The sequence below is a fragment of the Pontibaca salina genome, assembly GCF_016307205.1.
Classification (GTDB): domain Bacteria; phylum Pseudomonadota; class Alphaproteobacteria; order Rhodobacterales; family Rhodobacteraceae; genus Pontibaca; species Pontibaca salina.
In genome coordinates this window covers 56,935-111,817 of record NZ_JAEIJD010000004.1, presented here as the reverse complement: position 1 = coordinate 111,817, position 54,883 = coordinate 56,935, and the positions used below count along the sequence as shown (strand labels likewise).

Genomic DNA, 54,883 nt, shown 5'->3' with positions numbered 1-54,883 from the left:
CGCGCTGCTGTTCGCCCCCCGATAGCGCCGCGGGGCGGTGCATGGCACGCGGTTTGATGCCAACACGGTCCAGCAGGTCTTCGGCGCGCGCGCGGGCCTCATCTGCGCCGGTGCCGTTGGCAAGTTGCGGCAGCACGATGTTCTCGGCGGCGCTGAACTCGGGCAGCAGGTGGTGGAACTGGTAGATGAACCCGATATCGCGCCGCCGCATCGCGGTGCGCGCGCGGTCAGAGGTGCCGGTCATGTCCTGCCCGCCAATCACGACCCGCCCCGCATCGGGCGTATCCAGCAACCCGGCGATATGCAGCAAGGTCGACTTTCCCGCCCCCGAGGGCGCCACCAGCGCCGCAACCTCGCCCGGTGCCAACGCCAAATCGACGTCGCGCAGCACTTGGACCTCGCCGGGTTTGCCACGGTTATAGGTCTTGGTCAGCCCCTCAAGGCGCAGGATCGGATCATTCATAGCGCAACGCCTCAACCGGGTTCATCCGCGCCGCGCGGCGGGCGGGAAAGATCGTCACCAGAAACGACAGCCCCAGCGACAAGGCCACTGCCGAAAGCACATCAGACAGATGCAGTTCCGCCGGCAGGTTGTAGATGCCCCTGATCGACGGATCCCAAACGCCGCCGCCCATCGCATAGTTCACGAAGGAAAAGATCGGGTCGATGTAAATTGCAAAGAGACAGCCCAGCACAACCCCCATCGCGGTGCCGATCAAGCCGGTAAATGCGCCGCAGATGAAAAACACCCGCATGACCGAGCTTTCGGAGAGGCCGATGGTGCGCAATATCCCTATGTCGCGACCTTTGTTCTTAACCAGCATGATCAACCCTGAAACGATGTTCATCGCCGCGATCAGCACCAGAATCGACAGAATCACGAACATCACATTATCTTCGACCTCCAGCGCACGCAGAAAACCACCCGAAGCGTCGCGCCAAGTCCAGACCTGCGCCCCGTCACCCGCTGCCCGAAGAATACTCAGCGCGATGGGCTCAATATGTTCTGGGTCCTGCACCATCACCTCCAGCTCATCCGCCACGCCCTCGCGGTTGAAATATGACTGGGCTTCGGCAAAGGGCAAATAGACGCGGGTGCGGTCGATATCATAGCGCCCGGCAGAAAAGATATAGACCACTTCATAGGCGTTGACGCGCGGGCTGGTGCCAAAGGGCGTCTTGACCCCCTCGGGTGAGATCAGCTTGATCTTGTCACCGATCTGCGCCCCGATCTCGCGCGCCACCCCCGAGCCGATGGCGATACCCTCGTCGAAGCGGCCCAGATCGCCGCGCGCTTGGTCGCTTTCCGCGATCCCCGGCAGGCTTTGCAGATCGCCCTTGGCGATGCCAAACACCTCGACCCCGGCATTGCTGCCACGTTGCGAAACCATCACCTGACCCCGTACCAGCGGCGCGGCGCGGATGACGCCTTGCACCTGCCCGACGCGTTTGGCCCAAGCGTCATAATCGGTAATGGTGCGATCAATCCGCCCGTCCTCGCTGATCTGCCCGGCGCTATATACGGTGACATGGGCATTCGCGCCCAAAATGGTGCTGACGAACTCCGCCCGGAACCCCGAGCGCACGGCCAATGTCGCAATCAGCGCAAACACGGCAAGGGTGATGCCGATCAGGCTGATCCAGGTCATCACGCTGACGCCGCCTTCGGCCCGGCGCGCACGCAGATAGCGCCAGGCAATCATCCACTCGAACGGGGCAAAGGGGGGCGGGGTGCGGGCCATATCAATTCCTGTCGCTCTTCTCGGGCGGTTTCGCCCCGGCGCACGCTGGCAATCACCTCGACCAGATGCCGTGGCGCGCCAGTTGTGCAAGATCAGGGCGGCGGGCCATCGTCCAAGATGCCGCCCTGTCCAGTGAGACCATTATTTATGCCGCGCGGATTGGCGCATAAATCTCGGCGACACGTTTCACCGCCTCTTGGGGGGGCAGTTCTTCGCTTTCGCCGGTGCGGCGGCAGGTCAACTCAACCACGCCGTTTTTCAGCCCGCGCGGCCCGACGGTGATGCGCCACGGCAGACCGATCAGATCCATCGTTGCGAATTTGCCGCCTGCCCGCTCGTTGCGGTCGTCGTAAAGCGGATCAAGCCCCAGCGCGGTCAGCGCCGAGTAAAGCGTCTCGCAAGCCCCATCGGCTTCTTCGTCGCCCTGTTTCAAGTTGACGATGCCACAATGAAACGGGGTCACGCCCTCGGGCCAGATGATACCCTTGTCGTCATGGCTGGCCTCGATGATCGCGCCCAGCAGTCGCGACACGCCGATGCCGTGGCTGCCCATATGCACCGGCACCGCCTGCCCATCCGGCCCCTGAACCGTCGCGCCCATAGCTTCGGAATATTTAGTGCCGAAATAAAAGATCTGTCCGACCTCGATACCGCGGCTGCTGCGACGACGTGCCTCGGGGATTTGGTCGAACAGGGCCGCATCATGGGTTTCGTCGGTGCGGGCATAGGGCGTTGTCCATTCCCGCACGATATCGGCGCACTGTGCGTGATCGTCATAATTCACGGTGCGATTGCCCAGCGTCAGGTTCAAGATATCAGCATCATAGAACACTTCGGATTCGCCGGTTTCCGCCAGCACAAGGAATTCATGCGTGTCGTCACCGCCGATCGGGCCACTGTCGGCACGCATCGGGATCGCCTTAAGCCCCATGCGCTCGTAAGTGCGCAGATAGCTGACCATATGGCGATCATAGGCGTACATCGCGTCCTCTTTGGTGAGGTCGAAATTATAGCCGTCCTTCATTAGGAATTCGCGCCCGCGCATGACGCCGAATCGGGGGCGGATCTCGTCGCGGAATTTCCACTGGATCTGATACAGCGTCAGCGGCAGATCCTTATAGCTGCTGACATTGCTGCGGAAAATATCGGTGATCAGTTCCTCGTTGGTCGGACCATACAACATATCGCGTCCGTGCCGGTCGGTGATCCGCAACATCTCTTGGCCATAATCGTCATAACGCCCGCTTTCGCGCCACAGGTCCGCCGATTGCAGCGTTGGCATCAACATCGGAAGATGCCCGGCACGTGCCTGTTCTTCGTGCACGATATTTTCAATCTTGCGCAGCACACGATAGCCCAGCGGCAGCCAGGAATAGATCCCTGCTGTGGCCTGCTTGATCATACCCGCACGCAGCATCAGGCGGTGACTGACGATCTGCGCTTCGGATGGGGTCTCTTTCAGCACGGGAAGGAAATAGCGGGACAGGCGCATGAAACGGGAACCTTTCGGGGTGTTCTGTGGTTGCCCTGATCTATGCCAAAGGGCGCGGGCAGGCAATCGGGCAATATGCGTCCTCCCCTTGCAACGCCGTGCTGTTTGGGCAATGTGGAGACAAAGCAGCGATTTAGGGACAGCATGTCACTTTCAGCGGGCGATCAGCTAAAGTACTGGGGCATCGCCGCACTGGTGTTCGCCATCGTGCTGTGGTTTTTGGGCCATGTGCTATTGCCCTTCGTGCTCGGCATGGCGATTGCCTATTTCCTTGATCCTTTGGCCGACCGCCTGCAACGATGGGGTCTGTCACGCGGGGCGGCGACAGCAGTGATTACGGCAGGCGCAGTACTGATTTTCATTCTGGCCGCGCTGCTGGTGATCCCGTCACTGGTATCACAGACTGTTGATCTGATCGATCTGGTTCCCGTACTGGTGAACCGCCTTCAGGAATTTCTGGCGCAACATTTCCCAAACGCCTTGGACGAAGGCTCACCCGCTCGCAATGCGTTGGCCTCACTGGGCCAGGCGATCAAGGAGCGCGGGCCAGCACTGTTCGAAAAGCTGCTGGGCTCAGTGGGATCGGTCATCAACGTGATCGTGTTGCTGGTCATTGTTCCCGTGGTCGCGGTCTATATGCTGCTGGACTGGGACCGGATGACCGCGCGCATCGACAAGTTGCTGCCGCGCGATCACGCGCCGGTGGTGCGCCGTCTGGCCCGCGACATCGATTCGTCTCTGGCCGGGTTCATTCGCGGCATGGGCACCGTCTGCCTGATCCTCGGCACCTATTATGCGGTGGCGCTGATGGCGTTGGGGCTGCAATTCGGGCTGGTGGTCGGCTTCGTGGCGGGTATCTTGACTTTCATCCCCTATCTCGGTGCGATGATCGGCGGCGCATTGGCAATCGGTCTGGCATTGTTCCAATTCTGGGGTGACTGGGGCTGGGTCGCTGCGGTCACGGGGGTCTTTCTTTTGGGCCAGTTCGCCGAAGGCAATTTTCTTACACCCAAGCTGGTTGGCAATTCCGTCGGGTTGCATCCGGTATGGCTGATCCTTGCGCTATCGGTGTTTGGGGCCCTGTTCGGCTTTGTCGGAATGCTCGTAGCGGTGCCGCTGATGGCAGCGATTGGCGTGATTGCACGATTTGCAATAGACCAATATCTGAAAAGCAGTCTTTATGGCGGCGTTTCAGGATCAGCAACGAACTTGGTCCACGGAGCACAGGAGCGGGATCAACCCTGAGATGGAAAGCCAATTGCATTTCGACCTGCCCGTAAAGCCGGCGCTGGGGCGTGGTGATTTTTTCGTTTCACCCGCCAACGCTTTGGCGGTTGCCATGATCGACCTGTCGGAAAGCTGGACCGGCGGCAAGCTGGTGCTCAGCGGGCCGGACGGGGCCGGCAAGACCCATTTGGCCCATGTCTGGGCCACCGCCAGCGGCGCGCAGATCATTGCCGCGCGCGATCTGCCAGCAGCGGACATTCCGGCACTGGCCTGCCACCCTGTCGCTGTCGAGGACGTGCCTGAGATCGCCAACGATCCGCAAGCGCAAGAGGCGCTGTTCCACCTGCATAATCTGGTTCTGGCTGAAGGCCATCGCCTGCTGCTGACCGGGCGCGCCGCGCCGCGCCACTGGCACCTGACTCTGCCTGATTTGCAAAGCCGGGTCGAAGGCACCCACCATGTCGCACTGAACCCGCCAGACGATGTGCTTTTGGCGGCGGTTCTGGCAAAGCTGTTCGCCGATCGCCAGATCACGCCGAAACCCGATCTGATCCCCTATCTGGTCACGCGGATTGATCGCTCTTTCGATGCCGCGGCAACCATCGTGACACGTCTGGACCGGGCCGCGCTGGCCGAGGCCCGCCCGTTGACACGCGCCCTTGCGGTGCGAATGCTTGGCGAAGATAGCGCGGATTGCGATACAACTTGAACCAGAAACGCGATAGGCTGCACCAGCTTGCTGTTGAACAGGCCGGAAAAGCATTTGAATGACCCATGCCGATTTCCTGAAATATCCCTTTCCTGACCCTGTTGCCCTGGCTGATCTCGACATCTCAGGGCCGGGACGCTTCTACAATCGCGAACTCAGTTGGCTGGGCTTCAACTGGCGTGTTCTGGAAGAGGCCGAAAACCCCCGCGTGCCTCTGCTGGAACGGCTGCGCTTCCTGTCGATTTCCGCCAACAACCTAGACGAATTCTATACCGTGCGCGTTGCCGGTCTGCGCGAATTGGCGCGGTCGGGCAACGTCACCCCCGCCGCCGACGGATTGACCCCCGCCGAACAACTGGTCCTGATCGACGAAAACGCGCGCCGACTGATGCAATCGCAACAGCGTATCCTGACTCGGCTTGAGGCCGAATTGGCCGATGCCGGAATTTCCCTGCTCGACCATGATGCGGTAAAACCGGCAGATTTGCCCTTTTTGGACGACGTGTTTCTAAACCGGGTCTTTCCCGTCTTGTCACCACTGGCTATCGACCCGGCGCATCCCTTTCCTTTCATCCCGAACTCCGGCTTTTCGCTGGCTCTGCAGCTGGAACGGGTGCGCGATGGCCGCACCTTGCAGGCATTGTTGCCGATTCCCAACCAGATCGACCGCTTCATTGCCTTGCCCGGTCACGGTGCGACGCAGCGGTTTCTGCCACTGGAGCAGTTGCTGCTGCTCAAGATCGAAACCCTGTTTCCCGGCTACAAGCACAAGGCGCATTTCGAATTTCGCGTATTGCGTGACAGCGATCTTGAGGTTGAGGACGAAGCCGAGGATCTGGTCCGCGAGTTCGAAGTCGCTCTGAAACGCCGCCGTCGCGGCGAGGTTGTGCGGATGACTCATTCGGCGGGGGCTCCGGCCCAATTGATGAACATTGTCATGCGGGAACTGGGCGTCAGCCCGGGCGAGGTGGTCGAGGTCGGAGGCATGATCGGTATGGCGGACCTCGGCCAGTTGGTTCGCGACGACCGCCCCGACCTGCTTTGGCCCGTTTTCACCCCGCGCGTTCCCGAACGCGTCACCGATCACAACGGCGACCTGTTCGCAGCGATCCGGCAAAAGGACATGCTGCTGCACCACCCCTATGAGACCTTCGACATGGTGGTGCGCTTCCTGCAACAGGCCGCCCGCGATCCAGACGTGGTGGCGATCAAACAGACGCTTTACCGCACGTCCCGCGAGAGCCCGATCGTCAGTGCCCTGTGCGAGGCCGCCGAAGACGGCAAATCGGTCACCGCGCTGGTCGAATTAAAAGCGCGGTTTGACGAGGCCGCCAATATCCGCCAGTCGCGGCGGTTGGAGCGGGCGGGCGCGCATGTGGTCTATGGCTTCATCGACCTCAAGACCCACGCCAAGATGACCACCGTGGTGCGGCGCGAGGGCGACAAGTTGGTGACCTACACCCATTACGGCACCGGAAATTACCACCCGATCACCGCCCGCATCTATACCGACCTGTCGCTGTTCACCTGCGACCGCGCGCTGGGGCGAGATGCGACCAAAGTGTTCAATTACCTGTCCGGTTATGCGCAGCCCGAAGTGCTGGAAAATCTCGCCATTTCACCGCTGACTTTGAAATCCCGCCTGCTGGAACTGATCGAGGCTGAGATCGCCCATGCCGCAGCCGGACGCCCGGCGGTGATCTGGGCCAAGATGAATGCCCTGATCGACCCCGAGGTAATCGACGCGCTGTACCGTGCCTCGCAAGGGGGGGTAAAGATTTCTCTGATTGTGCGCGGGATCTGTGGATTGCGCCCCGGCATCAAGGGATTGAGCGAGAATATCCGTATCAAATCCATCGTCGGGCGCTTTTTGGAACATTCGCGCATCGTGTGCTTCGGCAATGGTCACGGCCTGCCAGACAAAAGCGCCCGCGTGTTCCTGTCCTCGGCCGACTGGATGGAGCGCAACCTGACGCGACGGGTGGAAACCCTGATCGAGATCAACAACAAAACCGTCAAAGCCCAGATCGTCAGTCAGATCATGGCCGCCAATCTGGCGGATGTGGCGCAAAGCTGGGTGATGGAACCCGACGGCAGCTTTGCCCGACCGGCCCCGGACGAGGGCGCTTTCGCCTTCAATTGCCACAGGTTTTTTATGGAAAACCCGTCGCTTTCCGGGCGCGGATCGGCAGGGGCGTCTGATGTGCCGGTATTGACCCATACCGAAGACTGAGTGCCAAATATGTGTAAGCCTTGCGACCAACGTGCCGATGGCGCATTTTAAGCGCTGGAGATGGGGGAACACATGAACGAAGAAGCGCAGGCCGCGACTCCGGCATGGGGCCCATTTGGCCGCGCGTTGTTTGATTCACCCGGCGCGCGGAAATTGTCACGGGTTGGCGTGGTCGATGTTGGCTCGAACTCGGTCCGGCTGGTGGTTTTCGATGGTGCCGCGCGATCGCCAGCTTATTTCTATAACGAAAAGATCATGTGCGGCCTTGGTGCTGGCATGGCTGAAACCGGCACCTTGAACCCCAAGGGGCGCGAACGCGCATTGGCGGCCCTGCATCGGTTCCAACATCTCGCGCAGGGTATGGGTATGTCTCCGCTGACGGCCGTGGCCACCGCCGCCGTACGCAATGCCAGCGACGGCCCCGATTTCCGGGCAGAGGTGCAGCGCGCAACCGGACTGAAGATCTGGGTGATCGACGGCGACGAAGAAGCCCGCCTATCGGCCCAAGGCGTGCTGCTCGGCTGGCCGGGCGCCTATGGCTTGGTCTGCGATATGGGCGGCTCGTCGATGGAACTTGCAGAAATCAACGAGGGGCGCGTCGGGCGGCGGACTTCGTCTTTGCTTGGGCCGCTGAAACTGAGCACCCTGCCGGGTGGGCGCAAGGGTCGGCAGGCCCATATTAAGCAGGTGGTCGAAGATCTCAGCGCCGAGATGGGGCCCCAGCGTGATCGGTTATTTCTGGTCGGCGGCAGTTGGCGTGCCATTGCCCGGATCGACATGGCGCGACAGGGATATCCGCTGCGGGTCCTGCATGAATATCGTATGACTGCGAAATCGCTGCGTGACACGGTCAGATATATCGAAACCACCGACCCCACCATATTGCGGCGCGCCACCGGCGTCTCATCGGCGCGCATGGCGCTGGTGCCGATCGCCGCCGACGTGCTGACCCGTCTGGTGCGAACCTTTCGGCCCAAGGATATCGCAATTTCCAGCTATGGTATCCGCGAGGGACTGCTTTACGAACAGATGCCGCAGCGTCTGCGCGACCGCGATCCGCTGATCGAATCCTGCCGGTTTTCCGAATCCAAGGACGCGCGCATGCCCGGCTTTGGCAAGACGCTGTTCAATTTTGTGATGCCGCTGTTCAAATCCGCCCCCGAAAGCCGCATCCGGCTGGTCAAAGCCGCCTGCCTTTTGCACGATGTCAGTTGGCGCGCTCATCCCGATTATCGCGCCGAAGTCTGTTTTGACAACGCCACGCGCGCAAATCTGGGCGGGCTGGATCATTCTGAACGGGTGTTTCTGGGCCTTGCGTTGCTGCACCGCTATTCCAACAAGCGCGAAGGCACCCGGTTCGAGCCGCTTTACCGCTTGCTGGACGAGAAACGCCAGAATGAGGCTGAAATTCTGGGCAAGGCCATGCGCTTTGGCGCGATGCTTTGGATGCAAAAAGATGCACAGATGGCGGCGCTGCGTTGGTTTCCGAAGAAAAAGCTGTTGGAATTGCGCCTGTCGCGGGATGCCAGCGCGCTTTATGGTGAGGTGGCCGAGGCCCGTTTCAAATCGCTCGCCAAATCACTGGGCGCAGAAGTTAGCGTGAAACTGCTGAAATAGCCCGGATCAGATCTCGATTTCGTCAGTACCGCGGTCAGGCGTTTCCTCAAGTGGCGGTGCCTCGGGTTTGCGGCGGATGATGATATCGCCATTTGGCAGAACTTCGGGCATTTCGTATACGCTCCAGTCCTTCACCTGCCCCATCAGGTCGGCCAGCGCCGGCCCCATTTCAGCCATGAAACTCTGCATTGCGGGGCCGAATTCTTCGGCCAGCTTGCGCATGTTCTCCATCGCCGGCGACATCTCGTCACTGAACCCTTTGAGGAACAATTCAAGCCCTTGCTGCATCAGTCCACGTCCCTCGGGTTCCGTGGTGTCCTGAGCGATAGCGGGCTGGGCAGCGATGACCAGCGCAAGAATGGTTTTGCGTATCATGTGCCCGAATATAGGGCGCAGCTTGCCCCGTGGAAAGGGTTGGGCGTGATGATTATCCGCCTACGGTCCCGATCAAGTCGCTGTGGCGCTGATATCGTCCCAGGCGCGGTTGATATCGACCAGCCGCTTTTCTGCCATCTTGATCGCCTCGCAGGGCACGCCGCGCGCGATCATGCGGTCGGGGTGGTTCTCGCGCACGAGCCGCTGCCACGCTTTGCGGATCTCTGCACGCGGAGTGCCCGGCGTAACCCCCAGCACCGCATAGGGATCACAGGGAGAATCCGGCACAAATCGCGCCCGCACAGCGCGGAACTGCGCACCGCTCAGACCGAAAATTTCCGCAACATCGGCAAGAAAGCGATCTTCTGCCGGGTGATATTGGCCGTCCGCAAGGGCGATATGGAACAGGCCCTCCATCAGATCGCACAGCATTTGACGGTCATTTGCAAACATCCGCCTGATTCGACGGGCGTATTGGCGATAGCCTGCGACGTCGCTCCGGGCGAGATTGAACACATGCGCCGCACCGGCCTCGTCTTCACGGGCGATTTGAAACACTTCGCGGAAGGCAGCGACCTCATCGCGGGTCACCTTGCCATCGGCCTTGGCCATTTTGGCACCTAAGCCAATCACCGCAATGGCAAAGGCGACACTGCGTTCGGGCCGGCTGCGCAACCGGTCGAAAACGGCGGACAGGCTTTCGCCCTTGCCCAGCGCAGCCAGCGCGTCAGTGATACGGGTCCAGAGTGACATGACGCATACCTAACCTCCTGACGCTGAACTGTCAGGTACAGTTTATCCTTTCGTCTTCAAAAGTTAGTGCAGATAGCGCAGGCCATGCGGTGTATCGATTTCGGCCACCAGCCCCGGCGCGCCGTTTTCAAAGCTCACCCGGGGATCATCGAAGACCGGTGTAAGCATCCGTTGCAAGGCCAAGGCTTCTGGGTGAATCACGATAAGTTGCCGCAACGCACAGCTGCATTGAGTCAAAACCACACTCGGATGGGGGCTTTGCCATTGGATCAGGGCCGGATGCAGATTGTTAAAGGGTAGCCCGCCATCCTGCGGTACTGCCATGGTCCACGCCAAATTGCCGCGCACCAGATTTACCGGATTGCCAGCTTGCGGCAGGTGGGACAGCGCCGCAATCAAATCCTCGGATCGGCAGATCCAGTTGGTCAGGCGCGGGAGGCCGACGAAATGGTCCAGATCGAACCACCGCGCGCGTTTGGGTCGCGGGGCGGACGGATCAATGGCAATCGCTTCGATATAAAGCCCCGCATCCAAACCGAGAAGCCGATTATGGGTTCCAAAAACTTCATGCCGCCCACCGGGTTGCATCGCCACGCCCAGCGCACTTTCGATGGTTTCGGCAGCCTCTTCCAGCGACTCGCCTGATACGGCAATATGATCGAGTTGCATCCTCGTGGTCCCGATTGTTCGCGACATTTTACGCCAGTGACGATCGGAAACAAAACTGTTTCTGCGCGGTCACAGAAACCAAACTAGCCCGGCCCAGAAAACCGCCACCAGCGTCGGATAGAACGTCGCCGCAGCCCCGAAGGCACGCAGCGGCGGCGATAGGTGATAGCCGAGCCAGAAGGCCAGCCGCGCCAGCACAAACCCGCCCCCCAGCGCCAGCACGACAGCGCCGCCCAGAACGAAAGCAACCAGCGGCCACAACAACAGAGCCAGCGCCGCCTGTTCAAGCGTATTCATCAGAACCCGCTGATCTATGTCGGTCGGGCTGCCCGGTGGCGGCGCGTCCCCGTCGATCAGCTGATCGTCAAAGAAACGCCGCTGCGCCAACCGGGCGATCAGCGCTGCGATTACCAGACCCGGCCCCAGAAAGGCGCCGGGCAGAGCGATGGGCGGGGGCAGAAACGGCCAATTCGCCGCCTGCACCAGCCCCACCAGACCCAGCGCCCAAACTGCGCCGACTGCCATACCCAAAGCAATCTGCGCACGTTTTTGCATCAGGCGCGAGCCTCGCGGATTAGGCGCAGAATGTCCTGCGCAGCGGTCGGGATATTGGTGCCGGGGCCGAAAATCGCCTTGACGCCATTATCAAACAGAAACTGGTAATCCTGCTGCGGAATGACGCCGCCGCAGATCACGATGATATCGTCGGCGCCAATCTCGTTCAGTGCCTGTACCAGCTGCGGTGCCAGCGTCTTGTGTCCGGCGACCTGGCTGGAGATGCCGATCACGTGAACATCGTTGTCTACTGCGTCCTGCGCCGCCTCTTGCGGGGTTTGGAACAGCGGGCCGACATCCACGTCGAAACCGATATCGGCGAAGGCGGTAGCGATCACTTTGGCCCCCCGGTCGTGCCCGTCCTGCCCCATTTTCACTACCAACATACGCGGACGGCGGCCTTCGGCCTCGGCAAATTCCTCGACCGCTTTCTGAATCGCCGAAAAGCCCTCGTCCCCTTCATATGCCTTGCCATAGACCCCTGCGAGGGTTTTTACCTCGGCCCGGTGGCGGCCAAATTCCTTTTCCATTGCCATGCTGATCTCTCCAACGGATGCACGGGCGCGGGCGGCTTCGACCGCAGCCTCCAGCAGATTTCCGCCCTCGCGCGCGCGGCGGGTGAGTTCGTCAAGCGCTGCCGTGCAGGCAGCCTCGTCGCGGCTGGCGCGGATCTTTTTTAGCCGTGCGATCTGACTGTCGCGCACCTTGACGTTGTCGATATCCAGAATGTCGATCGGGTCTTCCTTGTCCTTGCGGTATTTGTTGACGCCGACGATCACTTCGTCGCCCCGGTCGATCATCGCCTGCCGTGTGGCAGCGGTCTCTTCGATCCGCAGCTTGGGCATTCCGCTCGCGACCGCCTTGGTCATGCCGCCCATCTCCTCGACCTCTTCGATCAGCTTCCAGGCCTCTTCGGCCAGGTCGTGGGTCAGCTTTTCGACGTAATACGAACCTGCCAGCGGGTCGATCACATTGGTGACACCGGTTTCTTCCTGCAGGATCAACTGCGTGTTGCGCGCAATCCGGGCGCTGAAATCCGTGGGCAGAGCAATCGCCTCGTCCAGCGCGTTGGTGTGCAGCGATTGGGTGCCGCCCAGAACCGCGCTCATCGCCTCATAGGCGGTGCGCACCACGTTGTTGTAAGGATCCTGCTCTTGCAAGCTGACACCGCTGGTCTGGCAATGGGTGCGCAAGGTCAGCGACCTTGGGTTCTTTGCGCCAAATTCGGTCATGATCCGGTGCCAGAGGAACCGCGCCGCGCGTAGTTTGGCGGCTTCCATGAAAAAATTCATGCCGATGGCGAAGAAGAACGACAGCCGTGGCGCGAAGTGGTCCACCTCCAGCCCTGCATCAAGCGCCGCGCGCACATATTCGCGCCCATCCGCCAGCGTATAGGCCAGCTCTTGCACCAGGTTCGCGCCGGCCTCTTGCATGTGATAGCCAGAAATTGAAATTGAGTTAAAACGCGGCATTTCATTCGCGGTGTATTCGATGATGTCGCTGACGATCCGCATGCTGGGTTCGGGTGGATAGATATAGGTGTTGCGGACCATGAACTCTTTCAGGATATCGTTCTGGATGGTGCCGGACAGGACCGATTTGTCGTGGCCCTGCTCTTCGCCCGCAACAATGAAACTGGCCAGAACCGGAATCACCGCGCCATTCATCGTCATGCTGACACTGACCTGATCCAGCGGAATCCCGTCGAACAGGATTTTCATGTCCTCGACGGAGTCGATGGCGACACCCGCCTTGCCGACATCTCCCTGCACGCGGTCGTGGTCGCTGTCGTACCCGCGATGGGTCGCCAGATCGAAGGCGACGCTGACCCCCTGCTGCCCCGCCGCCAGCCCGCGCCGATAGAACGCGTTGGATTCCTCGGCTGTCGAATATCCGGCATATTGCCGGATCGTCCAGGGACGGCCCGCATACATCGTCGCCTTGACCCCGCGGGTATAGGGCGCAAACCCCGGCAAGCTGCCAAGATGATCGACCTCAGCCAGATCCTCTTCGGTATAAAGCGGCTGAACCGGGATACCTTCAAGCGTGTTCCAGGTCAGATCTTCAATCGGTCTGTCACGCAGTTCCTTTTCCGCCAAGGCCTGCCATTCCTTTTTCGTGGTCATGGTCATGTCTTCCTTTTGTCTGGTCGGTCACGGGCAGGTGGCCTCTGCCCCGGTTCATTCAGGATTGTCGAGCAATCGGGCCGTTAAGTGCCGGGCGGGCTTCCCCTAGGTTCAATTCAGCGGTCGCAATCGGGCTGTGCATCGCTATATTCTCAGGTACAGGAGTGCCCATGAAAAAGACCCTAGCCTTTGTTCTGTCGATATTAATCGCGGTTCCAGCTTTCGCCTTGGAAAGCGCAGATGCGCAGGTGAGCGCCATCATCCAGCCCGCCGATGACGCGGACCTGAGCGAGTTTCTGTGGACCAACCGTCCGCTGATCGTATTCGCCGACAGCCCCGCCGATCCGCGGTTCACGCAGCAGATCGCAAACATCAAAGCCGATCCCAACGCTTTACGTGTGCGCGATGTGATTGTCCTGACCGATACTGATCCCGCTGCACGCTCGCCCTTGCGCCAAAAACTGCGTCCGCGTGGGTTTATGCTGGTATTGATCGCCAAGGATGGAAGCGTCACCCAGCGCAAACCGCTGCCGTGGACGGTGCGTGAGATATCACGCGCCATCGACAAGACGCCCGAGCGCAAACGCGAAATCGAGGACCGCCGCGGTGACGGATGAGGGCCACCGCAGACTGCCGCGCTTTGGACCATATTCATGTGGACTGACAGCAACATCTCGCTCTATTCGAACTCCATGATGATCTCATCCACCGCCAGACTGTCGCCCGGAGACGCATTGATGACGCTGACGACACCCTTGCGCTCGGCGCGCAGAATGTTTTCCATCTTCATCGCTTCAATCGTGCACAACGCCTGACCTTCTTCCACTTCATCGCCGGGCTCGACGTCGATTTTGACGATCAGTCCCGGCATCGGGCAGATCAGTTGCTTGGAGGTATCCGCGGCAATCTTTTCCGGCATAAGCGCGGCCAGTTCGGCTTGTCGCGGGGTGCGCACATGCACCTCTAGGTCGGCACCACGGCTGCGCAGGCGAAAGCCGCCGCTGATCTTGCCGACCTTCAGCACCAATTGGCGGCCATCCACATCCAGCACCGCCAGTTTATCACCCGGTGTCCAATCGCTGACCACCCGCTGCACGGCACCATCGGCAAATTTGACGGTCGCGCCGTCATGGTCGGCATTTACTTCCGCCTCAAAGCGTTGGCCCTGCAAGGAAACCACCCAGTCGCGGCCGACCTTGCGTTCGTGGTTGTCCATTCGTCCGGATACCCGCGCGCGCCGGATTTCGGCGACCCGATGCATCGCCGCTGCCGCCGCCGCGATGCGGCGCAGATCCGGCTCAGGCAGATCCACACCTTCGAACCCGTCGGGATATTGTTCTTCGATAAAGGCAGTGGTCATTTCACCGGCGACAAAGACCGGATTATCCATCACCGCTGACAGGAACGGCAGGTTGTGACCGATGCCTTCGACCTCGAAACTGTCCAACGCCACCCGCATCGCCTCGATGGCCTCGGCGCGGGTGGGCGCCCAGGTGCACAGTTTGGCAATCATCGGGTCGTAATACATGCTGATTTCGCCGCCCTCATAGACGCCGGTATCGTTGCGCACAGCCTCGGTCCCCTTGGGCGCATCGCCCTGCCATTTGCCGCTGTCGGCCAGTGGCCCAGCGGCGATCTCTTGCGGCGGCCGGTAACGGGTCAGCCGTCCGATCGAGGGCAGAAAGCTGCGATAGGGGTCTTCGGCATATAACCGGTTTTCGATGGCCCATCCGGTCAGTTTGACGTCGTCCTGAGTCATGCTCAGCTCTTCGCCATTGGCGACGCGGATCATCTGCTCGACCAGATCGATACCAGTGATCAGTTCGGTAATCGGATGCTCGACCTGAAGACGGGTGTTCATTTCCAGAAAATAGAAGTTCTTGTCCCCGTCGACGATGAATTCGACCGTGCCGGCGTTGGTATAGCCCACGGCTTGAGCCAAGGCGACGGCCTGTTCACCCATGGCACGGCGGGTTTCCTCGTCGAGAAACGGGCTGGGGGCCTCTTCGACGACCTTCTGGTTACGGCGCTGGATCGAACATTCGCGCTCACCCAGATAGATCCCGTTGCCGTGCGTGTCGCACAGCACCTGAATCTCGATATGGCGCGGCTGGGTGATGAACTTTTCGACAAAGATGCGATCATCGCCGAAACTGCTCGCCGCTTCGTTTTTCGAGCTTTGGAAGCCCTCACGCGCCTCGGCGTCATTCCATGCGATCCGCATGCCCTTACCGCCGCCGCCGGCGCTGGCCTTGATCATCACCGGATAGCCGATTTCATTGGCGATTTTCACCGCCTCATCGGCATCGGCAATAATTCCCATGTAACCGGGGACCGTCGAGACCCCGGCCTCCTGCGCGATTTTCTTGCTGGTGATCTTGTCGCCCATCGCCTCGATCGCGCCTTTGGGCGGGCCGACAAATGCAACACCTTCGGCGGCCAGCGCCTCGGCAAATTTGGCGTTCTCGGCCAAAAAACCATAGCCGGGATGCACCGCCTGCGCGCCGCTTGCGCGGACGGCCTCCATCACCTTGTCGATCACGATATAGGACTGGCTGGCAGGAGCGGGGCCGATATGCACCGCCTCGTCCGCCATTTCGACATGCAGCGCGTTCCTGTCGGCCTCCGAATAGACGGCAACGGTCGCGATGCCCATCTTGCGAGCTGTCTTGATGACGCGGCAGGCGATTTCGCCCCGGTTCGCGATCAGGATCTTGTTGAACATGGAAAGTCCTTCGGCTGGAGTATGTTGAAATGCAAAAAGCCGCACCCGGACCGTTGTCCGAATGCGGCTTGCGCGATTGAACTTATTCTACGCGGGGCCGTCAGCCCTGCCCTGAATTTATCTGCACTTGCCGGGGTTGTTCTGGCAGTAAAGCGCGTTGCCCGCTGCCCCGACTGCCGCACCGCCAAGGATGTTGCCATCCAGCACCGCAGCCGTGGCTGCGCCAGCCCCTGCCCCGTAAAGCGCCTGTTCACCCAAGGTGTCACCACAAGCCGAGAGCCCGGCCATAACTCCGAAAACAGCAGCGAATTTGAGGAAACGCATGGTGTTGATCCTTTTTCTATACTTTTGCTCGATTGTTTAACCCAAGACCCGCTTCTCAAGTTCCACAAGGTGGCTGTCTGAGTACCAGCGGAATTCCGCCGCTTTGGCCACGAACTGCCGGTATCGCACCGGAAGTCGCGGAGGCTCGAACAGTATACCCAAACCTGTCCGATCCGAGAAGGGATTCGGAACAGGCGGTTTGCATTCGCCGCTCTTTTGGCGACACCATTGACCAAACCAATCCTGAGCGCAACTCTGGGCCAAGTCAGGATGCGGCCTACACAGGCCATCCTTACGACCACTCGCCGCCGATTCCTGCACTCCATTCGCAATTCCGCGCCGGTCATGTTCTGAAAACTTCCGGAAAACTGGCGCTTGCGACAGCGACATCGATCTTCAGCAGCGCATCATAACTGGCGGGGTCGAACGGGTCCTCGGCGGGAACGACCTCGCGGCCGAACAGCCAACTTATCCGGCCAGCGTCAAGATTTCCGCGCTCGAAGGGCTCTTCGCCGAAATGCGCCCAGAGCGCTGCAAGAAACGCCTGATCCGCGCGCCGATCTGCTGGCCGACGGTCGGCAAAGCGTTCACGGCGTATGATCGATGTCGCGCCTTTGGGATTGGCGCGGCGCAAGGCGAACTGGTAATCAGTGCCCGAAAGGCGCCCGGGAAACCCCCGATGTTTCTTCATGACAGCGCCTTTCGGATCGGATGAGGCGCCGGGATTGAGACCGGCCGGCAAGCCGGTCCCGTCAGAAACTTGTCAATACTTGCTGGTGTAAACCGGCTCTGTCGAGACAGGCTCAACCGCAACATATTCTTCCTGCGGCGGCTTGGTACACGCAGCGACTGCGGCGACAAATGCGAATAAGGCGAGGGTTTTGACGGTCTTAGCCATAATGGCCTCCTTACTGTCCGTTCGAGGTTTACAAAGCCATCTGGCCCTGCTCGCCTCATTGAGGAGAAATCGGCTGCACGATCACAACCAACTCCAAGCATACCTGATTTCGCGCCGTGGACATATCCATTTGCGCACCCTTTCACAGCCTTCGCCATGCGACGCGCCAAACCGGACCAACGCCCGACCACCCTGATAACCTGTTCAGTCATCACCCAATTCCCTCCCAAACGCAGCCCTTATTGGTCGCGCGGTAAACTTCAAATAGTTGGATTGCATCACGATCAGACGCGCCAAACTCAACCGCCACATCAGAAAAAGAGATGACGATACGAGCGGGAGTCAGCCCCTGTTCGGTGATATAGGGCAATACGATTGTTTCGCAGAGATGGTCCATATCCACGACAGCGATATCCAAATCGCCGATATGGGCAATCTCTGGCGCTGTAAAACGGAAGCGCAACCACGGCTCGCCCGGATTCTCGTCAATGAGAACCTCGCGCAACTCAAGCGGCTGGCCCGAAGGCACAGTCAGCTTGCCTTGTGCCCAAACCGGGGCAACATACGCCAAAGTGATTACCGCGCCTGCCAAAGTCCGGCGAAGCGTCAGTGGTTGCGCAGCGCCTCGATCAGCTGATCTTTGGACATGTTTGAGCGCCCGTCGATGCCGATTTCTTGCGCGCGGTCGTAAAGCTCGGCTTTGGTCCACTCCTCGTAAGGCGGATTTTTGCCCCCTTTCTGCGACGGATTCATATCCTCGTTCGCCTGCGCATTGGCGATGCGGGCGGACTTTTCCTTGGAATACCCCTTGTCGCGCAGCGCTTCGTAGGTCTCTTCGTCCTTGATGCTGGACATGTCCTTGTCTGGCATGACGCCCTCCTTCTGTCAGAGGAAACGCTTGGGCAGCCATCGCGTTCCCTTTCCTCACAGTGGAATATTGTCGTGCTTCTTCCACGGATTGCTCAGCTTCTTATTGCGCAGCGAGGCGAAGGCACGGCTGACACGGCGGCGGGTCGAGCGGGGCTGGATCACCTCGTCGATAAACCCGCGCTCGGCGGCGACGAAGGGGTTGGCAAAGCGCTTTTCGTAATCCTCTGTGTGCCGGGCGATCTTTTCTGGATCGGCCAGATCGGCACGGTGGATGATCTCGGTCGCGCCCTTGGCGCCCATCACCGCGATTTCGGCAGTCGGCCACGCATAGTTGAAATCGCCGCGCAGGTGCTTGGACGCCATCACGTCATAGGCGCCGCCATAGGCCTTGCGGGTGATCACCGTCACCTTGGGCACCGTCGCTTCACCATAGGCAAACAGCAATTTAGCACCGTGCTTGATGACACCGCCATGCTCCTGCCCGGTGCCGGGCAAGAAGCCGGGCACATCTACGAATGTCAGGATCGGGATCTCAAACGCATCGCAGAACCGCACGAATCGCGCCGCCTTGCGGCTGGAATCGTTGTCCAAACACCCGGCCAGCACCATCGGCTGGTTGGCGACGACGCCGACGGTGCGGCCTTCCAGCCGGATGAACCCCGTAATGATGTTCTTGGCGAAATTCTCCTGAATTTCATAGAAATCGCCCTCGTCCGCGACCTTTTCGATCAGCTCCTTCATATCATAGGGCGTGTTGGCATTTGCAGGGATCAAGGTGTCAAGACTGGGCTCGATACGTCCGGGCTCATCGAAAAATGGCCGGACCGGCGCCTTGTCACGGTTGTTTAAAGGCAGGAAATCAACCAGCCGGCGCACTTCGGCCAGCGCTTCGACGTCGTTTTCAAATGCGCCATCGGCAACGCTGGATTTTTGGGTATGGGTGCTGGCACCACCCAATTCCTCGGCGGTGACGACCTCATTGGTCACGGTCTTGACCACATCGGGGCCGGTCACGAACATATAAGACGTGTCCTTGACCATGAAAATAAAGTCGGTCATTGCCGGAGAATACACTGCCCCGCCCGCGCATGGCCCCATGATCAGGCTGATCTGCGGCACCACGCCGCTGGCCATGATATTGCGCTGGAACACCTCGGCATAACCGGCGAGGCTGGCGACACCTTCCTGAATTCGCGCACCGCCGGAGTCATTTATGCCGATCACCGGTGCGCCGTTCTGCACCGCCATATCCATGATTTTACAAATTTTCTCGGCGTGGGTCTCCGACAAAGATCCCCCGAACACGGTAAAGTCCTGGCTGAACACATAGACCATACGGCCGTTGATCGTGCCCCAACCGGTCACCACACCATCCCCATAGGGGCGCTGCTTTTCCATGCCAAAGTCGGTACAGCGATGGGCGACGAACATATCGAACTCTTCAAAGGAATCCTCGTCCAACAGCAATTCGATCCGCTCGCGCGCCGTCAGCTTGCCGCGCGCATGCTGGGCATCGACGCGGGATTGACCACCGCCAAGACGGGCGTCGGCACGGCGATCTTCGAGCTGGTCAAGAATTTCTTTCATGGCACGTCTTCCCTGTCTGATTTGGACGGACCCTAATCGTTTTCGCGCACTGGCCAAAGGAAATTCGGGCAAATTTGCAAACTACTGCAAAGTGCGCGACAGCAAACTGCAAAAACTGCTAACTCCGGATTGTGGCCATGGACCTTCCCGGCTGCGTGGAGACAATATCATTCATGACAGCCCCACCCAACAGCCAGACGCGGCGCGGTCCGCCGCACATAGCAACACTGATCCTGATGTCGGGACTGGCAGCGCTGGTGATGAACATATTTCTGCCCAGCCTGCCCCGCATGGCCGAATATTATCAAGCGGATTACGCATCGATTCAGCTTTCGGTGGCGCTTTATCTCGGGGCCAGTGGCGTCTTACAGATCTTTATCGGGCCGCTGGCTGACAAGATCGGCCGCCGTCCGGTTGCGCTGGCGGGGGTGGGGCTGTTCATGCTGGCCACGTTGGGCTGCCTGTTCGCGCCCACGGTCGAAATTTTCCTGTTTTTCCGCATCACACAGGCCATTGTCGTGGTCTGTCAGGTGCTGGGCCGCGCCGTAGTCCGCGATATTTACCCCGAGGACAAGGCCGCCAGCATGTTGGGCTATGTCACCATGGGTATTGCGGTGATACCGATGATGGCCCCGGCACTGGGCGGCGCGCTGGACGAAATGTTTGACTGGCAGGCCAGTTTCTGGCTGCAATTCATCCTTGGCGGGCTGACACTCGGGCTGATCTGGTTCGACATGGGCGAGACCGGTCACAAAAGCGGCAAAAGCCTGATGGCGCAATTCGCCGAATACCCTGAACTGCTGTGCAGTCCGCGCTTCTGGGGCTATTCGCTGGCGATCGGGGCCTCGTCAGGGGCATTCTTTTCGTTTCTGGGCGGCGCGCCATTCGTCGGCAGCGTCGTGTTTGCACTGTCGCCAACCGAGCTTGGCTTTTATTTTGGCGCACCCGCGATCGGGTATTTCACCGGAAATTTCCTGACCGGACGCTATGCGGTACGAGTCGGAATCAACCGGATGGTATTAATCGGATCGCTGGTCGTGGCCTTCGGCATGGCGCTGGCGCTCGCCCTGTTCGCGCTGGGGCTTGGCAGTGCGCCGGTGTTTTTCGGCTGCATGATCTTTGTCGGGCTGGGCAACGGCACGGCGATTCCCAATGGGACCGCAGGCATGCTGTCGGTGCGCCCGCATCTGGCGGCAACCGCATCCGGGCTGGGTGGCGCGATCATGCTCGGCGGCGGTGCCGCACTCAGCGCGCTGGCCGGCGCATTGCTGACGCCGGAAACCGGTGCATGGCCGCTGATGTGGCTGATGTTGGCGACCGCCCTGCTGTCGCTGCTGGCCATCGGCATAGTGATCGCGCGCGAAAGGCAGTTACGCCTGTAACGGCGCTTGTATACCCGAGTTTGCAAATATACTTTCGCGCAGGGAAACTTTGCAAAGGTGCCAGATGGCGATTCAGAAACTCTATGCCGGGGCCAAGCTGCGGGAAATCCGCACGCGGCTGGCGCTGACGCAAAAGGATTTTGCCGCCAAGCTGGGCGTGTCCCTGCCCTATCTCAACCAAATGGAAAACAACAACCGCCCGGTCAGCACCACAGTGATTCTGGGACTGGCGCAGGAATTCGGGCTGGACGTGACCGAACTCTCCACCGGCGACAGCGAGCGCATGGTCAGCGATCTGCGCGAGGCGCTGGCCGATCCGGTCTTTGCCGACACGGTGCCGCCGCTGGCCGATCTGCGGCTGGCCGCGTCAAACGCGCCGACGCTGGCACGCGCCTTCATCGAGTTGCACCGCGCCTATCGCCAGACCCATGAGCGTCTTGCCTCGCTGGACGAAGCATTGGGCCGCGAAGACACGCGCCTACAACCCAGCCCTTGGGACGAAGTGCGCGATTTCTTTCACTATTGCGATAATTACATCGACGCGGTCGACCGTGCCGCCGAACACTTTGCCGAACGCGCTGGCCCGGACATCCGCGCCGGCACCTTGCGCCATCTGGCGGCGCGGGGCGTGACGGTCACATTCGCGGTGATGGACCTGTTGCGCAGCTATGATGCCGAAACCCAGACGTTACGCTTGTCGGCACGCGCGGCACCGGCGACGCAATTGTTCCAGATGCTGCTGCAAACCGCGCTTCTGGATCAGGACAAGCTGCTGGAGGCGACGCTGGATTTCGCCCGCTTCCAAAGCGACGCGGCGCGCGCCATCGCCAAGATCGGGCTAGCGAACTATTTTGCCGGGGCCGCGATGATGCCCTATGGCACATTCCTGAACGCAGCGCAGACCTGCCGCCACGATCTCGAGGTTCTGGCCACGACATTTGGCGCGTCCATCGAACAGGTGGCGCATCGCCTGTCCACGATGCAACGTCCCGGCGCCAAGGGTATTCCGTTCTTTTTCGTGCGCGTCGATCAGGCCGGCACCATCACCAAACGCCACAGCGCCACGCGGCTGCAATTTGCCCGCTTTGGCGGCGCCTGCCCATTGTGGAATGTCCACCGCGCCTTCGAAACGCCGGGCCAGTTTCTGCGGCAACTGGCCGAGACCCCGGACGGGGTACGTTATATCAATCTGGCGCGCGACGTGTCGAAACCGGGGGGAGCATGGGGCGCGCCGGTCCGCCGCTATGCGATTTCATTGGGGTGCGAGTTACGCCATGCGGGAGCACTGGTCTATGCTGACGACCTGGACCTGACCACCGCCGCCGCGTTCGAACCGATCGGCATTTCCTGCCGCATCTGCGAGCGCAAGACCTGCCATCAACGCTCGGTCCCGCCGCTCGAACGCCGGCTGTCGATCGACAACGACCAGCGCGACGTGCTGCCCTATCGGGTCGAGTGAGCCGCCTAGCGCTGCGCCACCTGCCATGCCGGATTGACCCACATCTGATCATTGGCGCGGGCCAAGGGTGTGCGTTCCAGCAGATGATCCGACATCTTCTCGCCCACCATGATCGAGGGCGCGTTGATATTGCCATTGGTGATGCGCGGGAAGATCGAACTGTCGGCCACGCGCAGCCCCACGACACCGATTACCCGACCTTGCGGATCAACCACTGCGTCGGGATCGTCCGCGCGCCCCATGCGGCAGGTGCCGCAGGGGTGATAGGCGCTTTCGACATTATCGGCGATAAAGCCGTCCAGCTCCGCATCGGATCGCAGCGCCGCGCCCGGCTGGATCTCGTGCTTGACGAAGGGGGCAAAGGCCGGCTGCGCGAAAATCTCGCGGGTCAGGCGGATACAGGTGCGGAAATCCTCCCAGTCCTGCGGCTGGGACATATAGTTGAAACGGATCACCGGGGCCGCTTCGGGCGCGGCGCTGTGCAGGGTGACGCTGCCCCGGCTGGCCGAACGCATCGGGCCGACATGGGCCTGAAACCCGTGCCCTTCGGCCGCCGCCTGCCCGTCATAGCGCACCGCCATGGGCAGGAAGTGATATTGGATATCGGGGTATTTGACACCGGCACGGCTGCGGATAAAGGCCGCGCTTTCGAACTGGTTGGAGGCGCCCAGCCCGGACTTGCCCAGCATCCATTGTGCCCCGATCCACGCCTTGCCCCAGATATTCCAATGCTTGAACAGGGTGATCGGCTGGCTGGCGGCCATTTGCAGATAGATCTCGAGATGGTCCTGAAGGTTCGCCCCCACGCCGGGGCGGTCGGCCCGCACCTCGATCCCGTGATCCCGCAGATGCGCGGCAGGGCCGATCCCCGACAGCATCAGCAGCTTGGGCGAGTTGATCGACGAGGCCGCCAGCACCACCTCGCGTCTGGCGCGGACAATCTGACGGCTGCCCTTGCGCTCGATCTCGACCCCAACGGCGCGGCCATCTTCGAGCACCACCCGGCAGGCCAGCCCGCGCACAAGACGGCAATTGTCGCGTTTCAGCGCCGGGCGCAGATAGGCATTGGCCGCCGACCAGCGCCGCCCCTGCCAGACGGTCTGCTCCATCGGGCCAAAGCCTTCTTGCTGATGGCCGTTGTAATCGTCGGTCAGTGGATAGCCCGCTTGCTTTCCGGCCTCGACAAAGGCCGCGTAAAGCGGATTCTGGCGCGGCCCGCGGGTCACGTGCAGCGGCCCGCCACTGCCGCGCCATGCGGCATCGCCGCCATGGCCGCCATCTTCCCAGCTTTCCATGCGCTTGAAATAGGGCAGCACATCGGCGAAGCCCCAGCCGGTCGCGCCGACGCTTTCCCAATGGTCGAAATCCAGCGCATGGCCGCGCACATAGACCATCCCGTTGATGCTGGACGAGCCGCCGATCACCTTGCCGCGCGGGCAGGCCAAGCGGCGGCCGTTCAGGTGCGGTTCCGGTTCGGAGTAATAGCCCCAATCATAACGCCCCATGTTCATCGGATAGCTGAGCGCGGCGGGCATCTGGATGAACGGTCCGATGTCGCTACCGCCATGCTCAATGATCAGCACCGACGCCCCGGCCTCGGACAGGCGATAGGCCAATGCGCAGCCGGCACTGCCGGCCCCGACGATGACAAAGTCGGCGATCATGGTGTCTCTGCTCATAGCGTCGCCCCGGATTGGTGAAGGTCCATCAGAATTTTCATGCCTCCGGCGGGGATATTTACAGCAAGAAGAAGCATCTATTCTCCTCTTGGGAAACGTTGTGCGGTTTCAAGAATGTTCAGGTCCATATGGTTGCGCATGTAACGCTCGGACGCCTTTTGCAGGGGCTGGTAATCCCACGGGTAATACCCGCCCTTGCGCAACGAATCGTAGACCACAAGACGCCGCGCCTGACTGGCGCGTATATCGGCATCGAAGCGCGCCAAATCCCAGCGCCGCTCGGCCATGGCACGCAATGTGGCAAGTGTACCGGCATGGGCGGGCTCGCTGGCCAGATTGCTCAATTCATCCGGGTCGGATGCCAGATCAAAAAGCTGGTCGGGGTCCAGCGCGCAGCGGATATATTTCCAGCGCCCGTCGCGCAGGCAGATCAGCGGCGCATCCGAGCCTTCGGCGGCGTATTCCATCGCCACCGGTTCGCTGCGGGAATCGCCATGGGCCAACGGGGTCAGATCCTGCCCATCGGTCCAAAGTGCGATTTCGGTCAGGTCGATACCCGCCAACGCGGCCAATGTCGGCGTGACGTCCAACGTGGATACAGGCCTATCAATACGGCAAGCGGGCAGATCGCGCGCGCTGATCATCAGCGGCACCCGCGCCGAGCCCTCGAAGAAGGACATCTTGAACCACAGCCCGCGCTCGCCCAACATGTCACCGTGATCAGAGAGGAAGACCACGATCGCCTCCTGCCGCGTGTCGTCGAGCACCTGGAGGATTTCACCGACCTTGTCGTCCAGATAGGTGATATTGGCGAAATAGGCTTGGCGCGCGCGGGCGATATCGGTGTCGGTTATATCATAGCTGCGCCAATCATTCGCGTCGAACAGGCGTTTGGAATGGCTGTCCTGATCATCATAGGGGATCGCCGACACCCCCGGCGCGAGATGGGCGCAATCTGCATAGAGATCCCAATATTTGCGCCGTGCCACATAGGGATCATGCGGATGGGTGAAGCTGACCGTCAGGCACCACGGGCGCGGATCGTGGCCACGCGCCAGATCGTAAAGCTTGGCGCGGGCGTGATAAGCGACCTCGTCATCATATTCCATCTGGTTGGTGATCTCGGCGACCCCGGCCCCGGTGACCGAGCCAAGGTTGTGATACCACCAGTCGATACGCTGCCCCGGTTTGCGATAATCCGGGGTCCAGCCGAAATCGGCGGGGTAGATATCGGTGGTCAGCCGGTCCTCGAACCCGTGCAATTGGTCGGGACCGACGAAATGCATTTTGCCGCTGAGACAGGTGTAATAGCCGGCGCGGCGCAGATGGTGGGCATAGGTCGGGATGTCGCTGCGAAACTCGGCCGCGTTGTCATAGACGCCGGTGCGCGAGGGCAGTTGCCCGGACATGAAGCTGGCCCGCCCCGGCGCACAAAGCGGACTGGCGGTATAGGCGTTGGTGAACCGCGTGCTGCGATCCGCCAGAGCGCGCAGGTTCGGCGTATGTAGCCAATCGGCGGGACCGTCGGGAAACAGCGTACCGTTCAACTGGTCCACCATCAGGATCAGGATGTTGGGTGCGGTCATGTTGCCTCCCTCAGCATATCGAGCACGCGCAGCGCGTGATCCACCGCCATTTGCGGCGTGTCTGGGTGGTTCAGCGCGGCGCGGATATAAAGCCCGTCGATCAGCGCGGCGAGGGTTCGGGCCGCGCCCTCAGGGTCGGCGCAGAGCGGGCGCAGCGCATGGGTCAGGTTGCTGCGGATGCGGTGCTGATAGATCCGCCACAAGCGCAGGGCCTGATCGTTCTTCTGCGCCATCACATAAAAGCTCATCCAAGCGCTGATCGTCTCGGGGGTGAAGCAGACCGGCGCGAAAGAGGCCCGGATGATCGCGGAGGCACGGTTCTGCGGGGCGGCGCGGGCCAATTCGGCACGCACTTCGGCACCGAAATCCGACAGGATGCGGCGCATGGCGGCGAGGAAAATCTGATCCTTACCACCAAAATAGTGGTGCGCCAGCGCGCTCGACATGCCGGCACGGCGGGCAATTTGTGAAACGGTCACATCCAACGAGCCGGACTCACCAATCTCGGCGATGGTCGCCTTGACCAGTGCCTCGCGACGCATTGGTTCCGCTCTGACTTTCGCCATTTCAGGCCTCCACGGCAATTGCGGATCACCCTAGAGCGCATTGACTGACCAGTCAATCAACGTTGATTACATGGTCAGCAACCGTGCCGCGATGGGCCACATCACCAATGCGATCAACAAGTCAAGCACCTGCCATGCACGGGGCCGCGCGAACAGCGGGGCCAGCAGCCGCGCGCCATAGCCAAGACTGAAGAAAAACACGAAACTGGCGCAGGTCGCGCCCAATACAAACCCTAGCCGGTCATCATATTGCGCCGAGACCGACCCCAGCAAAACCACCGTGTCGAGATAAACATGCGGGTTCAGCCAGGTCAGCGCCAGAACGACGCCCAAGGTGCGCCACAATCCGCGCCCACGCCCGTCTTCGGCCCGCAAGGCTTCACCGCCGCGCCACGCATTGCGCAGGTTCAACGCGCCATACCAGAGCAGGAACGCGGCACCACCATAGCGCATCACCGGCTCCAGCCAGGGCACCGCCCGCGCCAGCGCCCCAAACCCCGCGACCCCGGCGGCAATCAATAGCGCATCCGACAGCGCGCAGGCCAGACAGACGGCAAAAACATGATCGCGCCGCAAGCCTTGCCGCAACACAAAAGCGTTCTGCGCGCCAATCGCCAGAATCAGACTGAATCCAAGCGCGAAACCGGGCAGGAAAGCCGAACTCATGACGCCTCCGGGCGGAATTGACCAAAAACGGGTGGCATCAATGTCCCCGTCGCCAGCCACGATCGTGCCGCAGGCAGTGATCAGTGACTCAACTGCCGATATTGTGATTTTGCTAAGGGGCTACAGCCCGTTACAGCTGATCCAGAACCTCGTCCGAGGCTTCGAAATTGGTGGTGACGCGCTGCACGTCGTCGTCATCCTCAAGCGCCTCGATCAGCTTCATCAGCTTTTCCATCGCCTCAAGATCCATCTCGGTCGTGGTGGTGGGTTTCCACACCAGACGGGTCGCCTCGCTTTCGCCCAGTTCGGTCTCAAGCGCATTGGAAACATCATTCAGATCGGTGTCGACGCACCAGATCATATGCCCATCCTCGGAGCTTTCGACATCCTCGGCGCCGGCTTCGATTGCCGCCATCAAGACAGTATCGCCATCGCCGACCTCGGCTGGATAGACGATTTCGCCCTTGCGATCGAACATGAAGCCGACGCTGCCGGTCTCGCCCAGATTTCCGCCATATTTGGTGAAGGTAGAGCGCACGTTGCTGGCGGTGCGATTGCGGTTATCGGTCATCGCCTCGACAATGATCGCGACACCATTCGGGCCATATCCCTCATAGCGGATTTCTTCGTAATCATCGCCCTCACCGGCCTGAGACCGTTTGATCGCACGGTCGATGACATCCTTGGGAACCGAATTCGATCTGGCTTCTTTTACCGCCAGACGCAGGCGCGGGTTCTTGTCAGGGTCTGGATCGCCCATTTTGGCCGCAACGGTGATCTCTTTGCCCAGCTTCGCAAAAAGCTTGGAGCGCACAGCATCCTGGCGCCCTTTGCGGTGCTGAATATTTGCCCATTTGGAATGGCCGGCCATTTTGGTTCCTTGTCCTGCTTGTGTGGGTGACGATCATATAACCCCGACCGTCACCCTGGTTCAAGATATCCGCCCCTGCGCAGTGGCTTTCAGCGCTTGCTTCTCGGCAAGTGATCGAGCCCAACGTTAGGGATCGGTTCGGCAATCCCAGGATCACCGAACCGACGGCAAATACTATTCAAGTGCGGCGTCGATTAACGCGGAAAAGTCCGCATAGGTTTGGTTGGACACTTTGCTGCCATTCACGACGAAACTGGGGGTCGATTCGATCTTGTCGGCTTCAGCGTTTTTCTGGAACCACGCCACAAGGGTCTGCGCCTTTTCACCGTCTTGAAGGCAGGCTTCGATCTGGTCGCTTTCCATACCGGCAAGACGGCCGATCTTGCGCAACTCGTCCACAATGGCGTCAGGTTCGCCGGCACGGGTCCAATTTTCCTGGCCCTTGAAGATCAGATCAGAAATGCCAAAGAACCGCTCCTCACCGCCGCAGCGCGCAACCAGCGATGCCCACAGACCGAAGCGGTCGAAATAGACCTCGCGGTAGGTCCATCTGACCTTGCCGGTGTCGATGTAATTCTTCTTGATCTTCTGGAACGTATCTTGATGGAAATTGGCGCAATGCGGACAAGTATACGAGGAATACTCGATGATCTCGACCGGAGCGTCCTCGGCCCCCAAGGTCATTTCCTGAATCGTCGAAATGTCCACCTCGGCGACACCCTGCGCCTGTGCGGCGCTGATCAGGGCGTTCCCTGCTTTTGGCGGGTTTTGCGATGTCATAGTCAGATATGCGCCCAGCGCAAGCGCAGCCACGGCTCCGATCAATACGGTCATTCGGGTCATTTCTGCCCCTTTCTCAAAGTTTGCTTTTGGATAATACGTTGCGCCCCAGACGCTCGAGGGCCGCGCGAAGATCGTCGTTTTGCACCGCATGCGCGCGTTGCTTTGCCTGTTTCAGGATTTCTGGGTCAGGCGGCGGCGTCGGCGCGGGCGGCGCTGGCGCAAATAAGGCTTGCCCTTCGGCAAAACCGGTCGGCGCAGTCTGGGTGATACGCACGCGGCTAATCGCGTTATAGCCATACACTCCGTTGACCTTTTTGCGCAGCTGTTCCTTTTGCATCTCCAGCATGGGTGCATGCGGGCCGGTGGTAAGCACGGTCAGCGTTGCCCCAAAGCCACCCCGTCCATAGGTGATTTTGACTGGTCGCGCGATTTCAGCCATGTTGGCCCCGGCAATTTCGGCCCAGTGAGTTAACAGCCGCGACACTGCGAAACCACGGCTTTCACCCACACGGCGGATCTGCTCGCTTAGCACGCTTGCGGTACGTTTAAACCCGCGGGTGGAAGATTTCCGTCGCGACATCTGGTGATTTCCCCGTTTCGTAAGGCTATTGTAATGACCAAATTGGCAGGTGCCAGTGAAACCCACGGTAAAGGCATAAACAATGCGTGACGGCAAGATTAGCGAGACTTTGCTGGCGTGGTACGATACCCATGCACGCGATCTGCCTTGGCGGGTCAGCCCGGCAAGGCGCTCAGCCGGACAGCACCCCGACCCGTATCGCGTTTGGCTGTCCGAAATCATGCTGCAGCAAACGACCGTGGCCGCGGTGCGCGATTATTTCCATCGTTTCACCGCGCTTTGGCCGGATGTGCAAGCTTTGGCCGCCGCGCCCGATGGTGATGTTATGGGGGAATGGGCCGGGCTTGGATACTACGCACGGGCGCGCAACCTGCTGAAATGCGCGCGGATCATCGCCAGCGAATTTGGCGGGCAATTTCCGACAAATCACGACGCGCTTTTGGCTTTGCCGGGGATCGGCCCCTATACCGCAGCGGCAATTTCCGCGATTGCGTTCGATCTGCCGGAAACCGTGATGGACGGCAATGTCGAACGCGTGATGGCCCGGCTATTCGACGTGCACAGCCCGCTGCCCACCGCCAAGCCCGAATTGAAAGCCCATGCCGCCGCCCTGACCCCGCAAAACCGGCCCGGCGATTATGCCCAGGCGGTGATGGATCTGGGCGCGACCATCTGCACGCCTCGCGCCCCGTCCTGCAACCGCTGCCCCCTGCACAGCCGCTGTAGGGCGCGCCAGACCGGTACGGCTGCTGAATTGCCCAAGAAAACCCCCAAAGCACCCAAACCGACACGGCGCGGCATCGTTTATCTGCTGCAACGCGATGACGGTGCCTGGCTGCTTGAGCGCCGTCCGGACAGCGGCTTGCTGGGGGGCATGCTGGGCTGGCCCGGATCGCAATGGGGCGAGACTGCCCAGAAGGCAGCACCGATCAAAGCGGATTGGCAAGTTCTGCCCGCGGAAGTGCGCCATACCTTCACCCATTTCCACCTGATCCTGACGGTAAAGACCGCAACGGTTTCTGCCGCTCGAAACCCGCAGACCGGGTTTTTTCTGACACGCGAGGAATTTCGCCCCTCAGATCTGCCCACTGTGATGCGTAAGGCCTATGATCTGGCACAGTCGACAATGGCTGCCGGTGTCGAATAAAGATCGCGATGGCCCATAAAACGCTCATCAATTGGCGCAATGCCCTGCCCTTCTGGCTGAGCTTTCTGCTGTTGCCGCTGGTCTGGATCGCCGCCATCCATGGCGGCTGGACCCTGTTGTTGCCGCCACTGGCAGCATGGTATTTATTTGCGGCGCTGGACGGCTTGATTGGGCTGAACCTGAGCAATGCCGACCCCGAAACGCCGGAAGACGACCTGACATGGTATATCGCGCTGACGATGTTCTGGGGCCTCGCGCAATTTCTGACACTGTTCGGGCTGATCTGGTACGTAACCCACACCGGCCACCTGACCAGCTGGGAAAAGATCGCGCTGTTCTTTGGCGTCGGCGTGCTGACCGGCACCATCGGGATCAATTACAGTCACGAATTGATGCATCAGAAAAGCCGGCTTGAGCGTGGTATGGCCGATCTGCTATTGGCAATGGTGCTGTATTCGCATTTCCGTTCGGAACACCTGCTGGTGCATCACCGCCATGTGGGCACGCCGCGCGATGCGGTCACGGCGCGCTATAATGAAGGGTTCCACCGCTTTTATCCGCGCGTACTGCGGCAAGCGCTGATCTCGGCCTTTCGGGCGGAACGTGACATGCTGACCCGCAAAGGGCTGCATTGGACACATCCCCGCAATCCGTTCTGGCGGTATTGGATATTGCAGGGCGTGATGTTGCTGCTTGCCCTTGCGCTCGGCGGCTGGGTTGGTCTGGGCCTGCTTCTGATACAGGCCGGGGTCGCGATCTGGCAGTTGGAACTGGTCAATTACGTCGAACATTACGGCCTCACGCGCAAATATCTGGGCGACGGGCGCTATGAGCATGTCCTGCCCCGCCATTCCTGGAACGCGGCACATAAGGCATCGGGCTGGCTTTTGATCAATCTGCAGCGCCATTCCGACCATCATTATAGACCTAACCGGCGCTTTCCCCTGCTGCAAAACCATGACGAGGCATCTGCACCACAATTGCCCCATGGCTATCCGTTGATGGCAGCAGCAGCAATGGTACCGCCGCTCTGGCGCCGCATGATGAACCCGCGCGTGCGGCACTGGCGAAAGGCGTTTTACCCCGAAATCACCGATTGGAAAGCCTATAACAAGGCAACCAATCCGATGCCGAAGTGACGCTCCAGGGGCCGGAGTTCACATAGGGTTTCGGCACCAGCTTTGCACAGGCGCTGGCGCCCAGCCTATCCGTCAATCTGGGGCCGCTGGCGGTTCAGTTCACCCTGCAATCGGGGGCAGCTCCGGGTATTTCAGGTAGCGCACCGTCGGGCCGCACATCGCCGCCGGTCGGTTACATGCGGCTCCCGGTGCGCCGCAATTTTCATATATGATCCAAGCATTTATCTGCGCTGTTTCGGACCAGACGCTTTTCGCGCCAGTTGTCGACTGCCGATATAGGGCAATCGCCTAACGCGCCTGATCCGATCAGCTTCGCAGAGCCGCGAGCCTCTCCACAACCCGATCCGCCATTCCCGCGCAGCGACGCCCGTCAAACGGAAATATGGCCGAAAACTCCTGCGCGAAACTTTGCTCGAAATGGGCTCGCAACATGTGGCGCGCGCGAAACAGCCGCGTCTTGACGGTAACCCCCTTTACCCCCATCAAATCGGCGACTTCGGCTGTAGTCATCTCCTCGACGTCGCGCAGCATATAAGTCAGGCGAAACGGCTCGGGCAGGGTGTCGATCGCCAGTTCAAGAAATTTGCGCACCTCGGCGCGGTACAATTCGGATTCGGGATTCTCTGGTTGTGACATCGATCCGGGAAAGTCTCCTTGGGGAAGCTGCGGTGCGCCGTCGCGAAAATCGGCAAGCTCGACAACCTTGGCCTGTCGTCGCAAGCGACCAAAAGCCTCGTTCATCACGATCCGGGTAATCCATGTTAAAAACGCAGCCTCGCCCCGGAAGCTATCCAGCTTGGTGAAGCCGGTCACATAGGCGGCCTGCACCGCATCCTCGGCGTCGCCGTCATCGTGCAGGATACCGCGCGCGACCCGAAACAGCCGCTGATTGCAACGCTGGATCAGCGCGCGTACGGCAGCTTCGTCTTCGGCGCGGGCCAGCGCAACCAATTCGGCCTCGTCAAGAGCGTTATAAACCTCGTGCGATTGTGCTGATCCTGCGCGCATGTCATCCACCCATTCGGTAAACGTTTTTCTGTTTCAAAATTTCAGTGATGGACGGAAACCCGTCAAGCACCACCTTGGGCAGATCACCGTCGGGATAGCCGGTTAAATCGCCCGGCTCGGGGGCGGCCACAATGATACGCCCGACCATGCCGGCCATTTCGTGAGGCAGGCAGAGGTAATCATAGACCCCCGGCACAGTGAGAACTGTCTCGAAACTTTCCCCCGGCAGCAAATAATCGCTGTCGAATGGCGTGGCCCCGTCGGGAATGCGGCGCGGATGACCTTGGTTTTCAGGGGCATAGGCTGTGGCAGTGTGCGAATTGCCCTTGTCATGGTTGGTCCAGCGAACCGTCTGGCCGGGCTGAATCAGCACACCGAGCGGATCAAACCAGACTTTCGAACCGTCGGGCCGCCCCGACATACCTATTTCAACGACATCAGCGCCCAGCGCAAAGCCGGGCAAGAGGGAGAGGCCGGCAACCGCGCTGCCGCCCGCCCCCAGAAAGCGCCTGCGCCGCACCTTATTCGGCCACTCTGGCTTCGTCCTCGGGCGAGACAGCCCAAAGCACGATATGGATATGGGGTTCTTCCACGCCCGGATGGCCGGCGTTGTAATAGATATCCGTATGATCGACCAAGACGGTCGGAACCGCGAGATTGTCAAAGCTCATCTCGGGGTTCATGGCCGCAGTCGGGATCATGTAGGTCGAGCTGACCAATTGCCCGTCATGATCATAGGCGACAAACGGCCCCGCCGGCAGGGTCTCGGGATTGACGTAAAGCTCTCCCATACCGGGCAGGAAATCGGGCAGTGCCACCAGATCGCTGACCTTCTGATAGGGCGCTTCCGGCGGATAGGTGGCGACGGCCTCCTCCGGACCATGCGCAAAAGCCGGGGTGATTGCCACCATGGAGAGCGCCGCAACAGTGGCGAAAAATCGGGTCATTTCATGTTCCTTTTTCCACATTCAGCCCAGGCCGTTGCTGGCCTGTCTGAACCATTGGATGCGCCTGGGCGCAAAAGGTTCCCGAAATTTAACGTTTTTCTAGGCGCAGCGCGCCATTTCATGGCGTCGAGGGAGAAAGACGGTCAACAGGCCCAGCAGCGGCAGATACGCGCACACGCGATAGACGAACTCGATCCCGCGACTGTCGGCCAGCACCCCCAGCACCGCCGCCGCGATACCCGCCATGCCGAAGGCAAAGCCAAAGAACATCCCGGCAACCATGCCGACCCGGCCCGGCACCAACTCTTGCGCGAAAACCACGATGGCCGGAAACGCTGCGGCAAGGATCACCCCGATTATCACCGACAGTGCCCCGGTCCAAAACAGCGAGACATAGGGCAGCATCAGCGTAAACGGCAGCACGCCCAGTATCGACACCCAGATCACAGTCAGCGGGCCGACCCGGTCGCCAATCGCGCCGCCCAGCGCCACCCCGACCGGCATCGCACCCAAAAACAGAAACAGCATCACCTGCGCGCTCTGTGTGGACAGGTCGAAGCGGTCAATCAGAAAGAAGATGTAATAGCTGGTCATGCTGGCGGTATAGATGTTCTTGGTAAAGACCAGCAGCGCCAGCACGATCAGCGCGATTTGCACCCGGCGGCGCGGCAGCGGCAATGAGGCCGGTGCCGACCCGCGCGCAGCATTGGTTCTTTGCCAGCGGCCATACCACGCGCTGACCTGCGACAGGATCACGATGCCCAGCAAGGCCGCCAGCGAGAACCACGCAATGCTGGGCCGCCCCAATGGCAGCACGATAAAGGCCGCCAGCAGCGGGCCGATGGCGGTGCCGAAATTCCCGCCGACTTGAAACACAGACTGCGCCGCGCCGAACCGCCCGCCGGAGGCCAAGCGCGCGACCCGAGATGCCTCGGGGTGGAAGATCGCCGAGCCAAGCCCGATCAGCATCGCCCCGACCAGCAGCACCCCATACTCACCCGCAAGTGCCAGCAGGATCAGCCCGATCATCGTCGATCCCATGCCCAGCGGCAGCGCATAGGGGAACGGGCGTCGGTCCGTGACCAGCCCAATCAGCGGTTGCAGCAGCGACGCGGTCACCTGAAACGCAAAAGTCATCAGCCCGATCTGCCAGAAATCCAGCGCAAATTCGGCGCGCAGCAGCGGATAGATCGCCGCCAGCAACGACTGCATCACATCGTTGAGCATGTGACACAGGCTGACGCCGATAATCACCAGCCAAGTGGCGCTGTCGGGCGTTCTGCTATCCGCTGCAGTCATATCGCTTGCCTCTATCACCGTGCGCCCATTCCGGGTCTGCCATCGCGCAGGCGGGACAATGGCGGGTCAGAACGCCTTGAACGTGATCGTGGTGAGCGAGCGCTCGATATCGGGAATGTCGAGCAGATGATCGTTGATGTATTTGCCGACATCTTCCTGCGGTGGAATGTACAGTTTCATCAGCAGGTCATAATTACCGCTGGTGGAATGAAGCTCGGAATGAATTTCGCGCAAGGCAATTTCCTCGGCAACTTTATAGGTAGTGCCGGGCTTGCAGCGAATCTGAATGAAAACACAGGTTGTCATGGGTTCGGCCTCTGGATCAGGTCCACCCCAAGCTGACACGCCCCACTGCCGCGTGCAATCCCCGTCTGCAGCCGTGACAGGGTCAAGCGATCTCGGCATCTTTGAAATGCTGATTGATTGCCGACGTGACCGGCGTTAGCATTTTCGCAGGCATACGCTATGACAAATGACGGCTCTGAAACAATCCGGCAAACAACGCTGACGTGCCCGTCTTGTGGTCACGCAGCCACCGAAACGATGCCCACCGATTCCTGCCAGTGGTTCTATGAGTGCGCCGCTTGCCATACGGTGTTAAGACCGCGCGAAGGCGACTGCTGTGTTTATTGCTCCTATGCGACGGCCCCTTGCCCACCGGTTCAAGAAGGCAAATCCTGTTGCCGATAGAGCATAGCCTGAAAGCTGATTTCGCCTCGTGCCCCTCCGTCGCCGCTCCGGCCGTGACGGCCCGGTTTTCGGTGGCAAAAGCTTTTCAACGGCTTCGGACCGACCCGGCAGCCATAAAAGCATAATAGGAAGTACCAAGGCGCGCCGACGCAAACTGACTAGAAAGCGGCGCGCCGCGCGCCTATAAGCAGCCCGAACAGACAGGAAAGGGCCGCAAATGCGCACCAGCCAGATTGCCCGCAAAACCGCCGAGACCGACATCAATGTCGAAATCAATCTCGACGGCAGCGGCGCTTACGACAATGATACCGGCGTTGGTTTTTTCGATCACATGCTGGACCAGTTGGCGCGTCATTCGCTGATCGACATGAAGGTGCGCACTAAGGGCGATCTGCATATCGATGACCACCACACTGTTGAGGACACCGGCATCGCGCTGGGGCAGGCGCTGGCCAAGGCATTGGGCGACAAGCGCGGCATCAACCGCTATGGCTCGTGCCTGCTGCCGATGGATGACGCGCTGGTGCGTTGTGCGCTGGACCTGTCTGCACGGCCTTTTCTCGCTTGGAACGTGAACCTTCCGACGCAGAAAATCGGCACATTCGACAGCGAACTCGTACGCGAGTTCTTTCAGGCATTTTCGACACATGGCGGGATCACCCTGCATCTGGATGCGCTGCACGGCTTTAACAGCCACCATATCGCCGAGGCGACCTTCAAGGCGGTGGCCCGCGCGCTGCGCATCGCTGTCGAGACCGACCCGCGCAAATCTGACGCGGTGCCCTCGACCAAGGGCGCGTTGTGATCGGATGCTGACCGCGATCATCGATTACGAAAGCGGCAACCTCCATTCGGCGGAAAAGGCGTTCCAGCGGATGGCACGCGAGATAGACGGCGGCACCGTCACCGTCACCTCGGATGCGGATGTGGTGGCACGGGCCGACCGGATCGTGCTGCCGGGCGACGGCGCCTTTCCCGCCTGTGCTGCGGCGCTGCGCGGGCAATCGGGCCTGTACGACGCGCTACGCGAGGCGGTGGAGCAGCATGCCCGCCCATTTCTGGGTATCTGTGTCGGCATGCAATTGATGGCCGAATGGGGCCGTGAATACAGCGACACGTCCGGTCTGGGATGGATCGGTGGCGAGGTCGTAAAAATCACGCCCGATGACCCGGCGCTGAAGGTGCCGCATATGGGCTGGAACGATCTGGTGATCGACGCGCCCCACCCCGTGTTTGACGGGGTCAAAACCGGCGACCATGCCTATTTCGTGCACTCCTATCATTTTCGTGTCACCACCCCGGCGCAGCGTCTGGCGCATGTCAATTACGGTGGCGACGTGACAGCCGTGGTCGGACGCGACACCATGATTGGCATGCAGTTCCACCCCGAGAAAAGCCAGGCAGTGGGTTTGCGCATGATCGCCAACTTCTTGCGCTGGACACCTTAGCGCCGACCCTGCCCGCTCTCGACGCGCGATTGATTCGCATGGCGCGTTGCATATCGCCCGTGCCTTGTGTCATATCGCGGTGAAATCGACATGGAAAAGGCCGCTGACATGATCCTCTATCCCGCAATCGACCTCAAGGATGGGCAGGCCGTGCGCCTTGTACAGGGCGAGATGGAGCGCGTGACCGTATTCAATGACGACCCTGCCGCCCAAGCGCGCGAATTTATCAATTCCGGATGCGAATGGCTGCACTTGGTGGATCTGAACGGCGCTTTTGCGGGCGAACCGGTCAATGCTGCCCCGGTCGAAGCGATTCTTGCGGCCAGCACCGTACCAGCGCAGTTGGGCGGTGGTATCCGCGACATGAAAACCATCGAAACCTGGATCGAAAAGGGCTTGGCGCGCGTCATCCTCGGCACGGTCGCGGTGGAAAATCCCGATCTGGTGCGCGAAGCTGCACGCGCGTTCCCGGGTCAGATCGCGGTTGGTATCGACGCCCGCGGGGGCCGTGTCGCGACCAAGGGCTGGGCCGAGGAAACCGATGTTATGGTGACTGATCTGGCGCGCTCATTCGAGGATGCGGGCGTTGCCGCAATCATTTACACCGACATCCTGCGCGATGGTGCGATGAAGGGGCCGAACGTGCAGGCCACCGCCGATCTGGCGCGGGCGGTGTCGATCCCGGTGATCGCGTCGGGCGGGGTATCTTCGTTGGACGACCTGATCGCGTTACGCGATTGCGGCGTCGCCCTGAATGGTGTGATCTCGGGGCGGGCGCTCTATGATGGCGCTCTGGATCTGGGCGCGGCCCTGGCAACGCTCAAGGCGTAAACGGCTCGGGAGCCGGTGTTGCGCCACGACAATGGCGAAAGCCGGTAAATGCGCTAGACCCGCAGCAGAAGGAAACCGTCATGCTGAAAACCCGTATCATTCCCTGTCTTGACGTGGCCGATGGCCGTGTCGTCAAGGGCGTCAATTTCGTCGATCTGGTCGATGCCGGCGACCCGGTAGAATCTGCACGCGCCTATGATGCCGCGGGCGCGGACGAACTGTGTTTTCTCGACATCCACGCCACCCATGAAAACCGCGGCACCATGCATGACGTGGTCCGACGCACCGCCGAGAACTGCTATATCCCGCTGACCGTGGGCGGCGGTGTGCGCACCCCCGAAGATGTGCGCGACCTGCTGCTGGCCGGAGCCGACAAGGTGTCGTTCAACTCGGCCGCCGTGGCAGACCCCGATGTGGTGGCACGCGCCGCCGACCGCTTTGGCAGCCAGTGCATTGTCGTCGCCATCGACGCCAAGACCGTGAGCCCCGGCAAATGGGAGATATTCACCCATGGCGGACGCAAGGCCACCGGCATCGACGCGGTGGAATTTGCCCGCATGATCACCGACAAGGGCGCGGGCGAGATCCTATTGACCTCGATGGACCGCGACGGCACCCGTGCCGGGTTCAACATCCCCCTGACCCGCGCCATCGCCGATGCGGTGGACGTGCCGGTGATCGCTTCGGGCGGTGTCGGCACCCTGGATCATCTGGTGGAAGGTGTGCGCGACGGCCATGCCAGTGCCGTGCTGGCCGCGTCGATCTTCCACTTCGGCGAGTATACCATTGCGCAGGCCAAGGAACACATGGCCGCTGCCGGCATCGAGGTGCGCCTGACATGAGCGTTCTGGAAGAGCTTTGGCATACCATCGAAAGCCGCAAAGGGTCGGACCCCGACAATAGCTGGACCGCCAAATTGTTGGCAAAAGGTCCCGAGAAATGCGCTGAAAAATTCGGTGAAGAGGCAGTTGAAGCCATTATCGAGGCCATCAAGGGCGACCGCCCGGCCCTGACGCGCGAAGCGGCGGATGTTCTGTATCACCTGCTGGTCATGCTCGCCGCGCAGGATGTGACGCTTGACGATGTTCTGGGTGAACTGGCCCGGCGGCAGGGGCAATCGGGTCTCGACGAGAAGGCAAACCGGAGCGGACATTGATTCGCCACCGGCCATGTCTGATCAAAGAAAGGCGTCCAAGGACAAGCCTTGAACGCCAGTGCGGAACGAGGGACAGTGAAGTACTGCGGGAGGTTCCAGTCCCCGCAGTCACTTATCTATGTAGGCTTTGTATCGCGTAAGGAAAGGCCGCTCTCGCTTACGTGATCACATGAGGCTGTAAAAGCTGGCGCATAGCCGGGTTTCCTGTCAGCGGCGTCGGCTTGCATATAGGGCAATTGCCGCCGCATTCGACACATTGAGCGAACCAAATCCACCCGCCGCGTCAATCCGGACCAGTTGATCGACGGTGTCCCGAGTTCTGGCACGCAGCCCCGGCCCCTCGGCACCCAGCACAAGCGCGACAGCGCGATCACTTTTGCCCTCGATTGCCTGTTCGACGGTGTGTTCCGCTTCGCCATCCAGCCCCAGCACCAGATAACCCATGTTCTGCAACGCGATGATGGTATCAGCCAGATTACGCACACGCAGATAAGGCTGCCGCTCCAGCGCACCACTTGCCGCCTTGGCCAGCGCGCCGGTCTCGGGGGCAGCGTGATGCCGCATACCGATCACAGCGGACGCACCCAGCACTTCGGCGGACCGCAAGATCGCGCCCACATTATGCGGATCACTGACCCGATCCAGCAGAATCACCCGCGGCGCGTCGCGCCCGATACAGACCTCTTCCAGACTGCCCCAATTCAGCGGCTTAACCTCAAGCGCAGCACCCTGATGCACCGATCCGGGATCAAGTGGCGCGGCGAAGCGGCGCGGGTCCGAAATCTCCGGCTCGATCTCCGCCGCAGCGATGGCATCGGCCAATTTGTCTTGCGCATTTTGTGTGACAATCAGGCGCAGCTTTTCCCGCTGCGGGTTCAACAGCGCATCGCGCACCGCGTGCAGGCCGAACAGCCAAACGGTTTCAGCAGCAGCGGCTTTACGGGCCTTTTCCTTGTCCACCACCCATTTTGGTTTTTTCATTTGCTCGCCCTCTGACACGCTGTCTTGCCTCTTGCGCCAAATCCAGCAGCTTTTCCGGTTGACGACCCCAATGCCCGCTTGTAATCACGCCTTTACGTCGGGCGCAACGCGCTTTGACAGTGGGCGACAGGCCGCAAGGTGTGGCAGGGGACTGTAACTCCCTCGCGGAGACGCACGCTAGGTTCGATTCCTAGGTCGCCCACCATTTTCATGGGAACAGAAAATCGTCGGGACGCAGTAGGCAGTCGCCCGCCGACCGGTTACTGATCTGCGCGAAAACTGGTTTCAATCTGGCCGTGGCGGGCCATCATCCGTGCCACAAGCCAAACGCCAAGCGCCCATGCCGCGCCCAGAGTCCACCCGGCCAGTACATCGGTCGGCCAGTGCACACCCAGAAACAAGCGGCTGATGCCCACAAGAAACGACAGTACAACGGCGAGCGAAATGTAAAAGGCGCGCATGCGAAACTTCCGCTCCGTCCGCGCCAACATGACACCCAACGTCAAATAGGTCACCGCCGCCATCATCGAATGGCCCGACGGAAAAGACGCCGACACCGCATCGACAAAATGCGGAACGATGTCGGGACGTGGCCGCGCAAAACTGCTTTTTGCCAAATGCCCGAGCGCCTGCCCGCCCACAATTGCAACCGCAAGAAACAGCGCCGTCGCAGGCTGGCGCCGCAAGATCAGGAAGACCAGCACGGCAAAGGCGATCAGCGTCAGCACAGGGGCGCTGCCAAGCCCGGTGAAATCGCGCATCATCTCAGCAATCTTCGGTCCGCCGATCGAATTGCTCAGATCCTCGGGCTGGCGCAGGGCAAGCAGGATCGCCGTATCAAACGCATATGGATCACCATTTACGACCCGGCCCGCAAGTACGGCGAACGCCCAGATCGCGCCGACGACAAACAGAATGGCGATCAAGGTGAGGGTTTCAACACGGCGGAACATGTCGGTGACGATGGTCGGTAATGGCATGGGCGTCCTGCTGGCTCTGCACGTATTGTTCGGCAAGCAGTCGGCGACGCGCCGACATTTGTCAACGAGCGACGTCACAGCCGCGCGGCCGAGGATGACAAATGAAGCCTACCACCGCTCCGGTTGACATAATGCCGCAGTGGAACTAGGCATTGGCCAACCGTGGGGGTGCCGTTACCGGCTGAGAGGCGCAAGCCAACCCATCGAACCTGATCCGGGTCATGCCGGCGGAGGGAACGGGTTTTTGCAGCCGATGGCTCCACTCCCGCAAACTTACCGCCCACGACCCGACCTGAAAAAACGGGGGGCGTGATGACATTTCTGGCGCTGAGCATTGCCGGCTCGGACAGTGGCGGTGGCGCGGGCATTCAGGCCGATCTCAAGGCATTTTCCGCACTCGGCGTTTACGGCGCGACGGCAATCACCGCAATCACCGCGCAGAACACGCGCGCCGTCACCAAAGTCGATCCGGTCAGCCCGGCGATGATCCGCGCCCAGATTGCAGCAGTGTTCGACGATCTCGCGATTGGCGCGGTCAAGATCGGGATGCTGGGCGACGCTGACGCCATCGCGGCGGTGGCTGCGGAACTGGACGGGCGCAAGGTGCCGGTCGTGGTCGATCCGGTGATGGTGGCGAAATCCGGCGACGACCTGCTGCCCGAAGCGGCGATCGACGCGCTGCAGCGCCTGATCTTGCCCCACGCTTCCTTACTGACCCCCAACCTGCCCGAGGCAGCCCGGCTGCTTGGCTGCGCCGAAGCCAGCGACGCGGCCGAAATGCGCCGCCAGGGCCGTGCGCTGATCGAAATGGGCGCGCGGGCCGTCTTGATGAAAGACGGGCATGGCACCGGGGCGGAGTGCCGCGACCTGCTGGTGCTGCCCGAGGGCGAAGAGCAATTCACCGCGCCGCGCCGAGATACCCAAAACACCCATGGAACCGGTTGTACCCTGTCTGCGGCGATCGCGGCGTTGCTGGCGCGCGGATTCGACCTGTCCGAAGCGGTGCGCGGTGCGCATCAATATCTGCAGGGTGCGATTGCCGCCGCTGATGAATTGGGTATCGGTCGCGGTTACGGGCCCGTACATCACTTCCACGCGGTCTGGCCCGATGGCTGAGGTAACTGTTCTTGGGGCCGGCGTGGCTGGGCTTTGGGCCGCGCGGGAACTGCTGGCGCAAGGCATCACTCCGCGCGTTATCGACCGCGCTGGCGCACCGGGGCCCCATGGCTGTTCATGGTGGGCCGGCGGCATGCTGGCACCGCAATGCGAAGGCGCGGTGACCGAACCCATCATCGTCCGCCATGGCGCCGAGGCCGCGCACGCCTGGGGCAAGGTTACCGAATTGCAGCGCAAGGGCACTTTGGTGCTTGCGCTGGAGCGCGACCGCGCCGAACTTGACCGCTTCGCCGCCCGCACCGAGGGTCACCGGCAGGTGAACGCGGCAGAAATCGCCGAACTCGAGCCGCATCTCGCCCCCCGGCACCGGCGCGGGCTGTTCTTCGAGACCGAGGCGCATCTCGACCCGCGCCGCGCACTGGCCGACCTCGTGGCGGCACTGGAGGCCGATGGGGTAACCGTGCAGTGCGCCGAGGCCTTGCCCGAAGCACTATCTGGCCCTGTACTCGACTGCCGGGGCTTTGCGGCGCACGACGTTCTGCCGGAATTACGGGCGGTGCGCGGCGAAATGGTGCTGTTGCGCGCACCCGAAATCGAGCTTTCGCGCCCGGTGCGGCTGCTGCATCCACGCCATCCGCTTTACATCGTCCCCCGTGGCGGCGGGCTGTTCATGTTGGGCGCAACCCAGATTGAAAGCGCGGCGCGCGGCCCGGTCACCGCCCGCTCGGCACTGGAGCTTCTGTCGGCAGCCTATGCGCTCGACCCGCGTTTTGGCGAGGCCGAGATCGTCGAATTCGGTTCAGACCTGCGCCCTGCCTTTCCCGATAACGTTCCGCGGATCACGCCGCGCGGGCGGGTGCTGCATCTCAATGGACTGTTCCGCCACGGCTACCTGATGGCACCCACGCTGGCGCGCCAAGCCGCAGCCTTTATCGCAACCTCTGAAAAAGGAGACCTTTTCCATGAAGATTGACGTCAATGGCTCCCCCCGCGAAATCGACGCGGCAAACCTCGCCGCCGCGCTGGAGCAACTGGGCTGGGGCGAGGCCCGTGTGGCCACCGCGCTGAATGGGCGTTTCGTCCCGGTTTCGGCGCGGCCCGGAACGCCGCTTTCCACAGGCGACCGGCTGGAAGTGCTGGCGGCAATGCAAGGGGGCTAAGCCATGCGCGATTTCTACGGCGTCACGCTGGACAATCCGCTGATGCTGGGCACGGCGCAATATCCTTCGCCAGCGGTGCTTGAAGCAGCGTTCCGCGAGTCGGGCGCCGCCATCGCCACCGTCTCGCTGCGCCGCGAGCGCGGCGAGGGGCAGGCGTTCTGGGACATGGTGCGCAGTCTTGGCGTGCATATCCTGCCCAATACCGCCGGCTGCCACAGCGCCCGCGAGGCGATCACCACCGCACAGATGGCGCGGGAATATTTCGAGACCGACTGGATCAAGCTCGAAGTGATCGGCCATGACGACACCCTGCAGCCCGACCCGTTCGAACTGGTCGCCGCCGCCGAGGCGCTCTGTGCCGACGGGTTCAAGGTGTTCCCCTATATGACCGAGGATCAGGTGATCGCCACCCGTCTGGTCGAGGCCGGTTGCCGGGTCTTGATGCCATGGGGCGCACCCATCGGCTCGGGGCTGGGGCTGACCAACCCCTTCGCGCTGCGCAGTCTGCGGGCGGCCTTTCCCGACATCCCGCTGGTGGTCGATGCCGGTCTGGGCCTGCCCAGCCATGCGGCGCAGGCGATGGAGATGGGTTATGACGCGGTGCTGCTGAACACCGCCGTGGCACAGGCCGACGATCCCGCCGCCATGGCCCGCGCCTTCGCGCTGGCGGCGCAGGCGGGGCAGATTGCGGCCCGGTCCGGCCCGATGCCCGCGCGCGATATGGCCGCGCCCTCGACCCCTCTGATCGGAAAGGCCTTTCTATGACCACCGCCCTGCCCCGTTTCTACCCGGTTCTCGACAGCGCCGACTGGATCGCCCGCGCGCTAAACGCCGGCGCGCGGCTGTTACAATTGCGCGTCAAAGACCGCCCCGACGCTGAGCTGCGCGATGAAATCCGCCGCTCGTTGGCGCTGGCAAAAAAGCACGGCGCGGCGCTAGTGATCAACGATTATTGGCAAATCGCCATTGATGAGGGGGCCGACTGGCTGCATCTGGGGCAAGAGGATCTCGATACGGCAGATCTGAAGGCGATCCGTCGCGCCGGATTGCGCCTTGGCGTGTCCACCCATGACCACTTTGAGCTGGACCGAGCGCTGGCGCTGGAACCCGATTACGTGGCCCTTGGCCCGGTATATCCGACGATCCTGAAACAGATGAAATGGCACGAACAGGGGCTGGACCGCGTCAGCGAATGGAAGCGCCTGATCGGCGACATACCGCTATGTGCCATCGGTGGCCTGTCGATCGAACGTGCGCCGGGCGTCATCGAGGCGGGGGCCGATCTGCTGGCGGCAGTCACTGATATTACGCTGAACACCGACCCTGACGCGCGGCTGCGAGACTGGCTGGAGGTCTGCAAATGACCCGTTACGAGCGCCAGATCGTCCTGCCCGAAGTCGGTACGCAAGGCCAGGAGCGGCTGCGCGCAGCGCATATTCTGGTGGTCGGTGCGGGCGGGCTGGCGGTGCCGGTGCTGCAATATCTCACCGGCGCGGGGGTGGGCCGCATCACCCTTGTTGATGCTGATCATGTGGAGAAGGGCAATCTGCACCGCCAGCCGCTCTATCGCATGGCGGATGTGGGTGCACCAAAGGTACAGGCCGCTGCGGCGGCGCTGCGCAGCCTCAACCCCGAGGTTGAAATCCGCCCCATGGCCACATGGCTTGATCCCGAATCTGCCCCCGCACTGGTCGATGCAGCCGATTTGGTGTTGGACTGCGCCGATACCTTTGCCGCCAGCCTCACGCTTTCCGATACCTGCCACGCGGCGGGCAAACCGCTGATCACCGCCTCGGCCTTGGGGCTGCAGGGTTATGTGGCCGGGGTCTGCGGCGGCGCACCATCGCTGCGCGCGATCTTTCCCGACCTGCCGGGATCCGCGCCCACCTGTTCAAGCGCCGGGATCCTCGGCCCTGTCGTCGCGACGATGGGCACGATGCAGGCGCAAATGGCGCTCTCAGTGCTGCTGGGCCTGTCGCCCTCGCCGCTGGGGCAGATGCTGGTATTCGAGGCGCAGCGCTGGCGGATGGTCGACTTCCGCTTTGACGATGCCCTCGAGCCGGCCGCACCACTGCCCTTCATCGCCGCTTCGGCCATCCGCGCCAACGATCTGGTGATCGACCTGCGCACCGAAGCGCCCACACCGTTCCGCCCCGACGCGCTGCATATTTCCACTGACGCGGTGCCCGAACTTGGCATCGCGCCCGATACCGACCGGGTCGTGCTGGCCTGCCGCACCGGGTTGCGCGCCCATAATTGTGGCGTCGGGCTGCGCGCGCGCTGGCCCGGCAACATCGCCCTGTTAAGCGTGCCCGACGGATAGGACGCAGCGCGCCCCTCTCAACCTCTCAACTCCGGAGAATCCAATGAAGCGATTATTCGCGCCGATTGCTGCGCTCTTTCTGACCACCGCCCCGCTCGCCGCGCAAGACAAGCTGACCGTCATGCTGGACTGGTTCGTTAACCCCGGCCATGGCCCAATCGTGCTGGCCGAAGAGCTTGGCTATTTTGCCGATGCGGGCCTCGAAGTCGAACTGGTATCCCCCGCCGACCCGAATGACCCGCCCCGCATGGCGGCAGCGGGGCGGGTGGACATCGCGGTGTCTTACCAGCCCGAGTTACACCTGAGCCGCCGCAGCGGTCTGCCGCTGCGCCGCGTGGGTACGCTAATCGAAACGCCGCTGACCTGCCTTGTGGTGCTGGCCGATGGTCCGGTGCAATCGGTCGCAGATCTGGCCGGGCGCAAGGTCGGGTTCGCGGTGGCCGGGGTACAGGAAATGCTACTGGAGGCGATGCTGGCGCATCACGACCTGACGCCGGATTCGGTCGAGCAGATCAATATCGGCTGGTCGATCTCGCCTGCGCTGATGGCCGGGCAGGTCGATGGTGTGATCGGGGCGTTTCGCAATTTCGAACTGAACCAGATGGCGCTGGAGGATCACGAAGGGCGCTGCTTCAACCCCGAAGCCGAGGGCGTGCCCAGCTATGACGAGCTGATCTATGTGGCCGACCCCGAGCGGATGGATCCCGCCCTGATCGCCCGTTTCCTTGAGGCAACCGAGCGCGCGGGTGCCTTCATCGTCAACGATCCCGAAAAAGCATGGGAGATCTTTGCCGCAACCGATCGCGAATTGCAGACCGAGTTGAACGCGCGCGCCTGGGCCGACACTTGGCCGCGCTTTGCCCTGCGCCCCGCCGCAATGGATGCGGGCCGCTATATCCGTTTTGAGGAATTTCTCGTCGCGCAGGGCGTCACCGACGAACAGCTGGATATCAGCGAACTTGCCATCGACGTAACCGGAGGAAAGCAAATTGAGTAACCATGAATATGGCCGGGCCTTTGGGATTTGGCGCGATTCGGCACAGGCGGATTGGGAGATCTATACCCATCACGAATATGTCGAACAAATGGCTAACGGCACCCTGCCCGAAGCGCAGTTCGTGCACTATCTGCGGCAGGATTATGTCTTCTTGATCCATTTCTCGCGCGCTTGGGCTCTGGCCGCTGCCAAGGCCGGCACCTTAGAAGAAATGGCCACCGCCAGCGCCACGGTTCACGCGCTGGTCCATGTCGAAATGCCCCTGCATATCGCGACCTGCGCCAAGCAGGGCATTGACAAGGAAGCGCTTGAAGCCACGACGGAACTGCCGGCGAATCTGGCCTATACCCGTTACGTGCTGGAGGCCGGTTATTCCGGTGATTTCCTCAACCTGATGGCGGCGCTGGCGCCTTGCGTGCTGGGCTATGGTGCGATCGGCGCGCGGCTGGCAAATGTAAGCGGCCCCTATGAAGCTTGGTTCAAGGTCTATGGCGGCGAAGAATTCCAGACGCTGTGCCGCGACGTGGGTGCGCTGATCGACCAAGCCCTTGTGCGCCGCCTTGGCGAGAACTGGGCCGACCTGCCCCGGGCCGCCGAACTGGCGCATCAGTTCAAGACCGCCACCCGGCTTGAGCAGGGGTTCTGGGATATGGCGCTGACGCCACCGCCGAGCGATCCGTGACCAGCCCCGGTATCGCTTTGCAGGGCGCGGTTCACCTTAACGAAACGATCCTGCTGCCCAACCTCCGCCTTGCCCTTGCGGCGGGGCGGTGGACGGTGCTGCTGGGGCCGTCAGGCGTGGGCAAGACGACGTTGGCGCGTCTTGTCGCCGGACTGCCCACCGGGGCGCAACTTGAGGGCACGATGCGCGCCGACGATGGTGCGCCCCTTGATGGTCGCGTGGCGGTGATGGCACAGGACGATCAACTGTTGCCTTGGTCCAGCGCGCTGGCCAATGTCTGTATCGGCAGCCGCTTGCGCGGCACGCGCCCGGATTGGACCCGCGCCCGCGCCCTGCTTGACGCCGTCGGGCTGCTGCCGCTGGCCGAGCGCAAACCCGGCCGACTTTCGACCGGCCAACGCCAAAGGGTGGCGCTGGCGCGCACGCTTTATGAAGATCGCCCCGTTGTCGTGCTTGACGAACCCTTTTCCGCACTGGACCCGGTTACGCGCTATGCGATGCAGGATCTGGCCGCCAATTTGCTGACCGGACGCACCGTGATCTTGATCACCCACGATCCGCAGGAAGCCATGCGTCTGGCCTATGCGGCCTTTCTCATCGGCGGCCCGGACGGGGCTAGCGCTGTGGAAACCCCCTCCTCGCCAGCACCGCGCCCGGCGGATTCGCCCGAGATCTTCGCCGCGCAGGCCGTACTGTTACGACGGCTGACAGGTGCCACCGCTCCGGACACCGGGATCGCGGCATGAGCAGCGGGTCGGCAATGCTGCGCGCCGGTCGCGCCTGTCTGGCCACGGCAACGGCGCTTTTGGGCTGGCATCTGGTCGTGCTGCTGACCGGGGCACCGTCTTTCATCCTGCCCGGTCCGCTCGATGTCGCGCAGGCCTTGGGTAAAAACGCCGCTCTGCTGGTGACCCAGACCGGCTTTTCTGCGGTTAACCTATTGCAGGGGCTGGCGCTTGGCGTGGTACTTGGCGTGGCGACGGCGCTTAATCTTGCCTTGTCGCCGGCGGCCCGGTTGTTCCTGCGCCCGGTGCTGATTTTTGCGCAGGCTGTTCCGGTCTTTGCCCTTGCGCCGGTGATCACCCTGTGGCTGGGCTATGGCGCGCCGTCGAAAATCGTCATGGTGGCGCTGGTCACCTATTTCCCGATCGCGTCGGCGTTTTTCGACGGGCTGATGCGTCTGCCGCCCGGCCTCAGTGATCTGGCGCAGACATCCGGCGCGGGGCCTTTGCGCCAACTGATCCACCTGCAGGTGCCCAATGCGCTGCCGGCACTGGCCTCGGGGCTGCGGCTGTCGGCGATCTATGCGCCGCTAGCGGTGGTGATTGGTGAATGGGTCGGATCATCGCGCGGGCTGGGGCATCTGATGCTGATGGCCAACGGACGCGGCCAGACCGATCTGATGTTCGCCTCGCTCATGGTGCTGGCCCTGCTCAGCCTGAGCCTGTGGGCTTTGGTCGAGGCTGTCGCGCGCCGTTACCTGACCCGATAAACGGCGCGGCGGCCCGGTAACACACCAGCTGCTGCGCCTAGGGCGCGCGACCCAGCGCATCCCGGAATTCTTCTAAAACCTGCTGATAAACGGCACGTTTGAACGGCACGATCTGCGCCACCAGATCGTCAATATTCTGCCAGCGCCATGCGGCAAATTCGGGCTGTTCAGTCGCGATATTTATCTGTTCGTCGCGCCCCAGAAAGCGCATCAGAAACCATTTCTGTTCCTGCCCGCGAAATCGCCCGCCCCAGATATTGGGCACCAGCGCAAGCGGCAGATCATAGGGCAACCAGCCCTCGGTATTGGCCAGCACTTCGACAAGATCCTCCGTCACCCCGGTCTCTTCACGCAGTTCGCGCAGTGCCGCCGCGCGCGGGGTCTCGCCCGGATCCACACCGCCCTGAGGCATTTGCCAGGCATCGGTGTCGCGGTCGCGGCGCTGGCCAACGAAAACCCGGCCCTGCCCGTTCATGAGCATCACACCCACACAGCGGCGATAGGGCAGTTTGTCGATCTCGTCCGGTGTCATCCTGTCATCCTGTTTTCTGCCGCAGGCGGTGGTGCTCCCGTGGGATTGCGCCAAAATCACGCCTGCTGAGCCGCGAACATGCCTCAGTTATGGATCGCCGTAAAGCAGCGCAGAAGGGATGGGTGAAGGATGGTTTTCGGACAGTCCCTGATGAATGTGACACGGCAAGGGCCTTGAGCGGGCTCACTGTCCCGACAACAGAACCGCCTCGACCCGCCGGTTGGCTTCGCGCCCCTGTGCGGTAAGATTCGAGGCGACCGGAGCAAGATAGCCCACGCCTTCGGTATCGATGCGCTTTGCGGCGATGCCGTACCCTTCGATCAACCGGACACGAACGGCCCCGGCGCGGCGGCGTGACAATTCGATATTCGATTCCAGCCCCCCGACGGTGTCCGTGTGCCCGACCAGCGAAATCCGGTATTCGGCGTTATCCTGCAGAAAACTGGCCAGCGCTCCCAGCGTGGCATGGGGGCCGGGCCCGAGCGTATCAGCACCCGTCTGGAAATCGAGATCGTGCAGAACGACATAGCCGGTGCTGGTCAGCTGCGTGGCAAAATCATCCGTTGTGGCAGGGCCGGAAATCGGCCCGGCGACGCTTGCGCTGGTGTCTTCATCCGATGGCGCGACCCGGATTATCTGAACAAACCCCGAGGCGCGGCTGCGGCTGACCAACAGGCTGATCGCCTCGCCCTCACCTCGCGCCGCTGCGAGAAAGCGATAGTTGCGCACATCCACATACATCTCGGGCGCCGGAATCACATCGATGGCAAAGCGAAAATCGAACCCCCCGCAGGCAATATCCTTGCACTGGAACAGGATCTCATAACCGTCCTCTTGCAATTGCGCGCGCAGCGGGTCCAACAGTTGCAAGGTGGTCAGGTCGCTTTTCTCGACGCGCCATGCCTGACGATCCACCCGGCCCTCATAGCTCCGTGTTGCAACACCTGTCGATATATGGGGACCGATGGGCATGGCATAACTGTCCCGCGCGCTGACTTCTTGTGTCACGCGCTGTGCGTCAGCCGGCAGCGCCAGATCACCTGCCCGAACCGGCCCCGCCGCCAGCGTCAGGGCAAAGAAAAGCGCGATGGCAGCTCTCATCTGAACGTCGTGCGATACCCGGCATCCGGGCGCAGCATCATGTCGTTATCACGAGCGGTGGGCTGGATGGTTCGGATCACTGGTGTTCATCCCGTGGTTGGGGCTGGCGGTAATGATACTGTCCGACAACCGACATCCCCAGGGAAGCACAGAACTCGCGCGCCGCCCGGTTCTGCCGCCGCACCAGCACTGCCAGCGAGTCCGCCCCTTGTGATAGCGCCCAATGTGCGGCACCGCGTATCATCCAGCCGCCCATGCCCTGTCGGCGCCGATGCGGCAGTATCTCGACAGAATGCACCATCGCCATGCCTTGATCCACGGCCACGAACCCGGCCCCCGCGGGCTTATCCCGGTGGCGGCCCAGCAACCCGGTCTTGGGCCCCGTGACGCGCGCCATCACCGCCTGCCGCTCGGGCCCGATCCCGGCACTGGCCCAGATTTCACGCATGATCGCCAGCGGTTCCCACAGGGTAAAGACGGTGACGCGCGGCAGGGTCCGGTCGGCCAATAGCGCCGGTTCGCAGGCAAGGAGATCCACAGGATCACTGACGCCATAACCAAGGCTGGCCAATTGTGTGTCAAGCTGCGCGTCGCCCTCGCGGATCATGTACAACGGCTGCTGCCCCATTTCACGCATCCGGGTTTCGGCGGCGGCGATGTCCTCGGCGCTGGCCTTATACGCCGGATCATCGAGCGTCGCGGCGCAGACACGACTGCCTCCGCCCTGGCCCTCGCGCAGGGTGAACGGGCCGCAGCGATGATAGGCCGCTGCCGGCCAAGTGGCGTCCAGCACGTCGAAGAGCGATGCTGCGCTCACAGGCCCAACTCTTGACCGAGACGGGCAATTGCGGCGTTGACGCGCGCGCCATCAGCGCCGCGTACGACGATATTGACACAAAATGCGCCGTCCCGCTGGAACGGATAGCACCCGACTGACAGATCGGGAAAGTCGCCCGCCAGCGTGGCCAGCGTCTCGGCGATGTCGCCCTCGCCCCGGTGCACCCGCAGGTTCTGCGACATCAGTGGTGTCCCGCCAGTCAATTGCGGCAGGATACCGGCCACCATCGCCTCGAATATTTCAGGCACGCCGGCCATCACATGCACATTGTGGAGGGTGAAACCGGGCGCAGCTGACACCGGATTGGCAATCAATTCGGCCCCGTCGGGAATGCGGGCCATGCGCAGGCGGGCCGCGTTCAACTCCAAACCGCTGGCTACATAATGTGCCTGCAATATCTCGCGCGCATCCTCGCGCACGTCAATCGCGGCACCGAAGGCGGAAGCGACGTTGTCGGCGGTGATGTCGTCATGGGTCGGCCCGATGCCACCACTGGTGAACACATGGTCGAACCTTTGTGACAGCGCCTTCACCGCGTCCTGTATCGCCTGCGGGGCGTCGCTGACCACCCGCACTTCCTGCAGGTCGATGCCGCATTTGGTCAGCTCTTTCGCAAGGTAATGCATGTTGGAATCGCGCGTACGCCCCGATAGGATTTCATCCCCGATGACAAGCATTGCGGCGGTAGGGTTGGCCATGGCGGGTGTCCCTTGATAGCTGACCCTTGCAGGTATAAGGCGCTGACCATGCGCTTTCAAACCCCTCTTGTGCCGGCACGGTTGATCCGGCGTTACAAACGCTTTCTGGCCGACTGCGTTCTCGATGACGGGCGCGAAGTGACCGCCCATTGCGCCAACCCCGGCTCGATGATGGGGCTGTCCGAACCGGATGTCCGGGTCTGGCTGGAACCCAATGACGACCCCAAGCGCAAGCTGAAATATGGCTGGCGGCTGGTCGATCACGAAAACGGCCATTTCACCGGTGTGGACACCTCTGTGCCCAACCGGGCGGTGAGGGTGGCACTTGACGCGCGGCAAATTGCCCCCCTGGCCGCCTATGATTCGATCCGCGCCGAGGTGCGATACGGCACCAACAGCCGGATTGATTTCCTGCTGACCGGGCCGGACCTGCCCGACGCCTGGGTCGAAGTCAAAAACGTGACCCTGTCACGCCAGCCCGGGCTGGCCGAATTCCCCGACAGCGTGACCGCGCGGGGCACCAAACACTTGGCCGAACTGACCGCGATGGCGCAGGCGGGCCATCGGGCCGTGATGCTGTATCTGGTACAGCGCACCGATTGCGACCGTTTCACGCTGGCTCATGACATCGACCCGGCCTATGCTGCTGCGTTTCAGATTGCGCGTGATGCCGGGGTCGAGGCGCTGGTAATGGGGACGACGATCAGCCCGCTGGGGGTCTCTTTGGCGGCACCGCTGACAATGATCGACCCGGCCCCTCTGGTTTCCCGCGATGAAACACGTTAGACATCCCGCCGATCAACGTGATGGAGCCCTTGGTGAAGAACGAAGTCCACGGCCGCCTGACAAAAGACGGCATCCGCATCTATGACCCCGTAACCGACTTTCCCGGTATGCATGCAGCGGGCCGTCTGGCGGCGACGATTCTCGACGATATCACCGAGCATGTGAAAGTCGGCCAGTCGACCGAAGAGCTCGACCGCATCATCACCGACATGGTCGACGCGGCCGGAGCCACATCAGCCACCATCGGCTACAAGGGCTATCAACACGCCAGCTGCATTTCGGTCAACCATGTCGTCTGCCACGGGATTCCGGGGCCGAAAACGTTGAAGGACGGCGACATCCTGAATATCGATGTGACCGTGATCGTCGATGGCTGGTATGGTGACACCAGCCGCATGTATGTGGCCGGTCGCCTGCCCCGCAAGGCCGAGCGCCTGATTCAAGTGACCCATGATTCACTGATGAAAGGCATCGAAGCGGTCAAACCCGGCAATACTTTCGGCGATATCGGCCATGCCATCCAAAGCTTCGTCGAGCCTCAGCGCATGAGCGTTGTCCGCGATTTCTGCGGCCATGGTCTTGGCCGGGTGTTTCACGCGCCGCCCAATGTGCTGCATTATGGCCGCCCCGGCACCGGTGCGGTTCTGGAAGAGGGGATGCTGTTCACCATCGAACCAATGGTCAATCTGGGCCGGCCCGAAACCAAGACACTGGCCGATGACTGGACGGCGGTAACACGCGACAAGTCGCTGTCAGCACAGTTTGAACATTCGATCGGCGTGACGGCGGACGGGTGCGAAATCTTCACCCTGTCACCCGCCGGAAAGTTCCACCCGACCTATTGAGGCGCGCGCAGCAGCGTCACATGGGTGTCACCATATTTGCGCCGATCCAGCAGCTCGAACCCGTCGGGCGGCGGCATCGGTGCGTTTTCCTCCCAGACGATCAACGCCCTCGCCGCCAGCCAGTCCGCCCGCGCCGCCGCGCGTAGCGCACGCGCGCCCAAGTCCTGCCCGTAAGGCGGGTCAAGAAACACCAGATCACAGGCCGCATTATCGCAAGGTGGCAGCCGCGTCGCATCGCGCCCCAGCAGCCGGGTTTCCGCGCCCAGATCGAGCGCGGCGATATTGCGCCGGATCAGCCCCTGGCCAATGCGCCCGCTTTCGACGAAAGTGACATGCGCCGCCCCCCGTGACAGGGCTTCAATGCCCAGCGCGCCGGTGCCAGCGAACAGGTCCAGCACCTGCGCGCCGTCGATCACCGCAAGATGGGTCAGCATGGAAAACAAGCTTTCGCGCACCCGGTCAGGCGTCGGGCGCAAATGCGCGCCGGGATCGCCCTTGCCGACCGTTGCCAATGGCCGGCCCCGAAATCGCCCGGCGATGACCCTCATATTCGCAACAGCGTTTTCAGATCGGTCTGCACATCGGCCACTGCCGCCGGATCGGGCGATTTGCCTGCCTCGATCAGCCGCTTGCCCACCATATAGGCACGCGGCGCGTTCATCGCGTCCACCGCGCGCAACTCGTCGCCGCAATAATACCAGAACGATACGGTCTGCCCCTCGCCCTGCCGCGTGACGATGCGGTCATAGCCAGTATTCAACCCGGCAATCTGCAGTTTCACGTCATATTGATCCGACCAGAACCATGGCTGTGGAGCATAATCCTGCCCTGCCCCTAGCATATTGGCGGCCACGCATTCCGCCTGATCGATGGCATTCTGCACGCTTTCCAATCGGACCCGGTCACCCTTGTGCGGAAAACTGGCACAATCCCCCGCCGCCCAGATCGCTGGGTCCGAACTGCGCCCCTGCGCATCGACCGCAATGCCATTGTCGATCTCCAGCCCGGCCATTTCCGCCAACCATGTCGATGGGGTGATGCCAACGCCGACAATGACCAGATCAACCGCGATTTCGCTGCCATCGGTCAGACGGGCACCGGTCACGCGGCCATCCTGCTCGATCAAGTGATCCAAGCCGACAGATTCGCGAATATCAACACCGTGTTGCTGATGCAGGGTGCGAAAATAATCGCTGGTTTCACGCGCAGCAAC

At 61.5% G+C, this 54,883-nt stretch carries 62 protein-coding genes, 1 tRNA gene and 1 riboswitch (2 of these 64 running past the window's edge); of the genes, 28 read left to right on the top strand and 35 right to left on the bottom strand.

All coding sequences use genetic code 11. The features are described from left to right. The 3 genes from JAO82_RS07040 to proS form a co-directional block, all read right to left on the bottom strand. Positions 1-463, bottom strand: the 5' portion of a protein-coding gene (locus JAO82_RS07040; protein WP_198685666.1) for an ABC transporter ATP-binding protein. The gene continues 218 nt to the left of window position 1, outside the view; the window shows 463 of its 681 coding nt (coding positions 1-463); it begins with the start codon at positions 461-463; the stop codon falls past the left edge of the window. Beyond that, positions 456-1,742: a lipoprotein-releasing ABC transporter permease subunit gene (locus JAO82_RS07035; RefSeq protein WP_198685665.1), complete on the bottom strand. Its 1,287-nt coding sequence runs from the start codon at positions 1,740-1,742 to the stop codon at positions 456-458. Before JAO82_RS07035 ends, JAO82_RS07040 begins: the two co-directional genes overlap by 8 nt. 145 nt (positions 1,743-1,887) lie before the next feature. Then, on the bottom strand, positions 1,888-3,234 hold the full coding sequence (gene proS, locus JAO82_RS07030; RefSeq protein WP_198685664.1) for a proline--tRNA ligase: 1,347 nt from the start codon (positions 3,232-3,234) through the stop codon (positions 1,888-1,890). A 144-nt stretch (positions 3,235-3,378) separates the two neighbouring features. Between proS and JAO82_RS07025 the strand changes: the two genes are divergently transcribed. The 4 genes from JAO82_RS07025 (at position 3,379) to JAO82_RS07010 (ending at position 9,020) form a co-directional block, all read left to right on the top strand. Then, entirely contained in the window at positions 3,379-4,479 is a 1,101-nt protein-coding gene (locus JAO82_RS07025; RefSeq protein ID WP_198685663.1) for an AI-2E family transporter, read from the top strand. 1 nt (position 4,480) lies between these two features. Next, a complete protein-coding gene (locus JAO82_RS07020) occupies positions 4,481-5,170 on the top strand; it encodes a P-loop NTPase family protein (protein ID WP_198685662.1) in 690 nt (229 codons plus the stop codon). A 58-nt stretch (positions 5,171-5,228) separates the two neighbouring features. Next, positions 5,229-7,403: an RNA degradosome polyphosphate kinase gene (locus JAO82_RS07015; RefSeq protein WP_198685661.1), complete on the top strand. Its 2,175-nt coding sequence runs from the start codon at positions 5,229-5,231 to the stop codon at positions 7,401-7,403. A gap of 72 nt (positions 7,404-7,475) precedes the next feature. Beyond that, positions 7,476-9,020, top strand: coding sequence for a Ppx/GppA family phosphatase (locus JAO82_RS07010; protein WP_198685660.1), 1,545 nt, complete (start codon positions 7,476-7,478; stop codon positions 9,018-9,020). A 6-nt stretch (positions 9,021-9,026) separates the two neighbouring features. Here the strand turns inward: JAO82_RS07010 and JAO82_RS07005 are convergent, their stop codons facing one another. The 5 genes from JAO82_RS07005 to scpA form a co-directional block, all read right to left on the bottom strand. Further along, the gene (locus JAO82_RS07005; RefSeq protein ID WP_198685659.1) at positions 9,027-9,395 is read right to left on the bottom strand and encodes a hypothetical protein; all 369 of its coding nucleotides are present in this window, start codon (positions 9,393-9,395) and stop codon (positions 9,027-9,029) included. A gap of 72 nt (positions 9,396-9,467) precedes the next feature. Further along, positions 9,468-10,148, bottom strand: a complete 681-nt coding sequence (locus JAO82_RS07000; RefSeq protein WP_198685658.1) for a TerB family tellurite resistance protein — start codon at positions 10,146-10,148, stop codon at positions 9,468-9,470. A 63-nt stretch (positions 10,149-10,211) separates the two neighbouring features. Then, complete coding sequence (locus tag JAO82_RS06995) at positions 10,212-10,817, bottom strand: VOC family protein (protein WP_198685657.1); 606 nt, start codon at positions 10,815-10,817, stop codon at positions 10,212-10,214. Between the two features lie 69 nt (positions 10,818-10,886). Beyond that, on the bottom strand, positions 10,887-11,372 hold the full coding sequence (locus JAO82_RS06990) for an MAPEG family protein (protein WP_198685656.1): 486 nt from the start codon (positions 11,370-11,372) through the stop codon (positions 10,887-10,889). Further along, positions 11,372-13,498 (bottom strand): methylmalonyl-CoA mutase, encoded by a 2,127-nt coding sequence (gene scpA / locus JAO82_RS06985; RefSeq protein ID WP_198685655.1) that lies wholly within the window; start codon positions 13,496-13,498, stop codon positions 11,372-11,374. The genes JAO82_RS06990 and scpA overlap by 1 nt, the downstream gene beginning before the upstream one ends. Positions 13,499-13,668: 170 nt before the next feature. Here scpA and JAO82_RS06980 point away from each other — a divergent pair, with 170 nt between their 5' ends. Beyond that, entirely contained in the window at positions 13,669-14,115 is a 447-nt protein-coding gene (locus JAO82_RS06980) for a DUF4174 domain-containing protein (protein WP_198685654.1), read from the top strand. A 62-nt stretch (positions 14,116-14,177) separates the two neighbouring features. On the opposite strand, the gene JAO82_RS06975 is transcribed toward JAO82_RS06980, so the two are convergent. From JAO82_RS06975 to JAO82_RS06950, 7 genes are all read right to left on the bottom strand, one after another. After that, positions 14,178-16,223 (bottom strand): acetyl-CoA carboxylase biotin carboxylase subunit, encoded by a 2,046-nt coding sequence (locus JAO82_RS06975; protein ID WP_198685653.1) that lies wholly within the window; start codon positions 16,221-16,223, stop codon positions 14,178-14,180. A gap of 117 nt (positions 16,224-16,340) precedes the next feature. Continuing rightward, positions 16,341-16,547 carry a hypothetical protein gene (locus JAO82_RS06970; RefSeq protein ID WP_198685652.1) on the bottom strand — a complete coding sequence of 69 codons (207 nt, stop codon included), beginning with the start codon at positions 16,545-16,547 and terminating at the stop codon, positions 16,341-16,343. Between the two features lie 343 nt (positions 16,548-16,890). Then, the gene (locus JAO82_RS06965; RefSeq protein ID WP_198685651.1) at positions 16,891-17,238 is read right to left on the bottom strand and encodes a hypothetical protein; all 348 of its coding nucleotides are present in this window, start codon (positions 17,236-17,238) and stop codon (positions 16,891-16,893) included. Between the two features lie 72 nt (positions 17,239-17,310). Next, positions 17,311-17,445 (bottom strand): hypothetical protein, encoded by a 135-nt coding sequence (locus JAO82_RS14370; protein WP_269812820.1) that lies wholly within the window; start codon positions 17,443-17,445, stop codon positions 17,311-17,313. 211 nt (positions 17,446-17,656) lie between these two features. Further along, positions 17,657-18,016 (bottom strand): DUF6497 family protein, encoded by a 360-nt coding sequence (locus JAO82_RS06960; RefSeq protein WP_198685650.1) that lies wholly within the window; start codon positions 18,014-18,016, stop codon positions 17,657-17,659. Positions 18,017-18,051: 35 nt separating this feature from the next. Beyond that, positions 18,052-18,315 (bottom strand): DUF7218 family protein, encoded by a 264-nt coding sequence (locus JAO82_RS06955; RefSeq protein ID WP_198685649.1) that lies wholly within the window; start codon positions 18,313-18,315, stop codon positions 18,052-18,054. 54 nt (positions 18,316-18,369) lie between these two features. After that, positions 18,370-19,902 (bottom strand): acyl-CoA carboxylase subunit beta, encoded by a 1,533-nt coding sequence (locus JAO82_RS06950; protein ID WP_198685648.1) that lies wholly within the window; start codon positions 19,900-19,902, stop codon positions 18,370-18,372. A gap of 173 nt (positions 19,903-20,075) precedes the next feature. On the opposite strand from JAO82_RS06950, the gene JAO82_RS06945 reads away from it, so the two are divergent. Both JAO82_RS06945 and JAO82_RS06940 read left to right on the top strand, forming a co-directional pair. After that, positions 20,076-21,284, top strand: coding sequence for a multidrug effflux MFS transporter (locus JAO82_RS06945; protein ID WP_198685647.1), 1,209 nt, complete (start codon positions 20,076-20,078; stop codon positions 21,282-21,284). 64 nt (positions 21,285-21,348) lie between these two features. Next, positions 21,349-22,743, top strand: a complete 1,395-nt coding sequence (locus tag JAO82_RS06940; protein WP_198685646.1) for a helix-turn-helix domain-containing protein — start codon at positions 21,349-21,351, stop codon at positions 22,741-22,743. A gap of 5 nt (positions 22,744-22,748) precedes the next feature. On the opposite strand, the gene betA is transcribed toward JAO82_RS06940, so the two are convergent. From betA to JAO82_RS06905, 7 genes are all read right to left on the bottom strand, one after another. Continuing rightward, a complete protein-coding gene (gene betA / locus JAO82_RS06935; RefSeq protein ID WP_198685754.1) occupies positions 22,749-24,407 on the bottom strand; it encodes a choline dehydrogenase in 1,659 nt (552 codons plus the stop codon). A gap of 92 nt (positions 24,408-24,499) precedes the next feature. Next, a complete protein-coding gene (betC, locus tag JAO82_RS06930) occupies positions 24,500-26,008 on the bottom strand; it encodes a choline-sulfatase (protein WP_198685645.1) in 1,509 nt (502 codons plus the stop codon). Continuing rightward, positions 26,005-26,574, bottom strand: a complete 570-nt coding sequence (betI, locus tag JAO82_RS06925) for a choline-binding transcriptional repressor BetI (RefSeq protein WP_198685644.1) — start codon at positions 26,572-26,574, stop codon at positions 26,005-26,007. The genes betC and betI overlap by 4 nt, the downstream gene beginning before the upstream one ends. A 66-nt stretch (positions 26,575-26,640) precedes the next feature. Further along, positions 26,641-27,240, bottom strand: a complete 600-nt coding sequence (locus JAO82_RS06920; protein WP_198685643.1) for a LysE/ArgO family amino acid transporter — start codon at positions 27,238-27,240, stop codon at positions 26,641-26,643. A 130-nt stretch (positions 27,241-27,370) separates the two neighbouring features. After that, positions 27,371-28,111, bottom strand: coding sequence for a YebC/PmpR family DNA-binding transcriptional regulator (locus JAO82_RS06915; RefSeq protein WP_198685642.1), 741 nt, complete (start codon positions 28,109-28,111; stop codon positions 27,371-27,373). Positions 28,112-28,285: 174 nt separating this feature from the next. Continuing rightward, positions 28,286-28,954 carry a DsbA family protein gene (locus tag JAO82_RS06910; RefSeq protein ID WP_198685641.1) on the bottom strand — a complete coding sequence of 223 codons (669 nt, stop codon included), beginning with the start codon at positions 28,952-28,954 and terminating at the stop codon, positions 28,286-28,288. 13 nt (positions 28,955-28,967) lie between these two features. Beyond that, positions 28,968-29,474, bottom strand: a complete 507-nt coding sequence (locus tag JAO82_RS06905) for a DUF721 domain-containing protein (protein WP_198685640.1) — start codon at positions 29,472-29,474, stop codon at positions 28,968-28,970. A gap of 82 nt (positions 29,475-29,556) precedes the next feature. Between JAO82_RS06905 and mutY the strand changes: the two genes are divergently transcribed. Together mutY and JAO82_RS06895 are read left to right on the top strand one after the other, a co-directional pair. Beyond that, positions 29,557-30,621, top strand: coding sequence for an A/G-specific adenine glycosylase (gene mutY / locus JAO82_RS06900; RefSeq protein ID WP_198685639.1), 1,065 nt, complete (start codon positions 29,557-29,559; stop codon positions 30,619-30,621). Between the two features lie 8 nt (positions 30,622-30,629). Next, a complete protein-coding gene (locus JAO82_RS06895; protein WP_198685638.1) occupies positions 30,630-31,760 on the top strand; it encodes an alkane 1-monooxygenase in 1,131 nt (376 codons plus the stop codon). 306 nt (positions 31,761-32,066) lie between these two features. Here the strand turns inward: JAO82_RS06895 and JAO82_RS06890 are convergent, their stop codons facing one another. The 5 genes from JAO82_RS06890 to JAO82_RS06870 form a co-directional block, all read right to left on the bottom strand. Beyond that, positions 32,067-32,768, bottom strand: a complete 702-nt coding sequence (locus tag JAO82_RS06890) for an RNA polymerase sigma factor (protein ID WP_198685637.1) — start codon at positions 32,766-32,768, stop codon at positions 32,067-32,069. Between the two features lies 1 nt (position 32,769). Next, the gene (locus JAO82_RS06885) at positions 32,770-33,288 is read right to left on the bottom strand and encodes a plastocyanin/azurin family copper-binding protein (protein ID WP_332872501.1); all 519 of its coding nucleotides are present in this window, start codon (positions 33,286-33,288) and stop codon (positions 32,770-32,772) included. Between the two features lies 1 nt (position 33,289). After that, the gene (locus JAO82_RS06880; RefSeq protein ID WP_198685636.1) at positions 33,290-33,715 is read right to left on the bottom strand and encodes a hypothetical protein; all 426 of its coding nucleotides are present in this window, start codon (positions 33,713-33,715) and stop codon (positions 33,290-33,292) included. Positions 33,716-33,814: 99 nt separating this feature from the next. After that, on the bottom strand, positions 33,815-35,014 hold the full coding sequence (locus JAO82_RS06875; RefSeq protein WP_198685635.1) for an MFS transporter: 1,200 nt from the start codon (positions 35,012-35,014) through the stop codon (positions 33,815-33,817). Between the two features lie 66 nt (positions 35,015-35,080). Next, the gene (locus JAO82_RS06870) at positions 35,081-35,320 is read right to left on the bottom strand and encodes an Lrp/AsnC family transcriptional regulator (protein ID WP_198685634.1); all 240 of its coding nucleotides are present in this window, start codon (positions 35,318-35,320) and stop codon (positions 35,081-35,083) included. 159 nt (positions 35,321-35,479) lie between these two features. Here JAO82_RS06870 and JAO82_RS14260 point away from each other — a divergent pair, with 159 nt between their 5' ends. From JAO82_RS14260 to JAO82_RS06845, 6 genes are all read left to right on the top strand, one after another. Then, positions 35,480-35,704, top strand: a complete 225-nt coding sequence (locus JAO82_RS14260) for a GDCCVxC domain-containing (seleno)protein (protein ID WP_232897276.1) — start codon at positions 35,480-35,482, stop codon at positions 35,702-35,704. A 217-nt stretch (positions 35,705-35,921) separates the two neighbouring features. Continuing rightward, complete coding sequence (hisB, locus tag JAO82_RS06865; RefSeq protein WP_198685633.1) at positions 35,922-36,509, top strand: imidazoleglycerol-phosphate dehydratase HisB; 588 nt, start codon at positions 35,922-35,924, stop codon at positions 36,507-36,509. 4 nt (positions 36,510-36,513) lie between these two features. Next, positions 36,514-37,152: an imidazole glycerol phosphate synthase subunit HisH gene (gene hisH / locus JAO82_RS06860; protein WP_198685632.1), complete on the top strand. Its 639-nt coding sequence runs from the start codon at positions 36,514-36,516 to the stop codon at positions 37,150-37,152. Positions 37,153-37,260: 108 nt separating this feature from the next. Then, positions 37,261-37,983: a 1-(5-phosphoribosyl)-5-[(5-phosphoribosylamino)methylideneamino]imidazole-4-carboxamide isomerase gene (gene hisA, locus JAO82_RS06855; protein WP_198685752.1), complete on the top strand. Its 723-nt coding sequence runs from the start codon at positions 37,261-37,263 to the stop codon at positions 37,981-37,983. An 80-nt stretch (positions 37,984-38,063) separates the two neighbouring features. After that, the gene (gene hisF / locus JAO82_RS06850) at positions 38,064-38,825 is read left to right on the top strand and encodes an imidazole glycerol phosphate synthase subunit HisF (RefSeq protein WP_198685631.1); all 762 of its coding nucleotides are present in this window, start codon (positions 38,064-38,066) and stop codon (positions 38,823-38,825) included. After that, a complete protein-coding gene (locus JAO82_RS06845) occupies positions 38,822-39,139 on the top strand; it encodes a phosphoribosyl-ATP diphosphatase (RefSeq protein ID WP_198685630.1) in 318 nt (105 codons plus the stop codon). The genes hisF and JAO82_RS06845 overlap by 4 nt, the downstream gene beginning before the upstream one ends. A 207-nt stretch (positions 39,140-39,346) precedes the next feature. On the opposite strand, the gene rlmB is transcribed toward JAO82_RS06845, so the two are convergent. Beyond that, complete coding sequence (gene rlmB, locus JAO82_RS06840; RefSeq protein WP_198685629.1) at positions 39,347-40,120, bottom strand: 23S rRNA (guanosine(2251)-2'-O)-methyltransferase RlmB; 774 nt, start codon at positions 40,118-40,120, stop codon at positions 39,347-39,349. Positions 40,121-40,241: 121 nt separating this feature from the next. On the opposite strand from rlmB, the gene JAO82_RS06835 reads away from it, so the two are divergent. After that, positions 40,242-40,325 (top strand) — tRNA-Tyr (locus JAO82_RS06835). A 55-nt stretch (positions 40,326-40,380) separates the two neighbouring features. Here the strand turns inward: JAO82_RS06835 and JAO82_RS06830 are convergent. Next, the gene (locus tag JAO82_RS06830) at positions 40,381-41,100 is read right to left on the bottom strand and encodes a phosphatase PAP2 family protein (RefSeq protein WP_198685628.1); all 720 of its coding nucleotides are present in this window, start codon (positions 41,098-41,100) and stop codon (positions 40,381-40,383) included. Positions 41,101-41,254: 154 nt separating this feature from the next. Beyond that, positions 41,255-41,353: riboswitch (TPP riboswitch) on the top strand. A 59-nt stretch (positions 41,354-41,412) separates the two neighbouring features. Between JAO82_RS06830 and thiD the strand changes: the two genes are divergently transcribed. The 10 genes from thiD to JAO82_RS06780 are packed head-to-tail and all read left to right on the top strand — an operon-like array spanning position 41,413 to position 48,870. Further along, positions 41,413-42,216 (top strand): bifunctional hydroxymethylpyrimidine kinase/phosphomethylpyrimidine kinase, encoded by an 804-nt coding sequence (gene thiD, locus JAO82_RS06825; protein ID WP_198685627.1) that lies wholly within the window; start codon positions 41,413-41,415, stop codon positions 42,214-42,216. Continuing rightward, entirely contained in the window at positions 42,209-43,189 is a 981-nt protein-coding gene (locus tag JAO82_RS06820) for an FAD-dependent oxidoreductase (RefSeq protein ID WP_198685626.1), read from the top strand. Before thiD ends, JAO82_RS06820 begins: the two co-directional genes overlap by 8 nt. Next, entirely contained in the window at positions 43,179-43,376 is a 198-nt protein-coding gene (thiS, locus tag JAO82_RS06815) for a sulfur carrier protein ThiS (protein ID WP_198685625.1), read from the top strand. Before JAO82_RS06820 ends, thiS begins: the two co-directional genes overlap by 11 nt. Positions 43,377-43,379: 3 nt before the next feature. Beyond that, positions 43,380-44,141, top strand: a complete 762-nt coding sequence (locus JAO82_RS06810) for a thiazole synthase (protein WP_198685624.1) — start codon at positions 43,380-43,382, stop codon at positions 44,139-44,141. Beyond that, positions 44,138-44,740 carry a thiamine phosphate synthase gene (locus JAO82_RS06805; RefSeq protein ID WP_198685623.1) on the top strand — a complete coding sequence of 201 codons (603 nt, stop codon included), beginning with the start codon at positions 44,138-44,140 and terminating at the stop codon, positions 44,738-44,740. The genes JAO82_RS06810 and JAO82_RS06805 overlap by 4 nt, the downstream gene beginning before the upstream one ends. Next, on the top strand, positions 44,737-45,699 hold the full coding sequence (locus tag JAO82_RS06800) for a HesA/MoeB/ThiF family protein (protein ID WP_198685622.1): 963 nt from the start codon (positions 44,737-44,739) through the stop codon (positions 45,697-45,699). Before JAO82_RS06805 ends, JAO82_RS06800 begins: the two co-directional genes overlap by 4 nt. Positions 45,700-45,742: 43 nt before the next feature. After that, on the top strand, positions 45,743-46,696 hold the full coding sequence (locus JAO82_RS06795; RefSeq protein ID WP_198685621.1) for an ABC transporter substrate-binding protein: 954 nt from the start codon (positions 45,743-45,745) through the stop codon (positions 46,694-46,696). Next, positions 46,689-47,378, top strand: a complete 690-nt coding sequence (locus tag JAO82_RS06790; RefSeq protein WP_198685620.1) for a TenA family protein — start codon at positions 46,689-46,691, stop codon at positions 47,376-47,378. The genes JAO82_RS06795 and JAO82_RS06790 overlap by 8 nt, the downstream gene beginning before the upstream one ends. Further along, a complete protein-coding gene (locus JAO82_RS06785) occupies positions 47,375-48,124 on the top strand; it encodes an ABC transporter ATP-binding protein (RefSeq protein WP_198685619.1) in 750 nt (249 codons plus the stop codon). Before JAO82_RS06790 ends, JAO82_RS06785 begins: the two co-directional genes overlap by 4 nt. Next, positions 48,121-48,870, top strand: a complete 750-nt coding sequence (locus JAO82_RS06780) for an ABC transporter permease (RefSeq protein WP_232897275.1) — start codon at positions 48,121-48,123, stop codon at positions 48,868-48,870. Before JAO82_RS06785 ends, JAO82_RS06780 begins: the two co-directional genes overlap by 4 nt. A 37-nt stretch (positions 48,871-48,907) precedes the next feature. Here JAO82_RS06780 and JAO82_RS06775 read toward each other — a convergent pair whose 3' ends face one another. The 4 genes from JAO82_RS06775 to JAO82_RS06760 all read right to left on the bottom strand — a co-directional run bounded on the left by JAO82_RS06775 (position 48,908) and on the right by JAO82_RS06760 (position 52,039). After that, positions 48,908-49,402 carry an RNA pyrophosphohydrolase gene (locus tag JAO82_RS06775; RefSeq protein WP_198685618.1) on the bottom strand — a complete coding sequence of 165 codons (495 nt, stop codon included), beginning with the start codon at positions 49,400-49,402 and terminating at the stop codon, positions 48,908-48,910. Between the two features lie 183 nt (positions 49,403-49,585). Continuing rightward, complete coding sequence (locus JAO82_RS06770) at positions 49,586-50,503, bottom strand: OmpA family protein (RefSeq protein WP_198685617.1); 918 nt, start codon at positions 50,501-50,503, stop codon at positions 49,586-49,588. Positions 50,504-50,579: 76 nt separating this feature from the next. Next, the gene (locus tag JAO82_RS06765; protein WP_198685616.1) at positions 50,580-51,320 is read right to left on the bottom strand and encodes a GNAT family N-acetyltransferase; all 741 of its coding nucleotides are present in this window, start codon (positions 51,318-51,320) and stop codon (positions 50,580-50,582) included. Further along, a complete protein-coding gene (locus JAO82_RS06760; RefSeq protein ID WP_198685615.1) occupies positions 51,317-52,039 on the bottom strand; it encodes a competence/damage-inducible protein A in 723 nt (240 codons plus the stop codon). Before JAO82_RS06760 ends, JAO82_RS06765 begins: the two co-directional genes overlap by 4 nt. A gap of 48 nt (positions 52,040-52,087) precedes the next feature. On the opposite strand from JAO82_RS06760, the gene sfsA reads away from it, so the two are divergent. After that, positions 52,088-52,825 carry a DNA/RNA nuclease SfsA gene (sfsA, locus tag JAO82_RS06755; protein WP_198685614.1) on the top strand — a complete coding sequence of 246 codons (738 nt, stop codon included), beginning with the start codon at positions 52,088-52,090 and terminating at the stop codon, positions 52,823-52,825. 32 nt (positions 52,826-52,857) lie between these two features. Beyond that, positions 52,858-53,670: a type I methionyl aminopeptidase gene (gene map / locus JAO82_RS06750; RefSeq protein ID WP_332872500.1), complete on the top strand. Its 813-nt coding sequence runs from the start codon at positions 52,858-52,860 to the stop codon at positions 53,668-53,670. Here map and rsmD read toward each other — a convergent pair. Both rsmD and JAO82_RS06740 read right to left on the bottom strand, forming a co-directional pair. Continuing rightward, positions 53,664-54,218, bottom strand: a complete 555-nt coding sequence (rsmD, locus tag JAO82_RS06745; protein WP_198685612.1) for a 16S rRNA (guanine(966)-N(2))-methyltransferase RsmD — start codon at positions 54,216-54,218, stop codon at positions 53,664-53,666. The genes map and rsmD overlap by 7 nt on opposite strands. Beyond that, positions 54,215-54,883, bottom strand: the 3' portion of a protein-coding gene (locus tag JAO82_RS06740; RefSeq protein WP_198685611.1) for an NAD(P)/FAD-dependent oxidoreductase. 543 nt of this gene lie beyond the right edge of the window; only the last 669 of its 1,212 coding nucleotides appear in the window; the start codon falls outside the window, past its right edge; the stop codon is at positions 54,215-54,217. The genes rsmD and JAO82_RS06740 overlap by 4 nt, the downstream gene beginning before the upstream one ends.

Coding starts and splice junctions, on each gene's coding strand:
- JAO82_RS07035 (WP_198685665.1), bottom strand. CDS start 1,742: ATGGCCCGCACCCCGCCCCCCTTTGCCCCGTTCGAGTGGATGATTGCC.
- proS (WP_198685664.1), bottom strand. CDS start 3,234: ATGCGCCTGTCCCGCTATTTCCTTCCCGTGCTGAAAGAGACCCCATCC.
- JAO82_RS07025 (WP_198685663.1), top strand. CDS start 3,379: ATGTCACTTTCAGCGGGCGATCAGCTAAAGTACTGGGGCATCGCCGCA.
- JAO82_RS07020 (WP_198685662.1), top strand. CDS start 4,481: ATGGAAAGCCAATTGCATTTCGACCTGCCCGTAAAGCCGGCGCTGGGG.
- JAO82_RS07015 (WP_198685661.1), top strand. CDS start 5,229: ATGACCCATGCCGATTTCCTGAAATATCCCTTTCCTGACCCTGTTGCC.
- JAO82_RS07010 (WP_198685660.1), top strand. CDS start 7,476: ATGAACGAAGAAGCGCAGGCCGCGACTCCGGCATGGGGCCCATTTGGC.
- JAO82_RS07005 (WP_198685659.1), bottom strand. CDS start 9,395: ATGATACGCAAAACCATTCTTGCGCTGGTCATCGCTGCCCAGCCCGCT.
- JAO82_RS07000 (WP_198685658.1), bottom strand. CDS start 10,148: ATGTCACTCTGGACCCGTATCACTGACGCGCTGGCTGCGCTGGGCAAG.
- JAO82_RS06995 (WP_198685657.1), bottom strand. CDS start 10,817: ATGCAACTCGATCATATTGCCGTATCAGGCGAGTCGCTGGAAGAGGCT.
- JAO82_RS06990 (WP_198685656.1), bottom strand. CDS start 11,372: ATGCAAAAACGTGCGCAGATTGCTTTGGGTATGGCAGTCGGCGCAGTT.
- scpA (WP_198685655.1), bottom strand. CDS start 13,498: ATGACCACGAAAAAGGAATGGCAGGCCTTGGCGGAAAAGGAACTGCGT.
- JAO82_RS06980 (WP_198685654.1), top strand. CDS start 13,669: ATGAAAAAGACCCTAGCCTTTGTTCTGTCGATATTAATCGCGGTTCCA.
- JAO82_RS06975 (WP_198685653.1), bottom strand. CDS start 16,223: ATGTTCAACAAGATCCTGATCGCGAACCGGGGCGAAATCGCCTGCCGC.
- JAO82_RS06970 (WP_198685652.1), bottom strand. CDS start 16,547: ATGCGTTTCCTCAAATTCGCTGCTGTTTTCGGAGTTATGGCCGGGCTC.
- JAO82_RS06965 (WP_198685651.1), bottom strand. CDS start 17,238: ATGAAGAAACATCGGGGGTTTCCCGGGCGCCTTTCGGGCACTGATTAC.
- JAO82_RS14370 (WP_269812820.1), bottom strand. CDS start 17,445: ATGGCTAAGACCGTCAAAACCCTCGCCTTATTCGCATTTGTCGCCGCA.
- JAO82_RS06955 (WP_198685649.1), bottom strand. CDS start 18,315: ATGCCAGACAAGGACATGTCCAGCATCAAGGACGAAGAGACCTACGAA.
- JAO82_RS06950 (WP_198685648.1), bottom strand. CDS start 19,902: ATGAAAGAAATTCTTGACCAGCTCGAAGATCGCCGTGCCGACGCCCGT.
- JAO82_RS06945 (WP_198685647.1), top strand. CDS start 20,076: ATGACAGCCCCACCCAACAGCCAGACGCGGCGCGGTCCGCCGCACATA.
- JAO82_RS06940 (WP_198685646.1), top strand. CDS start 21,349: ATGGCGATTCAGAAACTCTATGCCGGGGCCAAGCTGCGGGAAATCCGC.
- betA (WP_198685754.1), bottom strand. CDS start 24,407: ATGATCGCCGACTTTGTCATCGTCGGGGCCGGCAGTGCCGGCTGCGCA.
- betC (WP_198685645.1), bottom strand. CDS start 26,008: ATGACCGCACCCAACATCCTGATCCTGATGGTGGACCAGTTGAACGGT.
- betI (WP_198685644.1), bottom strand. CDS start 26,574: ATGGCGAAAGTCAGAGCGGAACCAATGCGTCGCGAGGCACTGGTCAAG.
- JAO82_RS06920 (WP_198685643.1), bottom strand. CDS start 27,240: ATGAGTTCGGCTTTCCTGCCCGGTTTCGCGCTTGGATTCAGTCTGATT.
- JAO82_RS06915 (WP_198685642.1), bottom strand. CDS start 28,111: ATGGCCGGCCATTCCAAATGGGCAAATATTCAGCACCGCAAAGGGCGC.
- JAO82_RS06910 (WP_198685641.1), bottom strand. CDS start 28,954: ATGACCCGAATGACCGTATTGATCGGAGCCGTGGCTGCGCTTGCGCTG.
- JAO82_RS06905 (WP_198685640.1), bottom strand. CDS start 29,474: ATGTCGCGACGGAAATCTTCCACCCGCGGGTTTAAACGTACCGCAAGC.
- mutY (WP_198685639.1), top strand. CDS start 29,557: ATGCGTGACGGCAAGATTAGCGAGACTTTGCTGGCGTGGTACGATACC.
- JAO82_RS06895 (WP_198685638.1), top strand. CDS start 30,630: ATGGCCCATAAAACGCTCATCAATTGGCGCAATGCCCTGCCCTTCTGG.
- JAO82_RS06890 (WP_198685637.1), bottom strand. CDS start 32,768: ATGCGCGCAGGATCAGCACAATCGCACGAGGTTTATAACGCTCTTGAC.
- JAO82_RS06880 (WP_198685636.1), bottom strand. CDS start 33,715: ATGACCCGATTTTTCGCCACTGTTGCGGCGCTCTCCATGGTGGCAATC.
- JAO82_RS06875 (WP_198685635.1), bottom strand. CDS start 35,014: ATGACTGCAGCGGATAGCAGAACGCCCGACAGCGCCACTTGGCTGGTG.
- JAO82_RS06870 (WP_198685634.1), bottom strand. CDS start 35,320: ATGACAACCTGTGTTTTCATTCAGATTCGCTGCAAGCCCGGCACTACC.
- JAO82_RS14260 (WP_232897276.1), top strand. CDS start 35,480: ATGACAAATGACGGCTCTGAAACAATCCGGCAAACAACGCTGACGTGC.
- hisB (WP_198685633.1), top strand. CDS start 35,922: ATGCGCACCAGCCAGATTGCCCGCAAAACCGCCGAGACCGACATCAAT.
- hisH (WP_198685632.1), top strand. CDS start 36,514: ATGCTGACCGCGATCATCGATTACGAAAGCGGCAACCTCCATTCGGCG.
- hisA (WP_198685752.1), top strand. CDS start 37,261: ATGATCCTCTATCCCGCAATCGACCTCAAGGATGGGCAGGCCGTGCGC.
- hisF (WP_198685631.1), top strand. CDS start 38,064: ATGCTGAAAACCCGTATCATTCCCTGTCTTGACGTGGCCGATGGCCGT.
- JAO82_RS06845 (WP_198685630.1), top strand. CDS start 38,822: ATGAGCGTTCTGGAAGAGCTTTGGCATACCATCGAAAGCCGCAAAGGG.
- rlmB (WP_198685629.1), bottom strand. CDS start 40,120: ATGAAAAAACCAAAATGGGTGGTGGACAAGGAAAAGGCCCGTAAAGCC.
- JAO82_RS06830 (WP_198685628.1), bottom strand. CDS start 41,100: ATGCCATTACCGACCATCGTCACCGACATGTTCCGCCGTGTTGAAACC.
- thiD (WP_198685627.1), top strand. CDS start 41,413: ATGACATTTCTGGCGCTGAGCATTGCCGGCTCGGACAGTGGCGGTGGC.
- JAO82_RS06820 (WP_198685626.1), top strand. CDS start 42,209: ATGGCTGAGGTAACTGTTCTTGGGGCCGGCGTGGCTGGGCTTTGGGCC.
- thiS (WP_198685625.1), top strand. CDS start 43,179: ATGAAGATTGACGTCAATGGCTCCCCCCGCGAAATCGACGCGGCAAAC.
- JAO82_RS06810 (WP_198685624.1), top strand. CDS start 43,380: ATGCGCGATTTCTACGGCGTCACGCTGGACAATCCGCTGATGCTGGGC.
- JAO82_RS06805 (WP_198685623.1), top strand. CDS start 44,138: ATGACCACCGCCCTGCCCCGTTTCTACCCGGTTCTCGACAGCGCCGAC.
- JAO82_RS06800 (WP_198685622.1), top strand. CDS start 44,737: ATGACCCGTTACGAGCGCCAGATCGTCCTGCCCGAAGTCGGTACGCAA.
- JAO82_RS06795 (WP_198685621.1), top strand. CDS start 45,743: ATGAAGCGATTATTCGCGCCGATTGCTGCGCTCTTTCTGACCACCGCC.
- JAO82_RS06780 (WP_232897275.1), top strand. CDS start 48,121: ATGAGCAGCGGGTCGGCAATGCTGCGCGCCGGTCGCGCCTGTCTGGCC.
- JAO82_RS06775 (WP_198685618.1), bottom strand. CDS start 49,402: ATGACACCGGACGAGATCGACAAACTGCCCTATCGCCGCTGTGTGGGT.
- JAO82_RS06770 (WP_198685617.1), bottom strand. CDS start 50,503: ATGAGAGCTGCCATCGCGCTTTTCTTTGCCCTGACGCTGGCGGCGGGG.
- JAO82_RS06760 (WP_198685615.1), bottom strand. CDS start 52,039: ATGGCCAACCCTACCGCCGCAATGCTTGTCATCGGGGATGAAATCCTA.
- sfsA (WP_198685614.1), top strand. CDS start 52,088: ATGCGCTTTCAAACCCCTCTTGTGCCGGCACGGTTGATCCGGCGTTAC.
- rsmD (WP_198685612.1), bottom strand. CDS start 54,218: ATGAGGGTCATCGCCGGGCGATTTCGGGGCCGGCCATTGGCAACGGTC.